Consider the following 57,671-nt stretch of genomic DNA (forward strand, 5'->3'; position numbering starts at 1 on the left):
ATGGGTCCGGCAGGACGTTTCCACGTCCTGCGGATCCCTTTCCCTTTCTTACAGGCGGCCTGCGGCCTTGAGGGCGAGGTAGGCGTCGGCGAGTGCGGGGGCCAGTTCGTCGGGGCCCGCGTCGACGACGGTGACGCCGTGTCGGCGGAGAAGGTCGGCCGTCTGCCGCCGTTCCGCCTGGGCCTGTGCGGCGGCGGCAGCTTCGTACACGCCAGCCACGGTGCCCCGCTGTTCCGACATGGCCTGCACTCGCGGGTCGGCGACCGAGGCGACCAGCACGGTGTGGCGCTGGGTGAGTGCGGGAAGCGCCGGCAGCAGACCCTCCTCGACCGGTGCGGCGTCGAGGCCGGTCAGTACGACGACCAGAGCGTGGCGGCGGGCGCGGCGGAGGACGGCGGAGACCATGCCGCGGGCGTCGAACTCCACCAGATCGGCTTCCAGCGGAGCCATGGCACCGACCAGCGCGGGCAGCGCGTCCTTGGCGGTGCGTGCCTGGAGCGACGCGCGTACCCGGCGGTCGTAGGCGAGGAAGTCGGCGCGGTCACCGGCGCGGGTGGCGAGCGTGGTGAGGAGGAGGGCGGCGTCGAGGGCCGCGTCCAGCCGGGGCACGTCACCGACCCGTCCTGCGGCGGCGCGGCCGGTGTCGAGGACGATCAGGACGCGGCGGTCGCGTTCCGGACGCCAGGTCCGTACGGCCACGGAGGACTGCCGGGCTGTCGCCCGCCAGTCGATCGAGCGGGTGTCGTCACCGGGTACGTACTCCCGGAGGCTGTCGAACTCGGTGCCCTCCCCGCGCGTGAGCACACTGGTGCGGCCGTCGAGTTCCCGCAGCCGCGCCAGCTTGGCGGGCACGTGCTTCCGGCTTTCGAAGGCGGGCAGGACCCGTACGCTCCACGGCACGCTGTGGCTGCCCTGCCGGGCCGCGAAGCCCAGCGGGCCGTACGAACGGACGGTGACGCGTGCCGCGTTCCGGTCCCCGCGTCGTACGGGGCTCAGTGTGGTCGTCAGGCGGCGTCGTTCGCCCGCGGGGATCGTCAGGGCGTGGCGGGACGCCGCCGCCTCCGTGCCCCGGCGCCAACTGCTCGGGGGCCAGGCGTCGCGCAACCGGGCACGCAGGAGGCGGTGGCTGGGGTTCGTGACGGTGAGGTGCACGGCCGCTTCGTTGCCCAGTCGAACGGATGTATCACCGGAACGGGTGAACTGGAGCGTTCGTACTGGCGCGGCCCGGAAAAGGTCGTACAGAATGGCGAACGCGAGGGGAAGCTGGACGGCCAGGAGGCCGGTCCAGCCGGGGAGCAGAAAACCGACGACGAGTGTGCCGAGGGCGGCGACGAGTGCGGAGCGTCCGGTGAGGGCCATGACCGACTCACCAGCTCATCGCGGGACGGGTACGTGGGCGAGGATGGAGTTGATCACGCTGTCGGGGGTGACGCCCTCCATCTCCGCCTCCGGGCGAAGCTGGACGCGGTGGCGGAGTGTGGGTAGTGCGAGTGCCTTCACGTCGTCGGGAGTGACGTAGTCGCGGCCGGTGAGCCAGGCCCAGGCACGTGCGGTGGAGAGCAGGGCGGTGGCTCCGCGTGGTGAGGCACCGAGAGCGAGTGAGGGGGATTCACGCGTGGCACGGCAGATATCGACGATGTAGCCGGTGACCTCGGCTGAGACGGCGGTCATGGCGACAGCCGCGCGAGCAGCCGCGAGCTCGTCGGGACCGGCGACCGTGCGGACGCCGGCGGCCTGGAGGTCCTGCGGGTTGAAGCCCTCGGCGTGGCGGGTCAGGACGCTGACCTCGTCCTCCCGTGAGGGCAGGGGCACGTTGAGCTTGAGCAGGAAGCGGTCGAGCTGGGCTTCGGGCAGCGGATACGTGCCCTCGTATTCGACGGGGTTCTGGGTGGCGGCCACCAGGAACGGCTCCGGCAGGGGGCGCGGCATGCCGTCCACGGTCACCTGCCGCTCCTCCATGGCCTCCAGGAGGGACGCCTGCGTCTTGGGCGGGGTGCGGTTGATCTCGTCGGCGAGCAGCAGGTGGGTGAAGACGGGACCGGGCTGGAAGGAGAACTCGGCGGTCCGGGCGTCGTAGACGAGCGAGCCCGTGACATCGCTCGGCATCAGGTCTGGCGTGAACTGGACGCGCTTGGTGCCCAGGTCGAGCGTGGCCGCCAGGGCACGGACCAGCAGCGTCTTGGCGACCCCGGGGACGCCTTCGAGGAGCACGTGGCCGCGGCACAGCAGGGCGACGACGAGCCCGGTGACGGCGGCGTCCTGGCCGACGACGGCCTTGGCGATCTCCCCGCGCACGGACTCCAGGGCGGCGCGTGCGTGGGCTGCGGAGGGGGCGCTCACGAGAGGTCCTTGTCTGTCGAAGAGGGGGTGATGCGGCGTTCCAGCAGGTCGAGTTCGTCGGCGAGGCGTACGAGCGCCGTGTCGTCGGCGGGCGCAGGGCCGAAGAGGACGGCTTCGGCCCCGTGGCGGTCGCCGGTGTGTGCGGCGAGGGCCGCGAGGAGGTGCTCCGGGCTGTGCGCCTGGACGCTGGGGACGCCCAGCAGCGGCGCGAGGCGGGCACGGGCGGCGGAGCGGAGGACGTCGGCGGCCCGGTCGCGGGCGCGGGCCTGGCGGTAGAGCCGGGCGCGTCCCTCGGTGGCCTCGGCAGCGGGCACGGTGACGGGCAGCCGCTCGGGCACGAGGGGGCCCAGGCGCCGGGCGCGCCAGAGGGCAGCGAGGGCGACGGCGACGGCGAGTTGCAGTGCGCCCCACCGCCAGCCGTCGGGGACGAGGCCGATCAGGCTCTCGTCGGCGGCGTCCTGGGCGGCGGGGTCGGCGGGCGAGGGGAGGTACCAGACGAGATGACCACGGGAGCCGAGGAGCTGGAGCGCGAGGGAGGCGTTGCCGTGCTGGTCGAGCCGGTCGTTGCGGAGGAAGTCGGCGGAGCCGGTGACGACGGTGTCGCCGCCCGCTTCCGCCGGGACGCGCAGCAGTGTGGGCAGGTCCTCGCTGGGATAGCACGCGTCGACGGGGTCCGCGGAGGTGGCGTAGCCGATGCCGCCGAGATCGGCGGTCCCGGCCCGGCGGGCGAAGGCGGCCGGGCAGGCGGGGCCGAGCGTGGCGGATTCCACGGCGGCCACGGCCCGTACCCCGGGCGCGAGGGTGGAGGCGGCACCGGGTCCTGGGGCGAGCAGGACGGTACGGCCCCCGCTGGGGGAGGTCGCCGTCCGCAGTGCCGCGAGCTGCCGGTCCCCGAGGAGGTCGGGGCGGGTGACGAGGAGTGTGGCGCCGGGTGCCGTGGCCCGTACCGCCTCCTCGGTGGTGGTCACGACCGTGACGTCCACGCCGCGTTCTTCGAGGAGTTCGGCGATCGCCCGGCTTCCGGCCCGGTCGGGGGAGCGGGGGTCGAGGGAGCCGTGCTGTTCACCCGAGCGGACGACGGCGATGACGATGCCGGCCACGAGGAGGACGGCGGCTGCCAGGAGCAGTCCCCGGGCGCGGGTCCACAGGTGCCGGGCGGTGGGGGAGACGGACGTCGTCGGCGTGGTCGCTGGGGTCACGCGGTGTCTCCGTCCGGGCGTACGAGACGGGGTCTGGCCTGCTCCAGGGCCGTGTCCAGGTCGCGCAGCCGGGCGTGGGCCGGTTCGGTGCCGGGGTGGCCGGCGTACGTGACCTCGTCGAAGGTGCGGGCGGCCGCGCGCAGGGCGGCGGCGTGGCCGGGCAGGGCCTCACCGGCCTCGCGGGCGGCCTCGTCGGCGGTGCGGCCGGGACGGGGGTCGAGCAGGGCCCGTTCCTCCAGGGCGCGGACGATGGCGCGCATGCGTTCCTGGACGGCTTCCGTCCACTCCCGGGCCGTGGCGTGCCGTTCGGCGGCGGCGCGGTGGTCGGCGGCACTGCGCGGCGCGTCGTGGAAGAGCGCGGCGCCCGGCCTCGGGGCGCGGCGCAGCGGGCCCAGCCGGAGCCGCAGCGCCACCAGGAGGGCGACGGCGACGAGGAGGATGGCGGCGAGGCCGGTCCAGCCGCCCGGGGTGACGTCCACTGCGGAGTCGAGGAGCACGGCGACGCGGTCCAGGAACCAGTTGACGGCGCGTTCGACGAGGCCGGGCTCGTCCGCGCGGTACACCGGCTCGGACAGTTCCCGTTCGGCGGCCTCCCGCGCGGTGTCCCGGTCGATGGTGACCGGGACACCGTCGTCGCTCGCGGGCCGCACCACCGCGTGCGGTGCCGTGGTCGCACGCGTCATCGTGTCAGCTCCCGGGCGGGCCGGGCCGAGGGTGCTGGGGCGAGGCTCCGGAGACGCCGGCGGCCCGCGCGAGTTCGAGGTCGAGCGCCTCGCGGCGGATGCGGGCGTCGATGTAGAGGAGCGCCGTCACCCCGGCGCTGAACGGCAGGGTGATGGTGGAGGTGATGACGGCGCCGATGCCCAGCACGATGAGGTAGGGCCAGGAGAACGTGGCCGGTACGCCCAGCAGCCCGCCGGGCTCCCCGCTGACCGCCGCCGCCAGCAGCTGGGCCGGCAGGGAGATGACGAAGCCGAGCACCATCACCAGCAGCACGGCCAGGAGCTGGATGCCGAAGAGCCGCCACCAGGAGCCGCGGACCAGCTTGGCGGAGCGGCGCAGGGAGCCGAGGACGCCGCCGCGCTCCAGCATGAGGGCGGGGGCGGCGAGGCAGTAGCGAATCCACAGCCACATCATGGCGGCGATCCCGGCCAGGGCGCCGAGGAGCACCAGCGCGGCGCCGGCTGCGCTGGCCCCGGCGGCGATGAGGAGCAGCCCGGGGAGGAGGCAGAGCAGCAGCACGCCCACGATGATGAGCGTGATGAGCAGGAGCAGGCCGAGCAAGCGCAGCAGCAGCGGCCGGGCGTCCTGCCACGCTTCGGCCACGGTCACCGACCGGCCCAGCACGGCGCGGCTGACGACCATGGTCAGCATGGCCGTGGCGATGACGGTGCCGATCATCGCGGCGAGCATGCCCACGCCCTCGTTGCTGAACGTGGTGCTCATCGCGTCGGTCAGTTCGTCGGTCGTCGGCGTGGGGTCGTTCTGCAGAGCGGCCATCGCCCGGTTGTCGCTGAACCACAGGCCGGTGACGAGGGTGGCGATCAGCTCCACGCACACCGCGACCCCGAGGGCGATGCCGAGCACCGGGCGCCAGTGGGCGCGCATCGTGGAGACGGCGCCGTCGAGGATGTCGCTCACGCCGAGTGGCCGGAGCGGGATGACGCCGGGCTTGGCGGCGGGTGCGAACCGCCAGTCGGGCCGTCCGCCGCCCCAGCCGTGCGGCTGTCCCGGGCCGCCGGACGGGGGCGTGCCGGGCGGGGGCGGCGGTGCCGGTCCCCAGCCGCCGGGTGCGGCGGGCGGCGGCTGCTCGGTGGACCAGCCCGTGGGCTGCGGCGGTCCGGCCGGGCCCTGCGCGGCGCTGTCGGACGGGTCCCGGCCGCGGTCCTCGGAGGATCCGGACCCGGAGGCACCGGGAGACGCCCAGCCCGGAGAGTCGTTCACTGCTCATCACCTCGGTCACGGGGGCACTGGCTGGCAGCCATCGTGTCATGGGGGCCCGTGCCGTGTACGGGGCCCTGCCCCTGCGGGCGGGAAGCGGGCAGACTGGGCGGATGGCTGATCACGAAGCGACAGCGGTACCCGTCCTGCGCTGGGCCGAGCCGCCGGAGGGCCCGGTCGTGGTGCTGCTCGACCAGACCCGGCTGCCGCAGGAGGAGAGCGAGTACGTCTGTACGGACGTGCCCGCGCTGGTGGGAGCGATACGGGCGCTCCGGGTGCGCGGGGCCCCGCTGCTGGGGGTGGTGGGCGCGTACGGCGTCGCGCTGGCCGCGGCACGGGGGTACGACGTGGAGGAGGCGGCGGAGCGGCTGGCGCAGGCGCGTCCCACAGCGGTCAACCTGGCCTACGGGGTGCGGCGTGCGGTGCGGGCCTTCCGGGAGGCCGGGGCCCGGGGCGCCGGCGCCGAGGGGGCGGCGGCCGCCGCCCTGGAGGAGGCGAGAGCCCTGCACCGGCAGGAGGTCCGGGCCAGCGCGGGGATGGCCGAGCACGGCTGGGCGCTGCTGCGCGAGCTGCTGCCCGGCGGCGGGCTCCGGCTGCTCACCCACTGCAACACGGGCACGCTCGTGTCGGGTGGTGAGGGCACCGCCCTGGCGGTGGTGCGGGCCGTGCACCGGGCCGGGGAGCTGCGGCGGCTGTGGGTGGACGAGACGCGCCCCCTGTTCCAGGGGTCCCGGCTGACCGCCTTCGAGGCGGCCCGGGAGGGCATGCCCTACACCGTCCTGCCCGACAGCGCGGCCGGTTCGCTGTTCGCGGCGGGTGAGGTGGACGCCGTCCTCGTCGGTGCGGACCGGATCGCCGCGGACGGGTCGGTCGCCAACAAGGTCGGCAGCTACCCGCTGGCGGTGCTCGCCCGCTACCACCACGTGCCCTTCCTTGTGGTGGCGCCGCTGACGACGGTGGACCTGAACACGGACGGCGGCTCCGCCATCGAGGTGGAGCAGCGTGGAAGCCAGGAGGTGACGGAGCTGGCCCCGGGGTTCGCCATCGCACCGCTGGGCGCGCAGGCTTACAATCCGGCCTTCGACGTGACGCCGCCCGAGCTGGTCACGGCCATCGTCACGGAAGCGGGAGTGGTCTCGCCGGTGACCCGTGAGAGCCTGGCCGAGCTGTGTACCCGATCACGCGCACAGGCACCACCGACAGGTAATGGGATGATGAACGCATGAAGGGACGCGTCCTCGTCGTTGACGACGACACCGCACTGGCCGAGATGCTCGGCATCGTGCTGCGGGGCGAGGGATTCGAGCCGTCGTTCGTCTCGGACGGCGACAAGGCGCTCGCCGCCTTCCGGGAGACCAAGCCCGATCTGGTCCTCCTGGACCTGATGCTGCCCGGGAGGGACGGCATCGAGGTGTGCCGGCTGATCCGGGCGGAGTCCGGGGTGCCGGTGGTGATGCTGACGGCGAAGAGCGACACGGTGGACGTCGTCGTCGGCCTGGAGTCCGGCGCCGACGACTACATCGTCAAGCCGTTCAAGCCGAAGGAGCTGGTGGCGCGCATCCGGGCGAGGCTGCGGCGTTCGGAGGAGCCGGCCCCCGAGCAGCTGGCCATCGGCGATCTGGTGATCGACGTGGCGGGGCACTCGGTGAAGCGGGACGGGCAGTCCATCGCGCTGACGCCGCTGGAGTTCGACCTGCTGGTGGCGCTGGCCCGCAAGCCCTGGCAGGTCTTCACCCGGGAGGTGCTGCTGGAACAGGTGTGGGGCTACCGGCACGCGGCCGACACCCGGCTCGTCAACGTCCATGTGCAGCGGCTGCGCTCCAAGGTGGAGAAGGACCCGGAGCGGCCGGAGATCGTGGTGACGGTGCGTGGTGTGGGGTACAAGGCGGGGCCGAGCTGAGATGGCCGGGCGCGGTTCCGTCCCGCCGGAGGCGGGGACGGGGCGGGAGGCCGGTCCCCGGTCCGCGCCAGGTGTCCTCGGGCCGGTGCGGCGCGCGGGGCAGCTCCTCCCCGAGGGGCTGCTCGCCGAAGGCGCCACCGGTGGCCGTGCCCATCCGCTGTTCCGCATGTTCGTGCGCTGGGTGCGGCGGCCGCTGCTGCCCGCGGTGCGGCTGTGGCGGCGCAACATCCAGCTCCGGGTGGTCGCGGCGACGCTGGTGATGTCGCTCGGCGTCGTGCTGGTGCTGGGTGTCGTGGTGATCGGGCAGGTCCGCAACGGGCTGCTCGACGCCAAGCAGCAGGCGGCGCAGAGCCAGGCGGCCGGGGGTTTCGCCGTGGCCCGGCAGCTGGCCGACAGCGCCGCCAGCGGGGCGGACCCGGCCGAGGGCGGGCCGAGTGTGGTCAACGCCGGTGCCTGGCTCACCCAGCTCGTGCAGCAGCTCGCCAGCGGTGGCCAGGGCGTGTACTCGGTGGTGACGCTCAGTTCCCAGGACGTCACCATGCCGTTCGCCACTGAGGACGCGGGCAACACCCGCGGTCCCCGGGCCTTCGGGGAGGTGCGTCCGGAGCAGTCGGTCTCGCAGGAGATGCGCAGGGAGCTGGACGCCAGCTCCGACACCCACCAGCAGTACGGCGAGATCGTGCGCTCCGACGGGGAGCGCCAGCCCGCGCTGATCATCGGCAAGCGGCTGAACGACGCCAACGGGGACCCGTACCAGCTGTACTACCTGTTCCCGTTCACCCAGGAGGAGAAGTCGCTGGCCCTGGTGAAGGGCACCCTGGCGACGGCCGGGGTGTTCGTCGTGGTGCTGCTGGGCGCGATCGCCTGGCTGGTGGTGCGCCAGGTCGTCACGCCGGTGCGGATGGCCGCCGGGATCTCCGAGCGGCTGGCCGCCGGGCGGCTCCAGGAGCGGATGAAGGTGACGGGCGAGGACGACATCGCCCGTCTGGGTGAGTCGTTCAACAAGATGGCTGCGAGTCTCCAGCTGAAGATCCAGCAGCTTGAGGAGCTGTCGCGCATGCAGCGGCGTTTCGTCTCGGACGTGTCGCACGAGCTGCGCACCCCGCTGACCACGGTGCGGATGGCCGCGGACGTGATCCACGAGGCGCGGGAGGACTTCGACCCGGTGACGGCGCGCTCGGCCGAGCTGCTCCTCGGCCAGCTCGACCGTTTCGAGTCGCTGCTCGCCGAGCTGCTGGAGATCAGCCGGTTCGACGCGGGGGCCGCCGCGCTGGAGGCGGCGCCGACGGACCTGGGCGAGGTCGTCCGCCGGGTGGTGGAGGGCGCGCAGCCGCTCGCGGACGCCAAGGGCAGCCGGGTGCGGATCGTGGGTGCGGACCAGCCGGTGATGGCGGAGGCCGACACGCGCCGCGTCGAGCGGGTGCTGCGCAACCTCGTCGTCAACGCCATCGAGCACGGTGAGGGGCGGGACGTGGTGATCCGGCTCGCCGAGGGTGAGGGCGCGGTGGCCGTGGCCGTGCGGGACTACGGGGTGGGGCTCAAGCCCGGAGAGGCGCAGCGCGTGTTCAACCGCTTCTGGCGGGCCGACCCGGCCCGGGCCCGTACGACGGGGGGCACGGGGCTGGGCCTGTCCATAGCCATCGAGGACGCCCGGCTGCACGGTGGCTGGCTCCAGGCGTGGGGCGAGCCCGGCGGCGGCTCGCAGTTCCGGCTGACGCTGCCGTGCACGGCGGGCGAACCCCTGCGCGCTTCGCCGGTCCCGCTGGAGCCGGTGGATTCGCGGCGGCGCCGGTCCGCCCGGGTGAAGGCCCTGGCCCCGTCCGGCGAGGGCGCCCCCGGCGTCGCAGGCGTCGCAGGAGCGCCCGGCGGCGCCTCCGGTGGCGCGCCTGGCGGCGGCTCCGGTCGTCCTGCCGAGCCCGCGTCAGGTCAGGCCGCGGGCGCGGGGCACGCCCCGTCCGGCCCGTCCGGCCGTCCCGCGCCGCCGGTCGGGGCCGACTCCGAACGGGTGAGGGGCGGCCACCATGAGAGCTGACCGCCTGCGCGGCGCGGCGGCGCTGTCCGTGGCCTGTGCCGTACTGCTCACCGGCTGCGCCTCCATGCCGTCCAGCGGCGACGTGCGGCCGGTCAAGGCCCCGCAGCGGTCCGACGCCGAGTCGCAGGTGCGGGTCTTCGGTGTGCCGCCGCAGCCCGGGGAGCAGCCGCCGCAGATCGTGCGCGGCTTCCTGGAGGCGACGACCAGCGACGAGGCGGACTACGCCACCGCCCGCGAGTACCTGACCGAGGAGCAGGCCGCGGCCTGGAACCCGTTCGCCGGCACCACCGTCGTCTCCGGCGGTCCGGACGTGCCGCCCGGCGGCGTGCTGCCGGACGCCGAGGGCAGCGGCTACACCGTCGAGGTCACCGGCACGCGCGTCGCGGAGGTGGACGGCAAGCACTCCTACGCTCCCGACGAGGGCCCGTACCTGGCCGGGTTCCACCTCAGCAAGGTGGACGGCCAGTGGCGCATCGACCAGCTCCCGGACGGGCTGGTGCTGGGGGAGGCCGACTTCCAGCGGATCTACCGCTCGGTGAACACCTACTACTTCGCCGGTCTCGGCCAGGAGGCGCGCGCCCTGCCGAGCGGCCGGAACGTGCTGGTGGCGGACCCGGTGTATCTGCGCCGCCGCATCGATCCGGTCGCCGACACGGTGCGGGCGCTGCTGAGCGGTCCCACGAACTGGCTGCACCCGGTGGTGACGTCCGCGTTCCCCACCGGCGTGCGGCTCGCCCCCCGGCAGCGGCTGGCGCTGGACGACTCCGGCGCGCTGGACGTGCGGCTGACCACCGGCGACGAGGGGCAGCCGCTGCGGGTGGACCGCACGCAGTGCGTGCGGATGGCCGCCCAGTTGCTGCACACCGTGGACGACCAGTCCTCGACCCGGGTGGGACGCGTCTCGCTGGCCGACGCGCGGGGCACCGAGCTGTGCGGCCTCGGCCGCGAGGAGGCGCGCGGTTACGCGCCGGGCATGCTGAACGGCCAGTCGCCGATGCAGTACTACCTGGACGGTGAGCGGCGGCTGCTGTCGCTCGGTGAGGAGCAGGAGAGCGGGCTGCCGGTGGACGGCCCGTTCGGCACCCGTTCGCTGCCGATGCAGCACGTCGCGGTCAGCCGCGACGAGTCCTGGGGGGCGGGCGTCTCGCTGGACGGCCTCCGGCTGTACGTGGAGCCGCTGCACGAGGGGGAGGGCTTCCGGGACCCGGTGGTGACCAGCGGCGGTGCCCGGGAGCAGGACCGGCTGACGGCGCCGAGCTGGGACGGCCTGGGGGACCTGTGGGTGGCCGACCGGGATCCGCGCGACCCGCGGCTGCTGCGCCTGCCGGGCGGCCGGGGGGACGCGCAGCCGGTCGAGGTGCGGGGCCTGGGCGAGGGGCGGGTCGAGGCGCTGCGTGTCGCGGCGGACGGTATCCGCATCGCGCTGCTGGTGCGGGAGGACGACCGGACGATGCTGTGGCTCGGCCGCGTGGAGCGGGAGAACGACGCGGCGGGCGAGCCGGGCGCGACGGTGACGGGGCTGCGTCCGGTCGCCCCGCAGCTGGAGAACGTGGTGGCGGTGTCCTGGGCGGGGGACAGCAGGCTGGTGGTCGTCGGCAAGGAGTCCGGCGGCGTCCAGCAGGTGCGGGTGATGTCCACCGACGGCTCGCCCGGCGTGCCCGCCAAGCTGCCCGGCGTCAACGAGATCGAGAGCATCGCCGCTTCGGAGGACGAGGAGAAGCCGCTGCTGGCGGACTCCGCCGAGGGCATCGTGCGGCTGCCGCGCGACGGGGACTGGCACGAGGTCACCGACAGCGGTTCCGCGCCGGTGTATCCGGGGTAGCTCCGCCTCGGGAGCACGGGGCTGCCCGGAGAACGAGAGGGGGCGGTCACCGTGCGCGGCTGGTGGCAGGAGCTGGCGGATCTGGTGCTCGCGGCGGAGTGCGCGGGGTGCGGGGCGCCGCGCGCCGCGCTGTGCGGACGCTGCCGGGGGCTGCTGACCGGTGACGCGCGGCGCGGGGCGTCCGCCGGGGCGGTGCCGGTCGCGCCGGCGGCGGCGGTGCCGGGCGGGCTGCCGGTGTACGCGGCGGGGGCGTACGCGGACGAGGTGCGTGCCGTGCTGCTGGCCCACAAGGAGCGCGGCGCGCTGCGGCTGACGGATCCGCTGGGCGCCGCGCTGGCCGGGGCTGTCCGCGCGGTGCTCGGCGGCGTCACGGGCTGGGGCGCGGGCCCGGACGGAGGCCGGGGCGCAGCGGGTCCGGGCGGGGTGCCGCTGCTGGTGCCGGTGCCCTCGGGCAGGTCCGCGGTAGCGGCCCGCGGTCACGACCCGGTACGCCGGATGGCGCTGGCCGCGGCGGCCTCACTGCGGCGGGACGGGGTGCCCGCGCGGGTGCTCGGCGTGCTGCGGCAGCAGCGGGAGGTGGCCGACCAGTCGGGGCTGGGCGCCGGGCAGCGGCGGCGCAACCTCGCGGGCGCCCTCGCGGTTCCCGCGGCCGGTGCCCGGCTGCTGGGCGACGGCCCGGTGGTCCTGGTGGACGACCTGATGACCACCGGCGCGTCGCTGGCGGAGGCCGCCCGTGCCGTCTCGGCGGCCGGGGGGCGGCTGCTGGGCGCCGCCGTGGTGGCCGCCGCACCGGTCCCGCCCGCCCCGGTGCGCGTCCGAACGGGTGAGGGTGCCACGCGTGGGCGGCGCCGGGGAACGGCGTGGTGACCGGGGTGTGGGCGGCTGGTGAGCATCACGGTGCATGAGGGGAGTCGCGCCGGGGCAGGAAGGGCCTACCGGACGCCGCCCGGCGGCCGGGGACAACCGCACACGGAGTTTGCGACGAGGAGTACGCGCCGGTAGGGGGTGCCGACTCTCCCCCAGTAGGGGTACGTTCGGTATAGAGGAGACGAAGCGTTCCGCATTCCGCCCATCGGCGGACGTCCCCGCGAACGGAGTCAGCGCGGCCCGCCGCGCACCGGTCCTCACCGGCCGCCCCCTCTCGGGAGTGGGTGGCGATCTTCCCGATGGGGGAGAAGGAGGTGGAGTCGCAACCCGACGTAGTGCCGGAGGGCGACCGGGGTTCACCGGGAGCTGCCGGCCTCAGCGCACCAAGGACGCGCTCCGTCCGGCTGGCGGAGCGGTCCGGGAACGGAGTTCTGCGTGGACATCGTCGTCAAGGGCCGTAAGACCCAGGTACCCGAGCGGTTCCGGAAGCACGTCGCCGAGAAGCTGAAGCTGGAGAAGGTCCAGAAGCTCGACGGCAAGGTGATCCGGTTGGACGTTGAGGTGTCCAAGGAGCCCAACCCCCGCCAGGCCGACCGGAGCGACCGGGTGGAGATCACGCTGCGGCACCGGGGCCCGGTGATCCGGGCGGAGGCGGCGGCGGCCGATCCGTACGTGGCGCTCGACCTCGCGGCCGAGAAGCTGGAGGCCCGGCTGCGCCGCCGGCACGACAAGCGCATCTCGCGCCGCGGCGCCGCCCGCATTCCGGCCAGTGACGTCGCCGCGGCCGTGCCGGGTGTCGCCACACTGAACGGCAACGGCGAGCTGGGCGCCGGAGAGGAGCAGGCGCAGGAGGCGCCGGCGGTGCGGAAGGCGGGCCCCCTGGAGGTGCAGGGCGACGGGCCGCTGGTGGTCCGCGAGAAGACCCACAAGGCCGCCCCGATGACCCTGGACCAGGCGCTCTACGAGATGGAGCTGGTCGGCCACGACTTCTACCTGTTCGTCGACTCCGACACCAAGCAGCCCAGCGTCGTCTACCGGCGTCACGCCTACGACTACGGCGTCATCCACCTCGATCCCGACCCCTTCGCGGACGAGGTGCCGCCGGGCGCCGGAGGCTCCCTGGGCGGCTGACCGGCCGCTGCCGCCGCCCCGGCCGGGCCTGGAGGGCCCGGCCGGGGCGGCCGGTGCCCGCACGGTGCCACGTTCGGCCTGTTCGGACGCTCCGCGGGGGCGCGCGCCCCCGATAGCATGAGCGCCACGACCAACCGGCGGCGTGCTCAACCCGGTTGGTGCCGACCGGGTATTGCCCTGCTGGGGGAGGAACGATGGCGGACAGCTTCGGGCCCACGATGCCCGCCGGATACCAGGGCGCCGCCCCGGCCCGGACGTACGACGCGTACGGCGAGAAGGGTGAGCCCATCCGGGTGCTGGTCGTCGACGACCACGAACTGTTCCGCCGCGGTCTGGAGATCGTCCTGCAGTCCGAGGAGGACATCCAGGTCGTCGGCGAGGCCGGGGACGGGGACGGGGCCGTGGCGAAGGCGGCCGACCTGCTGCCCGACATCGTGCTGATGGACGTGCGGATGCCCCGGCGCGGCGGCATCGAGGCGTGCACCGCGATCAAGGAGGTGGCGCCCAGCGCGAAGATCATCATGCTGACGATCAGCGACGAGGAGGCCGACCTCTACGACGCGATCAAGGCGGGCGCGACCGGTTACCTCCTCAAGGAGATCTCCACCGACGAGGTGTGCGCGGCCATCCGCGCCGTCGCGGACGGGCAGTCGCAGATCAGCCCGTCCATGGCGGCGAAACTGCTGACCGAGTTCAAGTCGATGATCCAGCGCACGGACGAGAGCAAGCTCGTCCCCGCGCCCCGGCTGACCGACCGGGAGCTGGAGGTGCTGAAGCTGGTGGCGACCGGGATGAACAACCGGGACATCGCCAAGGAGCTGTTCATCAGCGAGAACACGGTGAAGAACCACGTGCGCAACATCCTGGAGAAGCTGCAGCTCCACTCCAGGATGGAGGCCGTGGTCTACGCGATGCGCGAGAAGATCCTGGAAATCCGCTAGCCAGCCCGCCAGCCCGCACGCCACAAGCGCACCCGCTCGCCCGCACCCGCGCCCGCCGCCGGGGCCGACGCGGGTGCGGGTGCCGGGCCGCTCTCAGCCGCCGGACGGTCCGGTTCCGGCCAGTTCGCCGGTCAGCGCGGCGGCCAGGGCCGGATCGTCGCAGCGTTCCACGCGGACGTCGTCGCAGCCGACCCAGCCCGCCGCCTCCCACAGCGCGGCGGCCATCGGGGCGGCGGCGCGCGGCCCGTCCAGTGACACCTGGCGGGCCACCAGCGTGCGCCCCTCCCGCGCCGGGTCCACCCGGCCCAGCAGCCGTCCGCCCGCCAGCAGCGGCATGGCGAAGTAGCCGTGGACGCGCTTGGGCTTGGGCACGTACGCCTCCAGGCGGTGCGTGAAGCCGAAGACGCGCTCGGTGCGCGGCCGGTCCCAGATGAGCGAGTCGAACGGTGAGAGCAGCGTCGTGCGGTGGCGGCCGCGCGGCGGCGCGGCGAGCGCGGACGGGTCCGCCCAGGCGGGCTTGCCCCACCCTTCGACCTCGACCGGCACCAGTCCGGTGTCCGCTATGACGGAGGCGACCTGCTCACCGCGCAGCCGGTGGTAGTCGGCGAGGTCCGCCCGGGTGGCGACGCCGAGGGCGGCTCCGGCCTGGGCGACGAGCCGGCGCAGGCAGGCGGCGTCGTCCAGGCCGTCGTGGAACAGACGGCCGGGCACGGCCCGTTCCGCCAGGTCGTACACCCGTTTCCAGCCGCGCCGCTCGCCGCACACCACCTCACCGGTGTCCAGCAGCCACTCCACGGCGATCTTCGTCTCGGACCAGTCCCACCAGACGCCGCCGTTCTTCGCGCCGCCGAGTTCGGTCGCGGTCAGCGGGCCGTCCGCCGCGAGCCGCTCCCGGACCCGGGCGCAGGCCGCCTCGCGGTCGGCCAGCTGGTGCCAGCGCTGGCCGCGCTCCCGGTAGGCGCGGCGGCGGAACGCGAAGTACGGCCACTCCTCGACGGGCAGCACGCACGCGGCGTGCGACCAGTACTCGAAGGCGTGGCCCCCCGACCAGTACGCCGACTCCACCGCCGCCCGGCCCACCGCGCCGAGCCGGGCGTAGGGGACCAGCTCGTGCGAGCGGGCGAGCACGGAGATGGTGTCGAGCTGCACCGCGCCGAGTGACCGCAGCACCCCGCGCACCCCGGCCCCGCGGTCGGGCGCGCCCAGCAGTCCCTGGGCGCGCAGCGCGATGCGCCGGGCCTCGTCTGCGGACAGGGACAGCACGGGAGCCGGGGCAGCAGTCATGCCCGTCACCCTAGAGGCGGCCACCGACAGGCGGGGCCCGGGTCAGGCGGAGGGCAGGTAGGGGGTCAGGCTCCGGCGGCCCCAGTCCGAGGGCAGCAGCGCCGCCGTCCAGGCGTCCTGCCGGGTGCCCCGGTGGAGGATGCGGGCGCGCTGCACGCCCTCCATGACGAACCCGAGGCGCACCGCCACGGCCCGCGACGCCTCGTTGCCGACGTGCGCGCACCACTCCAGGCGTTCCACGCCCAGTGCCGTGAACGCCCAGTCCACCACCGCGCGGGCGGCCTCGACGGTGTAGCCGTGCCCGCGGTGCTCCCTGGCCGTCCAGTACCCCAGCTCCGCCTGCCGTTCGGCGGTGTGGAGCCGGTCGAGCTGGACCAGGCCCACGGACCCGGCCAGATCACCGGCGAGGGTGAAGACGCCGAAGTTGTACAGGGTGTTGTCGCGCCACCCGGCGGGGCTGACGTTGTGCACGAAGTCCTCGGCGTGCTCGCGCTCGTAGGGGTCGGGCACGCTCGTCCAGCGCGGGATCTCCGGATCCTGGCAGGCGGCGAGGACGGCGTCCGCGTCGCGCGGTTCCAGGGCGCGCAGCAGCAGCCGTCCGGTGGTGAGGGTCACGGGGTCCATGGCGCGATTGTCCCGCGCGTCCGCGGGCACGTATCGCGGCCCCGGCACGTTGGGGGTACTGGGGCGGTCGCCCCTCGCATACGATGGCCGGTGCGGCACAGCCCTCGGCAGACAGAGGGACAGCCCTCGGCAGGGAGAGGGAAAGCCAAAGCACCGCACGACCGTGCCAGGCCCGACCGGCAAGGAGACCAGCCCTAGTGTCCGTCTTCAACAAGCTCATGCGTGCAGGCGAAGGCAAAATCCTGCGCAAGCTGCACCGCATCGCGGACCAGGTGAATTCCATCGAAGAGGACTTCCTGGACCTCTCCGACGCCGAGTTGCGTGCCCTCACCGACGAGTACAAGGAGCGGTACGCCGGAGGCGAGAGCCTGGACGACCTCCTCCCCGAAGCGTTCGCCACCGTGCGCGAGGCCGCGAAGCGGGTGCTCGGGCAGCGCCACTACGACGTGCAGATCATGGGCGGTGCCGCGCTGCACACGGGCTACGTCGCGGAGATGAAGACCGGTGAGGGCAAGACCCTCGTCGGTACGCTGCCCGCCTACCTCAACGCCCTTTCCGGGGACGGCGTGCACTTCATCACCGTCAACGACTACCTGGCGCAGCGCGACTCGGAGATGATGGGCCGCGTCCACAAGTTCCTGGGCCTCCAGGTCGGCTGCATCGTCGCCAACATGAGCCCGGCGCAGCGCCGCGCGCAGTACGCCTGCGACATCACCTACGGCACGAACAACGAGTTCGGGTTCGACTACCTGCGCGACAACATGGCGTGGTCGAAGGACGAGCTGGTGCAGCGGGGCCACAACTTCGCGATCGTCGACGAGGTGGACTCGATCCTCGTGGACGAGGCCCGCACCCCGCTGATCATCTCCGGTCCGGCGGACTCGGCGACGAAGTGGTACGGGGACTTCGCCAAACTGGTCAAGCGGCTGGAGCGCGGCGAGCCCGCCGACGTGCGGCTCCAGAAGCCGGAGTCGGGCGACTACGACGTCGACGAAAAGAAGCGGACCGTCGGCATCCACGAGGCCGGCGTCGCCAAGGTCGAGGACTGGCTGGGCATCGACAACCTCTACGAGTCGGTCAACACCCCGCTGGTGGGCTACCTCAACAACGCCATCAAGGCCAAGGAGCTGTACAAGAAGGACAAGGACTACGTCGTCATCGACGGCGAGGTCATGATCGTCGACGAGCACACCGGGCGCATCCTCGCGGGCCGCCGCTACAACGAGGGCATGCACCAGGCGATCGAGGCGAAGGAGGGGGTGGACATCAAGGACGAGAACCAGACGCTCGCCACGATCACCCTCCAGAACTTCTTCCGCCTCTACGACAAGCTCTCCGGCATGACCGGTACGGCGATGACCGAGGCCGCGGAGTTCCACCAGATCTACAAGCTCGGCGTGGTGCCCATCCCCACGCACCGGCCGATGGTCCGCGCGGACCAGGCCGACCTGATCTACCGCACCGAGGTCGCCAAGTTCGACGCCGTCGTCGAGGACATCGTGCTGAAGCACGAGAAGGGCCAGCCGATCCTGGTCGGCACCACCTCGGTGGAGAAGTCCGAGTACCTCTCGCAGCAGCTCACCAAGCGCGGCGTGCGCCACGAGGTGCTCAACGCGAAGAACCACGAGCGTGAGGCCGCGATCGTCGCGCAGGCCGGCCGCAAGGGCGCGGTGACGGTCGCCACGAACATGGCGGGCCGCGGTACGGACATCCAGCTCGGCGGCAACCCGGAGGCCATCGCGGAGGCCGAGCTGCGTGCCAAGGGGTACGACCCGGACGAGCACATCGAGGAGTGGGCCGAGGCGCTCCCGGCCGCGCTGGAGCGGGCCGAGACGGCCGTCAAGGCCGAGCACGAGGAGGTCAAGGAGCTGGGCGGGCTCTACGTGCTGGGGACCGAGCGGCACGAGTCGCGGCGCATCGACAACCAGCTCCGCGGCCGCTCCGGCCGTCAGGGCGACCCGGGCGAGTCCCGCTTCTACCTCTCGCTGGGCGACGACCTGATGCGGCTGTTCAAGGCGCAGATGGTCGAGCGCGTCATGGCGATGGCCAACGTGCCCGACGACGTGCCGATCGAGAACAAGATGGTCACCCGGGCCATCGCCTCGGCGCAGTCGCAGGTCGAGCAGCAGAACTTCGAGATCCGCAAGAACGTCCTGAAGTACGACGAGGTGCTGAACCGGCAGCGCGAGGTCATCTACGCCGAGCGCCGCCGCGTCCTGGAGGGCGAGGACCTGCACGATCACGTGCGGCACTTCATGGACGACACCATCGAGGCGTACGTGCACGCCGAGACGGTCGAGGGCTTCGCCGAGGACTGGGACCTGGACCGGCTGTGGGGCGCCTTCAAGCAGCTCTACCCCGTCTCGGTGACCGTCGCGGAGCTGGAGGAGGAGGCGGGCGACCGCGAGGGGCTGACCGCCGACTTCCTCATCGAGGCCGTCAAGGACGACGTCCACGCGCAGTACGAGGCCCGCGAGCAGGAGCTGGGCTCGGAGATCATGCGCGAGCTGGAGCGCCGCGTGGTGCTGTCGGTGCTGGACCGCAAGTGGCGTGAGCACCTCTACGAGATGGACTACCTCCAGGAGGGCATCGGGCTGCGGGCCATGGCCCAGAAGGACCCGCTGGTCGAGTACCAGCGGGAGGGCTACGACATGTTCCAGGCCATGATGGACGGCATCAAGGAGGAGTCCGTCGGCTACCTGTTCAACCTGGAGGTCCAGGTCGAGCAGCAGGTCGAGCAGGTCCCCGTGCAGGAGGCGCGGCCCACGGGCGCGACGCCGGAGCCGGCCGGGGCCGGGGACGCCGTTCCCGCGGGCGCCCGTCCGGCGATCCGGGCCAAGGGCCTGGACGCCCCGCAGCGCCCCGACCGGCTGCACTTCTCGGCGCCGACGGTCGACGGCGAGGGCGGTGTCGTCGAGGGCGACTTCGAGGCGGAGGCCGACGGCCCGACGACGCGTTCCTCGGCCGACGGCATGACCCGCGCCGAGCGCCGCAAGGCGCAGAAGGGCGGCCGTCGCCGCAAGAAGTGACCGCCGCGTGCCGCGGGTGCGGCGACGCGGAGGTGTTGACGTGGGGCGGGGAGGCCGGACGGGTGCGTCCGGCCTCCCCGCCTCTCCGCGTTCCGGCACCGGCGTCCGGGTCAGCCCACCGGCCGGACGTCCAGTTCCACGGCGGCGCAGCGCCAGCGGGAGCCGGTCTGCTCCAGCCGGAAGGCGAACGCGCGGGTGCGGTCGCCGCTGCGGATGCGGGCGTACGCCTCCAGCGCGCCGGGACCGGGCGTGGCGCAGCCCACCTGGAGCAGCACGGGGGCGGCGGCGGGACGTCCCGCCGCGGCGGCCCGCAGTGGGGCGAGCGGGGCGATGCGCACGAGCTGGTCGTAGGCGGTGTCGTTGGTGTGCCCGAGCAGGGTGTGCACGGGGCGCAGACCGCTGAGGACGAGCAGCAGCCGGTGGGCGAACCAGTAGTGCGGCAGCCGTTCGCGGGCGCCGCGGCGGGCGGCGGCGAGCGCGGTGCGGGACGGGCGTCGGGCGTCGGTGCGGCCGGGTGGCCGGCGGGTGCCGTGGGTGGCGGTCATGTGGTCCCCGTGGTGGGAGTGGTGCGGGAATGGGGTGGTCCGGCGGTCCGGACGCCCGGCGGCGAGCGGTGCTACCGGGCAGTAGCTTCCGGCACCGGTTGTAGCGAGACCGTGACCCGTGCGCAAACACCCCGCACGGGGCCGCGGCACGCGTCCGGTGTTCACCTATCCGGTCTGCCGGGGCCTTCCGCGTTGACTCCGTGCGCCGCTGACCTGCGCCGGGAGGCCGGCACCGGCCGGACGCACCCGACCGGCCCAGCCGGTCCGCGGCCCGTATGCTGGCGGGCACCCGGCACCGGCCTCACACGAAAGCGGCAGTCATGCGCCTCTACGTTCCCCTGACCCTTCCCCGGCTGGCGGTGGCGCACCGGCAGGGCGAGCTGGGTCCCGCACCGCTGACGGCCTTCGCGGTCACCCCGGCGCTGCGCGAGTGGTACCTGTCGGACGACATCGAGGAGCTGGAGTACGCGGCGCTCGGCCGCGCCGCCCTCGCCTCGCTGCGGCTGCTGGCCGACGACCCGTCGGCGCCCCGGCGCCGGGTCGTGGCGGCCGTCGAGGTGCCGGACGCCTCGGTGCGCCCGGCCGACCACGCCCTGGACCCGGTGGCGCTGGGCCAGGTGCGGCTGGACGCCGCGGTGCCGCTGTCCCGGGCCGCCGCCGTGCACCTGGACGCCGAGGAGGCGCAGGAGGACGTGCGGGCCGCCGCGCGGGCACTGCCCGCCGCCGACGAGGGCGACGACGACGCCCGCTTCACGGTGGACGGCGCCGACGACCACGAACTGCTGTGGTTCGCCACCCAGGAGATCGAGCACCTGCTCTGAGCGGACCCGGTCCCGGCGCGCCTCCACCGGCCCGCCCCCTCAGCCCGCCCCCTCAGCCCGCTCCCACCGCCGCCCGCCCCACCGGCGCCCGGGTGCGGCCGTCCGGGGCGTCCGTCCCGTGGAACGGGATGCCGGACGGCCGGTGGCGGCCCGTATCGTCGGGACATGGCACCGGCGCGGCAGACGATCCACATCGTGTGGGACTGGAACGGCACACTCCTGCACGACATCGACGCGGTGATCGAGGCGACGAACCTCGCCTTCGCCGAGGTCGGCATCGAGCCCATCACGCTGGAGCGCTACCGCGAGCTGTACTGCGTGCCCGTGCCCCGCTTCTACGAGAAGCTCACCGGCACCCTGCCCACGGACGAGGAGTTCGCGGTGCTCAACGAGGTCTTCCACCGCCACTACTTCGACCGGGTGGACACCGTGACGCTCGCCCGCGGCGCGGCGGAGCTGCTGGCGGCCCGGCAGGCGGCCGGAGGCACCCAGTCGCTGTGCTCGCTGGCCCCGCACGACCACCTGGTGCCGCTGGTGCGGCGGCACGGCATCGAGGACCACTTCGTCCGGGTGGACGGGCTGACCACGGCGGTGTCCGGACACGGCAAGGCCGCGCACATGGCCCGCCACCTCGCCACGCTGGGCGACGTGGCGGCCTCCCGCACCGTCGTCATCGGGGACGCCGTGGACGACGCGCTGGCCGCCGCCCACGTCGGCGCGCACGCGGTGCTCTACACCGGCGGGTCGCACAGCAGGGCCAGCCTGGAACGGGCCGGGGTCCCGGTGGTGGACAGCCTGGCCGAGGCCGTCGAGACGGCCGAGCGCGTCGCCGCCTGAACGCCCGCGTGCGGCCGGGCCGTGCCCCGGCCGCACGCCGGAACCGAACGTCCGGGCGGCAGGGCGTCCGGACGGTGCCTTCGCTGTCCGGAGTGTCCAACGCACGGCTCCGCTTTTGTACACATGCGGCCCATGACGGCCCCCGGCCGCGGGGCGATAGCCTGGACCCGTGATCAGTGCGATAGCCGGGCCAGGGGACCGGGGCGACGCCGCCCTCCCCGCCCGCCGTCCGCGCCCCGCGCGGGGCGGTCCCGGCCGCTGGCCGATCCCCCCGGCACGACGACGGATCCGCACGGCGCCGCCGTGCGCCGGCGTCATGTCCGGCTCCGTGGGCACACGTCCCCGGACCGCCACCGCCATCTGACGTCACGCAACGGCGCGCGACAGGAGCCAGAGGACATGCAGACCAAGCTGGACGAAGCCAAGGCCGAGCTGCTCGCAGGAGCCGTCCGGGCCGCTGACGGAAGCCCCACCGGGAGCCTCCCGGCCCAGGGCCTGACCGCCGGGGCCCTGGACGCCTACCTCCAGCGGTACTACCTGCACACGGCGCCGGAGGACCTGGCCGACCGGGAGCCGGTCGACGTCCTCGGGGCCGCGCTGTCCCACCACCGGCTCGCCCAGCACCGGCCGCAGGGCACCGCCAACGTGCGGGTCTACACGCCGACGGTCGAGGAGAACGGCTGGACGTGCACCCACACCGTGGTGGAGGTCGTCACCGACGACATGCCGTTCCTCGTCGACTCGGTCACCAACGAGCTGACCCGGCAGGACCGGGCCATCCACCTCGTGATCCACCCGCAGGTCATCGTCCGGCGCGACGTCACGGGCAAGCTCCTGGAGGTGCTGGACGCCGGGCGCGACCCGCACTCGCCGCGGGCCCGCACGCACGCGAGCACGGAGCTGCCGCCGGACGCCGTCACCGAGTCGTGGATCCACGTCGAGATCGACCGCGAGACGAACCAGAGCCAGCTCCAGCAGATCACCCTCGACCTGCGGCGCATCCTGTCCGACGTGCGGGAGGCCGTCGAGGACTGGCAGAAGATGCGCGGCGCCGCGCTGGCCATCGCCGACGGGCTGCCGGACGAGGCCACCGACGACCTGCCGGAGCAGGAGGTCACCGAGGCCCGCGAGCTGCTGCGCTGGCTCGCCGACGACCGGTTCACCTTCCTCGGCTACCGCGAGTACGAACTGGGCCGCTCCTCCGGGGAGCCGAAGGCCGAGGACGTGCTCAAGCCCGTGCCCGGCACCGGTCTCGGCATCCTGCGCGCCGATCCGACGCACAGCACCGACGACGAGGGCCACCCCGTCTCGCCGTCCTTCAACCGGCTCACCCCCGACGCCCGCGCCAAGGCGCGCGAGCACCGGCTGCTGGTGCTCACCAAGGCCAACAGCCGCGCCACCGTCCACCGCTCCTCCTACCTCGACTACGTCGGGGTCAAGAAGTTCGACGCCGAGGGCAACGTCGTGGGGGAACGCCGCTTCCTCGGCCTGTTCGCCGCGTCCGCGTTCGTCGAGACCGTCCGGCAGATCCCGGTCATCCGCCGCAAGGTCCAGGCCGTGCTGTCGCACGCCGGTTTCACGCCCGACAGCCACGACGGCCGGGACCTCCTCCAGATCCTGGAGACCTACCCGCGCGACGAGCTGTTCCAGATCCCGGTGGACGAGCTGCGCTCCATCGCCACCTCCGTGCTCTACCTCCAGGAGCGGCGCAGGCTGCGGCTGTTCCTGCGCCAGGACGAGTACGGCCGCTACTACTCCGCGCTCGTCTACCTCCCGCGCGACCGCTACACCACCGCCGTGCGGCTGCGGCTCATCGACATCCTCACCGAGGAGCTGGGCGGCGCGAGCGTCGACTTCACGGCGTGGAACACCGAGTCGGTGCTCTCCCGGCTGCACTTCGTCGTCCGCGTCGAACCGGGCACGGCGCTGGGCACCCTCACCGACGCCGACGCCGACCGGATCGAGGCCCGCCTCGCGGAGGCCGCCAGGTCCTGGGCGGACGGCTTCGCCGACGCCCTGGTCGCCGAGTGCGGCGAGGAGCGCGCCGCCGAGCTGGCCCGGCGCTTCGGCAGCGACGTCTTCCCCGAGGGGTACAAGGCCGACTTCCCGCCGCGCGCCGCCGTCGCCGACCTCCAGCACCTGGTGGAGCTGGCCGACGCCCCGGACGGTGACGGCTTCGCGCTCAGCCTGTACGAGCCGGTCGGCGCGGCACCGGGCGAGCGGCGGTTCAAGATCTACCGCACCGGCCAGCCCGTCTCGCTGTCCGCGGTGCTGCCGATCCTCCAGTCCATGGGCGTCGAGGTCGTCGACGAGCGGCCCTACGAGCTGCGCACCGCCGACGGCAGCCGGGCCTGGATCTACGACTTCGGGCTGCGGCTGCCCGAGGCCCACGTGCGGGGCCTGGGCAAGGACGCCAGGCGGCGCTTCCAGGAGACGTTCGCCGCCGTCTGGCGCGGCCAGGCCGAGAACGACGGCGTCAACGCCCTCGTGCTGGCCGCCGGGCTGACCTGGCGGCAGGCCATGGTGCTGCGCGCGTACGCCCGCTACCTGTGGCAGGCCGGGGCCAAGTTCGGCCAGGCCACCATGGAGGAGACGCTCCGCCGCAACGTGCACACCACCCGGCTGCTGGTGAGCCTCTTCGAGGCGCGCCTGGCCCCCGAGCGGCAGCGCGCGGGCACCGAGCTGACCGACGGCCTGCTGGAGGAGCTGGACGGCGCGCTGGACTCGGTGGCCAACCTCGACGAGGACCGCACGCTGCGGTCGTTCCTCACCGTCATCAAGGCCACCCTGCGCACGAACTACTTCCAGCGGACGTCCGACGGCGTGCCGCACGACTACCTGGCCCTGAAGCTCGATCCCCAGGCCATCCCGGACCTGCCCGCGCCCCGGCCGAGCTACGAGATCTGGGTGTACTCGCCGCGCGTGGAGGGCGTGCACCTGCGGTTCGGGAAGGTCGCCCGCGGCGGGCTGCGCTGGTCCGACCGCCGGGAGGACTTCCGCACCGAGATCCTGGGCCTGGTGAAGGCGCAGGAGGTGAAGAACACCGTCATCGTGCCGGTCGGCGCGAAGGGCGGGTTCGTCGGCAAGCGGCTGCCCGATCCGGCCGCCGACCGCGACGCCTGGCTGGCCGAGGGCATCGCCTGCTACCGCACGTTCATCTCCGGCATGCTCGACATCACCGACAACCTCGCCGGGGGCGAGGTCGTGCCGCCGGATGACGTGGTGCGGCACGACGGCGACGACACCTACCTCGTCGTCGCCGCCGACAAGGGCACCGCGACGTTCTCCGACATCGCCAACGAGGTGGCCGCCTCCTACGGCTTCTGGCTCGGTGACGCCTTCGCCTCGGGCGGCTCGGCCGGATACGACCACAAGGGCATGGGGATCACCGCGCGCGGTGCCTGGGAGTCGGTCAAGCGGCACTTCCGGGAGCTGGGCCACGACACCCAGACGCAGGACTTCACCGTCGTCGGCATCGGCGACATGTCCGGTGACGTCTTCGGCAACGGCATGCTCCTGAGCGAGCACATCCGCCTGGTCGCCGCCTTCGACCACCGGCACATCTTCCTCGACCCGGACCCGGACGCCGCCGCCTCCTACGCCGAGCGGCGCCGCCTGTTCGAGCTGCCGCGCTCCTCGTGGGCCGACTACGACACGGACCGGATCTCGGCGGGCGGCGGGGTGTTCCCGCGCACCGCCAAGTCCGTCCCCGTCAGCCCGCAGGTCCGTGCCGCGCTCGGGCTGGACGGCGCGGCCACCAAGCTCACCCCCTCCGAGCTGATGCAGGCCATCCTGCGGGCGCCGGTGGACCTGCTCTGGAACGGCGGCATCGGCACCTACGTCAAGGCCACCAGCGAGTCGGACCAGGACGTCGGTGACAAGGCCAACGACGCGATCCGCGTCAACGGCGAGGAGCTGCGCGCCCAGGTCGTCGGCGAGGGCGGCAACCTCGGCCTGACGCAGCTCGGCCGGATCGAGTACGCGAAGTCCGGCGGCCGGGTCAACAACGACGCCATCGACAACAGCGCCGGGGTGGACACCTCCGACCACGAGGTGAACATCAAGATCCTGCTCAACGCCGTCGTCGGGAACGGCGACATGACCGTCAAGCAGCGCAACGCCCTGCTGGCGGAGATGACCGACGAGGTCGGCGAGATCGTGCTGCGGACGAACTACGCGCAGAACGTGGCGCTGGCCAACGCGCTGGAGACGGCTCCCGGGCTGCTCCAGGCCCACCACCGCTTCATGCGGGCCCTCTCCCGCTCCGGCCGCCTGGACCGGGGCCTGGAGCACCTGCCCACCGACCGGCAGATCCGCGAGCGGGCCGCGAACGGGCTGGGACTGACCCAGCCGGAGCTGGCGGTGCTGCTGGCCTACGCGAAGATCACCGTCACCGAGGAGCTGCTGCACACCGGGCTGCCCGACGACCCCTACCTGCGGGAACTGGCCCACTGCTACTTCCCGCTGCCGCTGCGCGAGCGCTTCCCCGACGAGATCGACGCGCACGCCCTGCGCCGCCAGATCGTCACGACGGTCCTGGTCAACGACACGGTGAACATGGGCGGTTCCACGTTCCTGCACCGGCTGCGGGAGGAGTCGGGCGCCTCCATCGAGGAGGTCGTCCGCGCCCACACCGCCGGCCGCGCGATCTTCGACGTGGCGCGCTTCTGGGACGAGGTGGAGACGCTCGACAACACGGTGGACGCCACGACGCAGACGCGCCTGCGGCTGCACTGCCGCCGCCTGGCGGAGCGGGCCGCGCGCTGGCTGCTGGGCAACCGGCCGCAGCCGCTGGTGCTGGCCGACACCGTGGAGGTGTTCCGCGAGCGGGTGGAGGCGGTGTGGTCCCGCCTGCCGGGGCTGCTCAAGGGCGAGGACCTGGCCGGGTACGAGCGGATGCACGAGGACCTGGTGTCCGCCGGGGTGCCGGCCGAGCTGGCCAGCCGCGTCGCCGGTTTCTCCTCCGTCTTCCCGGCCCTGGACATCGTCGCCGTCGCGGACCGTACCGGGGGCGACCTCATGGACGTCGCCGAGGTGTACTTCGACCTCGCCGACCGGCTGAAGATCACCCAGCTCCAGGACCGGGTGAGCGAGCTGCCGCGCGCGGACCGCTGGCAGTCCATGGCGCGTGCCGCGATCCGCGAGGACCTGTACGCGGCCCACCAGCTCCTGACGGCCGACGTGCTCGCCGCCGGGGACGCGGCGGCCACGCCCGAACAGCGCTGCAAGGCGTGGGAGGAGAAGAACGCCGCGATCCTGGGCCGGGCGCGGGCCACGCTGGAGGAGATCCGCAGCTCGGACACGTTCGACCTGGCGAACCTCTCGGTGGCCATGCGCACCATGCGCACGCTGCTGCGCAGCAACCGCTGAGGCGGTGGCCGCCGGGCCGGACCGCCCGGCGGCCAGCGCGTGCGCGGACGGCCCCGGTCCGGGCCCGCCCGGTGCGCCCGGACCGTCCGGTCCGGGCCCGCACCGGGCGGGGCAGGGCTCAGGTGCGGGCCGGTCCGGCGACCGGCGCCGTGCGGCTGTCCGCCGGGCGCACCAGGCGGCCGCGCGCCGGGTGCTCCGGCGGCGGGGCCGTGCGGCGCAGCTCGGGCGGGACGACGGGCGGCAGGCCCGTCCCGTCGAGGAAGACGGCCCGCACCACGCGTTCGGCGGCGTGCCCGTCGTCGTACGGGCAGAACCGGGCGCGGAACGCCGCGCGCAGGGCGGCGCTGTCGGGCGTCCGCCAGCCGCCGCCGTGCAGCAGCCGGACGAGCGCGGCCAGGTCGCGCACCACGGGGCCGGGCGGGGCCGCCGTGAGGTCGAAGTAGGTGCCCCGGGTGGCGCGGTAGGTCGCCCAGTCGTCGGCGTGGACGACGATGGGCCGGTCGAGGTTGGCGAAGTCGAACATCAGCGGCGCGTAGTCGGTGACCAGCACGTCGGCGGCCAGGCACCGGCGGGCCACCGGGTGCCGGGCGCCGCCGGGTCCGCCGTCCAGCACGAAGAAGCCGGGCCCGAGCGCGCGGGCCAGCCGGGCCCGGTCCAGTCCGTGCGGCCGTCCGCGCAGCCACTCCCGTTCGGCCGGGGCGTACAGCACGGCCACCGCGTCGCGCGGTACGCCCAGCTCCGCGCGGGCGCTGGCCACGTCCGCCGCCGTGGCGCGCAGGAGCACGTCGTTGCGCGGCGCGCCGTACTCCAGCGTGGTGTAGTCGCCCGGGTAGGCCCGTTCCCGGGCGAGGGTGGAGTAGCGGTTGGCGGAGAGGCTGTAGCCCCAGTCGTCGATGCGGGCCAGCAGCGCGGCGAAGTCCGTGCCGAGCCCGGCCACCGGGTGGCCGGTGTGCTGGACCAGGTCCAGGCCCTCGCGGCCCAGCGGGGTGCCGCGGTGGGTCTGCACCAGCGTCTGCCCCGGCCGTTTGCGCAGCCCCGGTTCGACGTCGCCGCTGGTGACGAGGTACGTGGCGCGGGCCAGGGCCCGCCAGTGCGCGGCCGAGCCCGGGTGCAGCCGCCGGACGCCGTCGGGCAGGCCGGCGGCCTCCTGCGGCGTGCCCGCCCAGGCCGTGCGCAGGCCCGGGATCAGCCGTCGCGCGGCGGCCTCCAGGGCGGCCGGGTCTCCGGTGTAGCCGCCCTCGCCCGGCGCGGCGAAGACCGCCAGCGCCGAGTCGAGAGGGCGGCGGCGGTGCAGCCGGTAGAGGAACCGCACCGCCGTGCCGTGCACCGCGCGGCCCGCCGCGCGCGCCCGGCGGCGCAGGCCGCCGGCCGTGCCCAGCAGCCGGAAGGTGCGGCGGGCGCCGAGCCGCAGGAGCAGGTGGCGCAGCTCGGTGCGCCCGGCGGCGGAGCGGTGCCGCAGGCACTGCCTGCTGCTGCGCCGGAAGAACTCCACGCGCAGGCTGCGCGGCAGCGCGCCGGGCGCCAGGATCAGTGCGGTGAGGTGGTCGTTCATGCGCCGGTACAGGACGGGGCGCCAGCGGGCGAGCCGCGGGTGGTCCTCCAGGAAGGCGAAGACGCGGTCGTACTGGCCGAAGAGGTCGAAGTGCCGCCGGGGGGCCTGCGCGAACTGTCCGCCGGAGCGGCGCCGCCGGTGCGCGACGCAGACCCGGTCCAGCACGGCGACGGCTTCGGCGGTCAGCAGCGCCCACCAGGTGAACGGGACGCCCTCGTGGGCGCCGGGCGGGAAGCGGAGCCCGGACCGGGCGACGAAGTCCCTGCGGTACGCCTTGTTCCAGGCGACCGGCGGCAGCCGCAGCAGCCCCGGATGGTCCCGGGCCAGGAACACCTCGGGCTCGTGGTGGGTGAGCAGCCCGGCGGGGCCGCCGCGGTCGGTGCGGCCGTACCAGTAGGTGCGCTCGTGGTCGAAGACGAGCACGTCGGGGTCGGCCGTCTCGGTGAGCCGGTCCGCGAGGGCCTGGAGCGCGCCGGGGGTGAGCGTGTCGTCGCTGTCCAGGAAGAGCAGGTAGTCGCCGCGGGCGTGGGCGAGCCCGGCGTTGCGGGCGGCCCCGGCTCCGGAGCGTTCGGCCAGCCGCAGCACGGTCATGCGCCGGTCACCGGCCGCCGCCTCGGCGAGCAGGCCGCCGCAGGCGTCGGCGGAGCCGTCGTCGACCGCGATCAGCTCCAGGTCGGGGAAGGACTGGGTGAGGACGGACTCCAGGCACTCCGGCAGGTACGCCTGGGCCTGGTGGGCGGGAACGATGATGCTGAAGCGGGGCACGGCACATCCCGGGGTGGGCGCGGTCTCGACGGCGGATCTGCGACGCCGGTCTGTTAAGCCGATAATGCTTGGCGCGCGAGCGGGGGACGGGCGTTCGGGGCAGGGCGGTGCGCCTATGACCCGTACGGGGGACAGCCGCCTGAGCCGGACGGGTGGCTCCGCACCGCAGCGGTCGGCGGGCACGCGTCCGCGGGCCCCGCCTCCGCGCCGGTGCGGCCCGCGCGTCCGCGCCGTCCGCCCGCTGCCCCGGCCCCGAGCGCGGGGCCGGGGCAGCGGGCGGACGGTCAGAGCAGCGGGGGCAGCGGGGTGGCGGGCGCCTCGCGGGCGGCGCGCTCGACGGCGCTGGCCAGCAGGGCCAGGTCCGTCGGGCCGTTGCCCAGCTCCCGCACCGGGCGGCGCGCCGGAGGATCACCGGCGCGGGCCCACTCCAGCGGCACCACGGTGGGCCGCTGCGTCGCCGTGCGCGGGATGCGGGCGGTGACCCGGCTGCCCTGGAACGGGACCGTCGAGCCGTCCGGCCGGTGCAGCACCCCGCGTCCGGGCGGCACCTCCCCGTCCGCCGGACCCCCGCCGAGCGCGACGCGCAGGGACGCGCCCTGGTCGGCGGCGGTCTGCGCGGTGCGGTCGGGACGGCCGGTCGCGCTGACGAGGTGCACGCCGAGCCGCAGGCCCTCCCGGGCGACCGCCTCCAGGGCCCGCACCACCGAGCCCGCCGCGGGCCTGCCGGGGTTGCCCAGCTCCGGGGCGACCAGCGCGTCGAAGTCGTCCACCAGCACCACCAGCCGGGGCAGCGGCGGCTCCGTTCCCCGGCTGCCGGCGCGGGGGCGCAGCCGCAGCGTGCCCCGTTCGGTGTCGGGTCCGGCGGGCCCGCCGGACCCGCCGCCCGCGGGCGCCCCGGCGGCACCGGACCGCTCCCCGCCGGCGCCCGAGCCCGTGAACGCCTCGTACGGCACCTCGCCCAGCACTTCGGCGCGCCGCTTCAGCTCGCCGCTGAGCGCCTGGGCGAACGCCCGCATCCGCACCGGGTCCCCCGCGCACAGGTACGTGGCGGCGTGCGGCAGCTCGGTGACGCCGCCCAGGCCCTCCCGGGCGCCGTCGACCAGCACCAGGCCGAGGCGGTCCGGGCGCTCGCCCGCCGCCAGCGAGGCGGCCAGGGAGGCCAGCAGCTCCGTCTTGCCGCTGCCGGCCGCGCCGCTCACCAGCAGGTGGCTGCGCCCGGCGGCCAGATCCACGTCGAGCGGGCCGAGCGGCCCGGCGCCCAGGACCAGACCGGCGCCAACCGGCGCCGCCGCGTCCGGCCAGCGGGCCAGCAGCGCGGCCGGAGTGGCGCGGGCCAGGCCCAGCTCGTCCAGCAGCCGCGAGCTGTCCGGCAGGGGCGCGGCCGGGCGCGCGACGGGGGCCTTCGCACCCTCCGGTGCCGGTTCGCGCAGCGGGGCCAGCGCGCGGGCCACCCGCTCCGCCCAGGCCGCCGACACCCCGTCCACGGTGGCGGCCTCGCCCGCCTGGTCCCCGCCGCGCCGCACCAGCCGGACGGCGGTGGCCACGGCGCCGCTCAGCAGCGCGACGGCGCCGCACTCGCGGAAGGCGGGCAGGGCGGCGTAGGCGGCGGCCAGGGTGTCGGCCTGGGGGGACGTGGGCGTGGCCGGTGGCGTGTCGGCCAGGCACAGCACGTGCACGCCCGCCGCCGCGCCGCCCGCCGCGAGTCCGGCCACCGTCTCGCGCAGGGCCGCCGTGCCCGGTTCGCCGTCCACGACCAGCACCGTGGCCGGGCCCTCGTACCGTTCGGCCGCCGCCCGCACCTCGGCCCGCTCCGCGCTTCCCCAGCCGGGGCCCAGCGGACTCTCCGCCACCCGCCGCACCAGCTCCGCCGTACGGGCGGTGGCCTGCTCGCGGTCGAAGGCGAACAGCAGGCGGCAGTTCTGCCCGTGAGCCGGGCGCAGGTGCGGCAGCCAGCCGAGCCACGACCAGTCCCGCACGCGCTGCCGTCCCGTACGGCCCGAGGCCAGCAGGACGATCTCCAGCGTGCCGGGCGGGTGCAGGGTGGCGAGCTGGGCGAGCACCGAACGGGCCAGCGGCAGCAGCCGGGGACGCGGCCCGGCCAGGCCCAGCGACCCGGCCTCGCGCAGCGGGACGGCCAGTGGCGTGCCCGGGTGCGCGGCGTGGTGGGCGGTGCCGATCCGCACCGTCAGGGCGTCCTCGTGCCCCGGGCCGCGCTCCCACAGCCGCGGCCCGGGGCCGAGCGCGGTGAGCAGGACGTCCGCCGGGTCGGGCCAGCGGCCCGGGTCGGAGACGGGGGCGGGCGGGCGGCCGGGCCTCGGGGCGGCGGGCGCCTCGGGCCGGGCGGGGGCGGGGCGCCCCGGCGGCCCGCCCGGGTGCCCGGCGCCCTGGCGCCGGACGGTGAGCCGCCGCGCCCAGCCGCCTATGCCCCGGTTCCGCCGCTCGTCCTGCGGCCCGTACGCCTCGGGGCCGTACGCCTCGGGGCCGGGCGCGGGCGGGACGGGTGCGGCGGACTGCTGCCGCGGCACGGAGTGGATGACCCCGGTGCCGTGGGTGGAGCCGCCGGGCACGGCCGGGACGGCGGACGCGGGGGGCGCGGCGGGCACGGGCACGGCGTGGGCCGCGGGCGCGTCCTGGGGGGTGCCGTGGGGCGCCGGGGCGGCGGGGCGGCCGGGCGCCTCCGGAAGACCCGTGCCCTGCTCGGGCACGTAGGGCAGGGCGGAGCCGCGCAGCGGGGTGGGCCTGCGGCTGTCGCCGTAGCCGGAGACCGTCACCGGCCCCTGGAGGGGTTCGGCCTCCGGCAGCGTGACCGGGTCCGTGCGCAGCCGCAGCACGGACTCGCCCAGCCGCAGCGACGCCCCGGGGCGCAGCGGCACCGGGCGCTCCCCGACGGGGACGCCGTCGGCGGCCGTGCCGTTCGTCGAGCCCAGGTCGGCCACGCCGACCGCGCCCGCCTCGGTGACCGTCACCACGCAGTGCAGCCGGGAGACGTCCGGATCGTCCAGGACGACGTCGGCGTCCGCCGAGCGGCCGATCCGCACCTGGCCGGGGTGCAGCAGGTGGACGCCGCCCGCGTCCGGTCCGGAGACGACGTGCAGCCGGGTGCCGCCCGGCACGGCCGCCGCCGGCGGTTCGGCCGGCCCGTACAGGGAGAGGACGGCGCCGTCCACCAGCGGTGGTTCGCCGAGGACCTGCCGCTGCGCGTCCAGGCGCCGGGCGCCCGCGTAGACGGCGGCGGACTCGCCCTCGCGCGTGGCCGCGGGCGTACCGCCGCCCGCGGCGGCCAGCGCCGTGGCCAGCCCGCCCGTCACGGCCGCGAGCACGGTACCGGGCGGCGCGGTGACCAGCACGTCGCACGCCTCCCCACCCTGCCCGGGGCCGCCGTGCGGCCCGCGGACGGTGAGCCGGATCTGGTTCGGCATCGGACCCTCCCGGTTCAGCCACAACCCGCCGCAGCGTCCAGACCCGTGCCGCGTTCCCCTGGGGTGCATGCGCGCGAGCCGGGACGTAGCTGCATCCTCCCACTCACGACTGACAGTTCATGCCGCGAGCACCTGCCAATGATCTTGATTGACCGGGGGAGACCGGAAGGGGCAGCGGATGTGGCCGGTTTCACACCCGCCGCTGACGCGCCGGTGACCGGCGGCGACCGCACGGGGGCGCCGCCTGCCCGCCGGCCCGGGACGGCCCCGGGCCGCGCCCCGGCCGGAGCACTAGAGTGGCGGTCGGACGGACGCCGCGACGCGGCGCCGTGCCGGACCATCCAGCCACCACGAGCAGGGAGCCGATGACGTGCGGCCCGTAGGCAGCAAGTACGTCCTGGAGGAGCCCCTCGGGCGCGGCGCCACGGGCACCGTGTGGCGCGGTCGGCAGCGCGAGACGGCGGGCGCGGAGGCAGCCGTGGCCGGCCACCCGGGGGAGCAGGTCGCCATCAAGGTCCTCAAGGAGGAGCTGGCGGGCGATCCCGACATCGTCATGCGCTTCCTGCGCGAGCGCTCGGTGCTGCTGCGGCTCACCCACGAGAACATCGTGCGCACCCGCGACCTGGTGGTCGAGGGCGAGATGCTGGCCCTGGTGATGGACCTGGTCGACGGCCCCGACCTGCACCGGTACCTGCGCGAGAACGGCCCCTTCTCGCCGGTCGGCGCGGCGCTCCTGACCGCCCAGATCGCGGACGCGCTGGCCGCCAGCCACGAGGACGGCGTCGTCCACCGCGACCTCAAGCCCGCCAACGTGCTCCTCGCGGAGGACGACCGGGGCATGCGCCCGCTGCTGACCGACTTCGGCATCGCCCGCCTCGCCGACTCCCCGGGCCTCACCCGCACCCACGAGTTCGTGGGCACCCCCGCCTACGTGGCCCCCGAGTCCGCCGAGGGCAGGCCGCAGACGTCCGCCGTGGACATCTACGGCGCGGGCATCCTGCTCTACGAGCTGCTGACCGGCCGTCCGCCCTTCGGCGGCGGCAGCGCGCTGGAGGTGCTGCACCGGCACCTCAACGAGGAGCCGCGCCGCCCGCAGGACGTGCCCGAGCCGCTGTGGACCGTCGTCGAACGCTGCCTGCGCAAGAACCCCGCCGAACGCCCCGGCGCCGCCGCCCTGGCGCGCGGCCTGCGCACGGTGGCCGCCGGGCTGGCCCCGGAGGCGAGCGCCGACCAGTACGCCGCCGCCCTCGGCGTGGCCGTCCTGCTCGCCCCCGACCCGCACCCCTCCCCGGTGCCGGGAACGGGGGACGCGGACCCGACGCAGGTGCTCCCCTCCGGCTCCGCGGGCCCGGGGCACGACCCGAACGCGGCGACGAGCGTCCTGCCGCACACCGGGGCCGGACCGGGCGGCCCGGACGCCGGGCCCACCGCCGTGATGCCGCAGCAGCCGCCCGCGTCCCCGGGGGACGCGCAGCCGCCGCAGCGCCCGGCGGACGGGGGCGCGCACCCCTGGCAGCAGCAGATGCGGGCCGCGCGGGACCGCAACGAGCAGACCCAGTTCCAGCCGATGGACCCCGGCGACGACCCGTTGCGCCGCCGCCCCGCCCGCCGCCCGGCCCCGCAGCAGCCCCACCAGCCCCAGCAGCCCCAGTACGGCGAGCCGCGACGGCCGCAGCCCCGGCAGCAGCAGGCCCCGCAGCAGCCGTCCCCTCCGCAGCGCTACGAGCCCCGGTCCCAGCCCCGGCCGCCGCAGGCCCCGGCCCCGCCCGAGCCGCGGCAGTACGCGCCGCCGCCCCCTCCGCAGCCGCAGCGCTACGAGCCCCAGCCCCAGCGGTACGAGCCGCGCCGCCCGGCCCCCGAGCCGCGTGAGCCGCGCCGCGCGCGGCAGCGCAGCGCGAACCCGATGCGCATCCCGGGCCTCGGCTGCCTCAAGGGCTGCCTGTTCATGATCCTGATCCTGGTCGCCATCGTGGCGCTGATCTGGAACTTCACCCCCGTCCCCGAGTGGGTCGCCGAGGGGCGCAGCTTCTGGCAGACGGTCACGGACTGGTTCACCGAGATGCGGGAGGCCGTCGGCGCCTGACGCGGTGCTGACGGCCCGTCCGCACCGGTTGGGAGATTTGTCGACTTCCACGGGGTTCTTTCCCCCGGAGAAGTGGTGGTTACCGCCGTTCGCAGCCCCCACAGGCGCCGGCGCGGCGTACTTTGGACGCCATGGCACGGAAGATCGGCAGTCGGTACACCGCTCACCAGATCCTCGGGCGGGGCAGCGCCGGCACGGTGTGGCTGGGCTCTGGTCCGGACGGGCCCGTCGCCATCAAGCTGCTGCGCGAGGATCTGGCCGCGGACCAGGAGCTGGTCGGCCGCTTCGTACAGGAGCGCGCCGCGCTGGTGAGCCTCGACCACCCGCACGTGGTGGGCGTGCGCGACCTCGTCGTGGACGGCAACGACCTGGCCCTCGTCATGGACCTCGTGCGCGGTACCGACCTGCGCACCCTGCTCGACCGCGACCGCCGCCTCACCCCGGCCGACGCCGTCGCCGTCGCCGCCGACATCGCCGAGGCCCTGGCCGCCGCGCACGCCGCCGGGTACGTCCACCGGGACGTCAAGCCGGAGAACATCCTGCTGGACGGCGCGGACGGCCGGGCCCTGCTCACCGACTTCGGCGTCGCCCGGCTGATCGACGCACCACGGCGCGCGGGCGGGGGCCGCGTCGTCGGCACCCCCGACTACGTCGCGCCGGAGATCGTCGAGGGCCTGCCGCCGCGCGCCGCCGTCGACATCTACGCGCTCGCCACCGTCCTGTACGAGCTGCTGGCCGGGTTCACGCCGTTCGGCGGCGGACACCCGGGCGCCGTCCTGCGGCGGCACGTGACGGAGGCCGTCGCGCCCCTCCCCGGCATCCCCGACGAGCTGTGGCGGCTGGTCCACCAGTGCCTCGCCAAGGCGCCCGCGTCCCGGTTCCGGGCGGCCGAACTCGCCGCCCGGCTGCGCGAGCTGCGCCCCGCGCTCGCCGGGTACCCGGCGCTCGACATCGACGAGCCGGAGCCGGAGCCCGCCCCGTACGAGCAGCCCGCCGCCTACGAGCCCCCGCCCGCCAGGGGCGCCGTCCCGCTGGTGCGCGGCACGGCCGCCCCGGACTCGGCCAACCGCGAGACGCACACCAGCATGCGGGTGCCCGGCGCCGAGGAACTGGCGGGCGGCGCGCACGGAACCGCGCGGGCCCCCCGCGCACCCGGACAGCCGCGCGCCGGGTCCGCGCGCCACCGCGCCGCCGTGCGCCGCCGCCGCGTCCGGCTGGCCGCCGCCGCGACGGCCGCCGCCGCCGCGCTGGGCGTGGGCGGCTGGCTGGCCTTCGGCGGCGGCCCGGACGGGCCGGACGGCGCGCCCCCCGCCGTCGAACCCGACCTCCTCCCCGGCGCGGGCGCCGACCCGGGAACGGACCCGGGGACGGACGCCGTCACGGGCGTGGACACCGGCGTCGGCGGGGGCAGCGCACCGGCCGCCGGCTGACCCGGCCGCACCCGCCGGGCCAGCCGGTACGCTGGGGGCGTGGCAGTCGTCGATGTATCCGAAGCGCTGAAGTCCCTCGCCTCCACCATGGAGTCGATCGAGGCCGTCCTCGACCTCGACAAGATGAGGGCCGACATCGCCGTGCTCGAAGAGCAGGCGGCGGCCCCCTCCCTGTGGGACGACCCCGACAACGCACAGAAGGTCACCAGCAAGCTCTCCTACCTCCAGGGCCAGCTCCGCAAGATCGAGGACCTGCACGGCCGCATCGAGGACGCAGGTGTGCTGTTCGAGCTGGCCGAGACGGAGGACGACGCCGACACCCGCGCCGAGGCCGAAGGCGAGCTGGCGTCGCTGCGCAAGGCCGTCGACGAACTGGAGATCCGCACGCTGCTCTCCGGCGAGTACGACGAGCGCGAGGCCATGGTCAGCATCCGGGCCGAGGCGGGCGGCGTGGACGCGGCCGACTTCGCGCAGCAGCTCCAGCGCATGTACCTGCGCTGGGCCGAGCGGCGCGGCTACAGCACGGAGGTCCTGGACACCTCCTACGCGGAGGAGGCGGGCATCAAGTCCACCACCTTCGCGGTCAAGGCGCCGTACGCCTACGGCACGCTCTCCGTCGAGCAGGGCACGCACCGCATGGTGCGCATCTCCCCCTACGACAACCAGGGCCGCCGCCAGACGTCCTTCGCGGGCGTCGAGGTGATGCCGGTCGTGGAGCAGACCGACCACATCGACATCCCGGAGAACGAGATCCGGGTCGACGTCTTCCGGTCGTCCGGGCCCGGCGGCCAGTCCGTCAACACGACGGACTCGGCGGTGCGCATGACGCACATCCCGACGGGCATCGTCGTCTCCTGCCAGAACGAGAAGTCCCAGATCCAGAACCGCGCCGCGGCCCTGCGCGTCCTGCAGTCCCGCCTGCTGGCCCACCGGCGGGCAGAGGAGCAGGCCAAGATGGACGCGCTCAAGAGCGAGGGCGGCAACTCCTGGGGCAACCAGATGCGCTCCTACGTCCTCCAGCCCTACCAGATGGTGAAGGACCTGCGCACCGAGCACGAGGTCGGCAACCCGCAGAGCGTCCTGGACGGCGACATCGAGGGGTTCCTGGAGGCGGGCATCCGCTGGCGCAAGCAGCAGGAGGCCCCGGCGAGCTGACGCCGCCCCGCGCGCCCCGGGGCGGCTCCCCTCCGGGGGTGTCGGGTGGGTCACATCCGCCTCCGCCCCGGCGCAACTGACCCGCTACGACGGGCAATTCGGGCACACCTCGCTTGACGGTGGTGTGAAAACTGGGAAAGCTGTCCGATCAGCAGGCGTGTGCCAGGGACGAGTGCGCATGTGGGGGGCGAACGGGGCAGCCCGGTCACCGAAGTGGCCGTGGGCTCCCGCGCCGGTGCCCCGGCACCATGAGAGCCCGGTACCGCTGCTCCATCGACAAGACAGCTACTGGGGGTAGTTGGCAGTGACCAATTCCAAGACGCGGATGCGCGTGGCCCGGATCATCGCGGGGACGGTGTTCGCGGCGGGCGCCTCGCTCACCGTCGCCGGGGTCGCCCAGGCCGCCGGCGACGAGGGCGGCAGCAGCCCCGTGACCACGCTGGACGACGACGTCACCGACGGCGGTGTCACCGACGGTGGCAGCACCGGCGGCGACGTCATCCCGGACCCGACGCCGACCGACGGCACCGGCGGCGGGGGTGAGCCGGACCCGACGCCGACGGACGGCACCGGGGGCGGGGAGCAGCCGGACCCGACGCCGACCGACGGCACCGGTGGTGGCGGTGAGCCGGACCCGACGCCGACGGACGGCACCGGGGGCGGGGGACAGCCGGACCCGACGCCGACCGACGGCGGCAACGGCGGCGGTGGCGGTGGCCCGGTTCCGACGCCGACGGACGGCAGCGGTACCCAGGGCGGGGGCACCCAGGGTGGCGGCGACCAGAGCGGTGGCGGCCAGGCCGGTGGCAGCCAGGGCGGCGGCGACGGCGGTCTCGGCCCGGACGGCAACAACGAGACGCCGCAGGGTGGTGGCGCCAAGGAGGACATCACCACTCCGCAGCAGAAGCCGCAGCCCGCGACCCCGCAGGGCGGCGGCGAGGAGCTGGCCGAGACGGGTGCGACCGAGACCGCGTTCCTGCTGGTCGGCGCCGCGACGATGATCGCCGGTGGCGTGGGCTTCCGCCTGCTGCCCCGCCTGATGAGGGGCAACGGCGCGGCCACGGCCTGATCACCGGCACGTGACGCACGAAGGGCCCGGACACCTGCCGTGTCCGGGCCCTTCGGTAGTCGTGCCGGTACGCTGCGGAACGCGCGGTGTGGAGCCTCAGAGCGCCATCTGCCGGGCGACCAGCACCACGGACAGCAGCGCCAGCAGCAGCGCGAGCAGCGCCCCGGGCGTCATCGTGCCCAGCGGTCCCTGGCGGTGCAGGCGGTCGCGCTGGGCGCGGCACACGGTGCAGCGCGCCTCGTTCACGGGCCCGGCGCAGTTGGCGCACACCAGTCGGTCGCACGTCATGCGAAGTCCTCCTTCACTGCGCCAACGCCCCCGCAAAGTGATTCGTTCCCCAAGGGTTCTGCCGCCCTCCACTCTGCCAGGCTTCGCGGGATGCCGCATACGTGCGCAAAATACGGAGGCCGACTGCGACGTGTCCGCCGCTTCGCGTAGGGTCACTCCACCGACAAGGAGCCGCGCCGCGGCCCCGAATGCCCCTACCCAGGCCGACGTGGTGTAAATCAGTGATCCGATTCGACAGTGTCTCCAAGACGTATCCGAGGCAGCACCGCCCCGCGCTCCGCGACGTCTCGCTGGAGATCAACCGCGGTGAGTTCGTCTTCCTCGTGGGGTCCTCCGGTTCCGGCAAGTCCACCTTCCTGCGGCTCGTCCTGCGCGAGGAGCGGACCAGCCACGGCCAGGTGCACGTCCTGGGCAAGGACCTCAACCGGCTGTCCAACTGGAAGGTGCCGCAGATGCGCCGCCAGCTGGGCACCGTCTTCCAGGACTTCCGGCTGCTGCCCAACAAGACCGTGGGGGAGAACGTCGCGTTCGCCCTGGAGGTCATCGGGAAGCCGAGCGGCCAGATCCGCAAGGCCGTGCCCGAGGTGCTGGGCCTGGTCGGCCTCGGTGGCAAGGAGGACCGCATGCCGGGCGAGCTGTCCGGCGGTGAGCAGCAGCGGGTGGCCATCGCGCGCGCCTTCGTCAACCGCCCGATGCTGCTGATCGCCGACGAGCCGACGGGCAACCTCGACCCGCAGACGTCCGTCGGCATCATGAAGCTGCTCGACCGCATCAACCGGACCGGTACGACGGTCATCATGGCCACGCACGACCAGCAGATCGTCGACCAGATGCGTAAGCGCGTGATCGAACTCGAACAGGGCCGTCTCGTCCGCGACCAGTCTCGCGGCGTCTACGGCTATCAGCACTGAAAGGACGCCATGCGCGCCCAGTTCGTCATGTCGGAGATCGGGACGGGTCTCCGCCGGAACCTGACGATGACCTTCGCGGTGGTCGTCTCCGTCGCCATCTCCCTCGCCCTCCTCGGCGGCGCCCTGCTGGCCAACCAGCAGGTGAACTCCATGAAGGGGTACTGGTTCGACAAGGTCCAGGTCTCGGTCTTCCTGTGCAACAAGAACGACGCCGAGATGGACCCGAAGCGCTGCGACCGGGGTGCGGTCACCGGCCAGCAGAAGCGGGAGATCGAGGCGGACCTGAAGCAGCTCGGCGTGGTGGACAAGGTCTACTACGAGTCCGCCGACGACGCCTTCAAGCACTACAACGAGCAGTTCAAGGACTCGCCGCTGGGGGCCTCGCTCACCGCGGACCAGATGCAGGAGTCCTTCCGGGTCAAGCTCAAGGACCCCACCAAGTACGACGTCATCGCCACGGCGTTCGCGGGCCGGGCGGGCGTGTACGAGGTGCAGGACCAGCGCGGCCTGCTGGAGAACCTGTTCAACCTGCTCAACGGCATGAACCGGGCGGCGCTGTTCATCATGGGGCTGATGCTCGTCGTCGCCCTGCTGCTGATCGTCAACACCGTGCGGGTGTCGGCGTTCAGCCGGCGCCGGGAGACGGGGATCATGCGGCTGGTGGGGGCGTCCAGCTTCTACATCCAGATCCCGTTCATCCTGGAGGCGGCGGTGGCGGGCCTGATCGGGGCCGCGCTCGCCTGCGTCCTCCTGCTCGGCGGGAAGTACTTCCTGGTCGACAACTTCCTCGCGCAGGAGATCCAGCTCATCAGCTTCATCGGGTACGACGCGGTCCTCAAGGTGCTGCCGCTCGTCGCCGCGGTGGGCGTGATCATGCCCGCCCTAGCGGCGTTCCTCGCGCTGCTCAAGTACCTGAAGGTGTGAGCCGGGTGTGAGATTCAACGCGAGCGCCGTACGGTCAACCTCCCGCCGGGCGCCGGGTGCTGGCCTAGACTCCGCAGCATGTCCGGCTCGTGGATGTTCGTCCAGCCTCGCCGCGTCGGCCGCGGGGCGGCCCTGACCCTCGTCTTCACGGGGGTGCTGCTGACCGGTGTCGCCACGGGGGCCTGGCACGGGGAGCCGGGGGAGGGCGACGGCCCTCCCGCACCGGGCCCGGTGGCCCTCGCGGGCGGGACGGTCGCCGAGCGGCACGGGTCCGGCGGGCACGACGCGCTCGAAGCCGTCAGCCGCAGCGGGGACCGCTGGTCGGCCGCCTACACCGCCCGCGAGTACGAAGGGCTCCAGCAGGCACTCGACGGTGCCTACGTGGGCGTGGGCATCGCCGTCCGCGCCCGGGGCGGCCCCGGCGTGGAGGTCGCCCGCGTCACCGGGGGCAGCCCGGCCGAGCGGGCCGGGGTGCGGGCCGGTGACCGGCTGCGCACGATCGACGGCGCGGACGTCACCGGGCTGCCGGTCACGGAGGTGGTGGCCCGGCTGCGGGGGGACGCCGGTCCGGACGCCGCGGGCACCTCCGTCACGGTGGGCCTGAGCCGGGAGGGACGGCAGTGGCGGGAGGTGCTGGAGCGGGCCCGGCTGCACACGGAACCGGTGACCGTGGGCCGGATGGAGCCGGACACCACCCACCTGAAGGTCACCGCCTTCACCGCGGGCTCCGGCGAGCGGCTGCGCGAGGCCGTCGCCGGGACGCCGCCGGGTGACGGCATCCTGCTGGACCTGCGCGGCAACTCCGGCGGCCTGCTCCAGGAGGCCACCGAGGCGGCGTCCGCGTTCCTGGACGGCGGCCTGGTGGCCACGTACGGCGAGGGGGACGCGCAGCACGCCCTGTACGCGGAGCCCGGCGGCAACACGGAGTCCCCGCTCGTCGTGCTGGTGGACGGCGGCTCCATGAGCGCGGCCGAACTGCTGGCCGGGGCGCTCCAGGACCGGGGCCGCGCGGTGGTCGTCGGCAGCCGCACCTTCGGGAAGGGCTCGGTGCAGGTGCCGCAGGAGCAGCCGGACGGCTCGGTCGCGGAGCTGACCGTCGGCCAGTACGCCACCCCGGCGGGCCGCACCCTGGAGGGCACCGGGCTCACGCCCGACGTGACCGTGGAGGGCGGCGAGACGGCCCGGGAGAAGGCGCGCACCGTATTGAGTGGCCTCGCCGCGCGGACCTGAGGAACAATGGCCCGGCTATGGCTAAAGAGACCGGTCGCAAACTCATCGCACAGCACAAGAAGGCCCGGCACGACTACCTGATCCTGGACACCTACGAGTGCGGTCTCATGCTGACCGGCACCGAGGTGAAGTCGTTGCGCCAGGGCCGTGCCTCGCTGGTCGACGGCTTCGGCCAGATCGACGGCGGCGAGGCGTGGCTGCACAACGTGCACATCCCCGAGTACAGCCAGGGCACGTGGACCAACCACAGCGCCCGGCGCAAGCGGAAGCTCCTCATGCACCGCGAGGAGATCGACAAGCTGGTGGGCAAGCTCCAGCAGACGGGTCTGACGCTGGTGCCCCTCCAGCTGTACTTCAAGGACGGCCGCGCGAAGGTGGAGCTGGCGCTCGCGCGCGGCAAGAAGGAGTACGACAAGCGGCAGACGCTGCGGGAGAAGCAGGACCGGCGGGAGGCGGAGCGCGCGGTCTCGGCCGCCCGGCGCCGCCGCCGCGCCTGAGCGGTACACCGGACGCGCCTCGCCGGGGCGAGGGTGTGACACAGATCACGCACTCGGGGGCCGGCGGGGAATGCGCTGGGCGCCGTCGGCGTTGTGACGTACGATGGTGGCAGCACAGTGCCGCGGGGCCCAGGCCGCGCGGGGTTGTCAACTGAACATGGGGATGATCGGTTTCGACAGCGGATGTCGAAGCAGGGGAAGCGAGCCGAGGAACGCGGCAATGATCTCGCAAACCACGTGCCGCAAAAAAATAATCGCCAACTCCAAGCGCGATTCCTTCGCCCTCGCTGCCTAAGTAGCGACTTGCGAAGTGTCAGCCCGGGTTCGTTCCCGGCCCGGTTCCTGGCATCAGCTAGGGAACTCACCGCGTAGGCCCGGTCACGGGGCCTGCCGGGACATCTCACAGTGACTGAGCCCGTCGGCAGCTTGTCTGCGTGACTGCCGGGGCTGAGAAAAGCACAGCAGACTGCGCTCGGAGAAGCCCTCCTTCCGCTCCGTTGGACGCGGGTTCGATTCCCGCCATCTCCACGAATACGACAGGCGACGTGTGCCCGCGAACGATGCGGGCCGCGTCGCCTTCGTCGTTGTTGCGCGGCTGCGCCGCGCGGGCGGGGGCTGCGCCACCCGCACCCCCGGGGGACGACAGGCGACGTGTGCCCGCGAACGATGCGGGCCGCGTCGCCTTCGTCGTTTTCCGGGAGCCTGCCGCGAGTCCCGGCCCGCGCGGCCCCGTGCGTCGGGGGAGGGGTGCGGGCAGCTTCTCCGGCACGGCTGGACGAGGGCGGGCGCCCGCCGGGCCGGGCACGCTGCCGGGTGTCCGGCGCGCGGACTCCGGTCGCGGTGGCGAACACGTGCCAGTGCTGGTCTGGACCTTGACTGGTTCAGACCATTCCTCTTGACTGTCCCCTGTCAATACAGGGGGGCGACAGGATAGGGGTGATCACGTGGTGAGGCAGCGCGTTGCGGCCTTCATCGCCATGACCGGGCTTCTCGGCGCACTGGCCGTACTCGTGCCCGGAGCCACCGCCAGCGCCGCACCGGCGTGCGCTTCGGCATGGCAGTCGAGCGCCGTCTACTGGGGCAACGACATCGCGTCGTACAACGGGCAGAACTGGCGCGCGAAGTGGTGGACGCAGGGCGAGACGCCCAGCACCGGCGGCTCCGGCGTCTGGGAGAACCAGGGACCCTGCGGCGGCACCGGCCCGGGTGACCCCGGCGACCCGGGCGACGGGGACTTCGTCGTCTCCCAGGCGCAGTTCAACCAGATGTTCCCGAACCGGAACCCGTTCTACACCTACCAGGGGCTCACCGCCGCGCTGAGCGCGTACCCCGGCTTCACCAACACCGGCAACGAGACCACCCGCAAGCGTGAGGCGGCCGCGTTCCTCGCCAACGTCAGCCACGAGACGGGCGGTCTGCGGTACGTCGTCGAGCAGAACGAGGCGAACTACTCGCACTACTGCGACACCGGCCAGTCCTACGGCTGCCCGGCGGGCCAGTCGGCCTACTACGGGCGCGGCCCGATCCAGCTGAGCTGGAACTTCAACTACAAGGCCGCGGGCGACGCGCTCGGCATCGACCTGCTGAACAACCCCTACCTCGTCCAGAACGACTCGGCCGTGGCGTGGAAGACGGCGCTGTGGTACTGGAACACCCAGTCGGGTCCGGGCACGATGAGCGGCCACACCGCCATGGTGAACGGGCACGGGTTCGGCGAGTCGATCCGCAGCATCAACGGCGCGCTGGAGTGCGACGGCCGCAACCCCGGACAGGTGCAGAGCCGGGTCGACAACTACCAGCGGTTCACGCAGCTCCTCGGGACGACCCCCGGGTCCAACCTGTACTGCTGAGCCAGGGGACGGCGGTGGCCGCGGCGAGCGTCGCGGCCACCGCCGGCACCGTGTAGCCCCAGGCGCCGCCCAGGTGTTCGGCCGCCCAGCCGCCGGACGCCGCGCCGCAGGCTATGCCGCCGAGCAGGGCGGTCACCGCGAGCGTCATCCCCTCGTTCAGCCGGTCCCCGGAGACGGTGGCCTGCACGATGCCCATGCCGGTGGCCATCGTCGGGGCCGTGGCCATCCCCGCCACCAGCAGCGCGGGGGCCAGCGCGGCCAGGCCCCCGGCCCCCGCCGCGAGCAGCGGCAGCGTCATCAGCCCGGCCATCGCCGTGACGCACACCGCGAACCGCCGCCGGAGCGCGGCGGCCGGGCGCAGCAGCCCGTACAGCAGGCCCGCCACGCAGGAGCCCGCCGCCTGGAGGCCCAGTACCGCCCCCGCGAGTCCGGGCCTGCCCCGCTCGTCGGCGAAGGCGACGGTGACGACCTCCAGCGCGCCGAACACCGCGCCCGTCGCCAGGAAGGTGACCAGCAGCGCGGGCATCCCGGGCCGCCGCAGCGGCGCCGGGCCGCGGGCGGCCCCGGGGCGGGCGAGGGGTGGTTCGGTGCGGCGCTGGGCGGCGAACAGGAGGGTGCCGCCGAGCAGCAGCGCGGCCGCCGTGAGCGTGCCCGCCTCCGGGAACAGCGCCACGCACAGGAACGTCGCCAGTACCGGTCCGGACATGAAGCACAGCTCGTCGGCGGCCTGTTCGAAGGAGTTGGCGGTGTGCCGCAGCGCGGCGTCCCCCGCGTGCAGGTGCGCCCAGCGGGCGCGGGCCATGCCGCCGAGGTTGGGTGCGGTGGCGGTGGCGGCGTAGCAGGCGAACAGCGTCCAGTCGGGGGCGCCGGTGCGGACGCACAGGGCCAGCAGGAGGTGCGCGGCGACGGCGAGCAGCACGGCGGGGACGGCGACGCGGGCCTGCCCGAGCCGGTCCACCAGGCGGGCGGTCAGCGGGGCGACGACGGCGGTGGCGGCCAGCCCCGTCGCGGTGACGGCCCCGGCCAGCGCGTAGGAGCCGCGCGTCGCGGCGATCATCAGTACCGTCGAGACGGTGAACATGCCCATCGGCAGCCGGGCGAGCAGCCCGCCCGCGGTGAAGGCGGCGGTGCCCGGCGCGGCGAACAGCCGCGCGTAGGGCCCGGTCCGGACGGACGGGCGGCGGCGCCGGGGCGGGGACGGCGGAGCGGAGGGCGGAGCGGGGGAGGGCGGCATGCGGTCCAGCCTCGCGGCGGCCGGTGCCGGGCGTCCAACACCGGTTGGCGGCGCATTCACGCACGCGGGTTGTCAGTATGGGCGGATGGCCTCCACACCGGACCCCCGGCTCCTGCGCGCCTTCGTCACCGTCGCCGACGAGCTGCACTTCACCCGCGCCGCCTCCCGCCTGTACGTCGCCCAGCAGGCTCTCAGCCGGGACGTGCGGAGGCTCGAACGCATGCTGGGCGCGGACCTGTTCGTCCGGACGACGCGGCAGGTGACGCTCACCGGCGAGGGTGAGCGGCTGCTGCCGTACGCGCACCGGGTGCTGGCCGCCTACGAGGAGCTGGACGCCGCCGCGGCGGGCGCGGACCGCCCCCTGGTCGTGGATGTCGCGGCCCCGGTCAGCACGGGCACCCTGGTGCTGGACGCGGCCCGTGCCGCCGCGCCGGAGCTGGAGTTCGTGGCCCGCTTCCACAGCGGCCTCGCCGGGGCCGCCGCCGAGATCGCGGCGGGCCGCGTGGACGTGTCGTTCGGCCGGGTGGCCGGGCTTCCCCCGGAGCTGCGGGAGCGGCTGGCGCACCGGCTCGTCCGGTTCGAGCGCGTGGCCGTCCTGCTGCCCGGGGACCACCGGCTCGCCGCCCGTACCGCCGTGCCGCTGGCCGAACTGGCGGGGGAGACGCTGTACGTGGGCGCGGGCAACCCCGAGACGGCCGAGTGGACGGACTACGCCCGGCTGCTCCTCGCCGGGCGCGGCGTGGGGCTGGCCGCGCCGTTCCCCAAGATCGAGGGCGACGCGGAGTTCGCCCGCGTCGTGCGGCGGCGCGGATGGTCGGTGCTGGCGAGCGAGACGTTCGCGGACTTCCCCGGCATGGCCCTGCGCCCGCTGACGGACCCGGTGCCCGTCTCGCCCGTCTCCGTCGTGTGGCGGCGCGGCCTGCGGCACCCCGGGCTCGCGGTGCTGCTCTCGGCGGCGGAGCGGCTGGCCGCCGACGGCGGGTGGCGGGACGTGCCCGGGGGCGCCTGGCTCCCGGAGCCGGACCGGGCCGAGCTGGCGGAGGGCCCGCCCGGGCGGAGCGCGGACGCCTCCCGTGCGCGCCGGGCCGCGGGGTGAGCGCCTCCCGGCCCCGGGAGGGGACGGGGCACGCGGCCCCGGGGTGGTGGTGGGTGTGGCTGGAACAGGACCACCTCCGGCGTGAATCGACACAGGTTCATCACATCGTCACCCGAACTGAGCGCCATTTGGCAGGAAAGGCCGGACTTGTGTCCGAAAACATGCGGTAGATTTCCGCCACGGATCCGGTGTGGAGGAGCGCGCGGGCCGGGAGGACACCCCCGGCGGACAGCAGCGGACGGCGCCGCAGGAACCTGCGCCGGATCGGCTGGCTGTTCGGCCTTGGCTCGGCCGCCTACGCCGCCGTCCTCGGAGTGAGCCTGCTCGGCGGCAACTCCAGCGCCCGTGGCTCCCGATCAGCGGCCCCGGCCCCGGCCGTCCCCGCGAGTCCGGCGCCCAGCACCTCCGCGCCCGCCGAGGAGCCGCCGGCCGAGCCGGAGGAGCCCGACGCGTCCGCCCCCGCCTCCCCGGCCAGACGGGCAGCGCCGTCACCGACTTCGCCACCTTCGGCGCCTGCTGGGTGCTCGGCTTCGCGCACCACGACGGGCTGCTGCACCGCATCCCCGCCTACGTGGCGCCCTCGCTGGCCCCGCTGTTCATGGCGGTCGGCCCGTGGTGGGCCGCGGGGCACCCGGGCGCGGACGGGCTGGACCTCAACGACATCCCGCTCGCCCAGGCCCTGTGGTCCTTCGGCTTCTGCGTGCTGCTGCTGCGCGTCAGCCCCTCCTGGCAGAAGCTGCCGGGCCGCCTCGCCCGCTTCGACAAGCCGGTGACGCTGGCCAGCAACCGGGCGGTGACGCTCTACCTGTGGCACGAGATCGCCCTCATCGGGTCCATCCCGCTGCTCGACCCGCTGTGGAGCATCCCCGGGGTGTGGCCCGCCCACGCGGACCTGCTGACCGCCCTCTACCCGCCGCTGATGTTCCTGCTGGTGTGGCCGCTGGTCGCCCTGTGCATCATGGCCGCGGGCTGGGCGGAGGACGTCTCCGCCCGCCGCAGACCGAGGCTGTGGCCGGTGGGCGGCCCACCGGCGCGGGCGGCCGCTCCCCGCACGCGGGAGAGCGCGCCGCCGGGCTGACCGCGCCCGGCCGCCACGCCGCCCGCGCCCGGGCCGTCCGCACCGCCGGCCGTCCGCGCCGGGTCAGTCCGCGCGCCGCAGCCACTCCGCCAGGTGCGGCGCTTCGGCCCCGACCGTCGTGCTGTCGCCGTGCCCGGTGTGGACGACCGTCTCCGGCGGCAGCGTCAGCAGCCGGTCCCGGATCGAGGCGACGATCGTGCCGTAGTCGGAGAACGACCGGCCCGTGGCCCCCGGGCCGCCCTGGAAGAGCGTGTCGCCGGTGAAGACGACGCCCAGCTCCGGGGCGTGGAAGCAGCAGGCCCCCGGCGCGTGGCCCGGGGTGTGCAGGACGGTGAGCGCGGTGCCGCCGGCGTCCACCACCTGACCGTGGGCCAGCGGCCCGTCCGGCGCGCGGTCCGGGTGCGTCAGCCGCCACACCGGCAGGTCGTCCGGGTGGAGCAGGACCGGTGCCCCGGTGGCGTCGGCCAGCTCCGGCGCCACCCGCACGTGGTCGTCGTGGGCGTGCGTGGCCAGGATCGCCGTGACCCGGCGCCCGGCGACGGCCGCGGTGATCGCCGCGACGTCGTGCGGGGCGTCGATCACCACGCAGGTGTCGTCGTCGCCGACCACCCACACGTTGTTGTCCACCTCGAACGTCTCGCCGTCGAGCGAGAACGTGCCGGAGGTGACGGCGTGGTCGATGCGCGCGCCCATCAGAACACCACCACCGAGCGCAGCACGTCACCGCGCTGCATACGGGCGAACGCCTCCTCGACGCCGTCGAGCGGGATCGTCTCGGACACGAAGGCGTCCAGGTCCAGGCGGCCCTGGAGGTAGAGGTCGGTGAGCTGCGGGAAGTCCCGGGAGGGCAGACAGTCGCCGTACCAGGACGACTTCAGCGCGCCGCCCCGGCCGAAGACGTCCAGCAGCGGCAGCTCCAGCCGCATCTCGGGCGTCGGCACCCCCACGAGGACGACCGTCCCGGCCAGGTCGCGGGCGTAGAACGCCTGCTCGTACGTCTCCGGGCGGCCCACCGCCTCGATGACGACGTCCGCGCCGTGCCCGCCGGTCAGCTCCCGGACGGCGGCCACCGGGTCGGTGGCGGTGGAGTCGACCGTGTGCGTCGCGCCCAGGCCGCGGGCCCACTCCAGCTTCCGGCCGTCGATGTCCACGGCGATGACGCGGGCCGCGCCGGCCAGCCGGGCGCCCGCGACGGCGGCGCAGCCCACGCCGCCGCAGCCGATGACGGCGACGGTGTCGCCGCGGCTGACGTTCCCGGTGTTGAGCGCGGCGCCGAGCCCCGCCATCACCCCGCAGCCCAGCAGCCCCACGGCCGCGGGTGACGCGGCCGGGTCCACCTTCGTGCACTGGCCCGCCGCCACGAGCGTCCGCTCCGCGAAGGCGCCGATGCCCAGCGCGGGGGACAGCTCGGTGCCGTCGGTCAGCGTCATGCGCTGCGTGGCGTTGTGCGTGGCGAAGCAGTACTGCGGACGGCCCCGGAGGCACGCCCGGCACTGCCCGCACACCGCCCGCCAGTTCAGGACGACGAAGTCGCCGGGCGCGACCGAGGTGACGTCCTCGCCGACCGCCTCCACGACCCCCGCGGCCTCGTGCCCGAGCAGGAACGGGAACGCGTCGTCGATGCCGCCCTCGCGGTAGTGCAGGTCGGTGTGGCAGACGCCGCACGCCTGCACCTTCACGACGGCCTCGCCGGGCCCCGGATCGGGGACGACGACCGTCTCCAGCGACACCGGCTCTCCCTTGCCCCGGGCCACGATCGCCCGGACTTCGTGCGCCACGCTCGGCTCCCCTCGTCCCGTGCCCGGCCGAACCCGGGCGCTGGAACCATCCTCGCAGGCGAACCGCCGCCCGGGCAGCCACAACCGCTCCGCCGCCCCGTGGCGTCGCCGCGCGGCGGCGCGGGCGGCGGCCTATCGTGACGGCGTGGCCCCCGCCGACGCCCTGCGCATCGTCACCCGCTCCTCCCCGATGGCCCTCGCCCAGGCCGGGCGGGTGCGCGCGGAGCTGGCCGCCCGGCACCCGGGGACGGCCGTGCGGGTGGTGCCCGTCACCCCGTACGGCGACCGCTGGACCGGCAGCCTGTGCCGCTTCGGCGGCAAGGCCGCGTTCACCCGGGAGGTGGACGCCGTCCTGCTGGCCGGCGGGGCGGACGTGGCCGTCCACTGCATGAAGGACGTCCCCGGTGACGAGCCGCCGCCGCCCGGCACCCTGTTCGCCGCGTACCTGCGCCGCGACGACGTCCGTGACGCGCTCGTCCACCCCGGCGGCCTCACCCTGGACGAGCTGCCCCCGGGCACCCGGGTGGGGACGTCCTCGGTGCGCCGCGTGGCCCAGCTCACCGCGTCCCACCCGCACCTGTGCTGCGTGCCGATGCGCGGCGCCGTGAACCGGCGCCTGGCGCGGCTGGACGGGGAGCGCGCCGACGCCCTCGTCCTGGCCCTGTGCGGCCTGCTCCGCATCGGCGCGGGGGACCGCGTCACCCAGGTGCTCCCGCTCGCCGCGATGTGCCCGCCGCTGGGCGCCGGCGTCCTCGGCCTGCGGTGCCGCACGGCGGACCGGGCGACGCTCGCGCTGGTCAGGGAGCTGGACGACGCGCCGACCGCCGCCGCGACGACGGCGGAACAGGCGCTGCTGCGCACGCTGCGGGGCCACTGCAACAGCCCCGTCGCCGGGCTGGCGCGCCCCGCGCCGGACGGCTCCTGGCACCTGGCCGCCCGGGTCTTCTCGCCGGACGGCGGGACGGTCGTGACGGCCGAGGGCACCGGCGGCGAACCGGCCGCCCTCGGGGCCGCCGTCGCGGAGGCCCTCCTGTCCCGGGGCGCCCGCGCCCTGATCGACGCGATCCCGCGCTGAGCGGCGGGCCCAGGCGGTTTTCCGCCACGCCTCCTACGAGATCCAGCCGTTCATCGCGGCGCGTACGCCCGCCTGGAAGCGGCTGGTGGCGCCGAGCCGGTCCATCAGGTGGGCCACGATGCGGCTCACCGAGCGCGGGGAGATGCCGAGCTGGTGGGCGATGACGTCGTTCTTCTTGCCGGCGGCCAGCAGGAGCAGGACGTCGCGTTCGAGCTGCGTCGGCTCGGGGCCGTTCTCCTGCTCCTCGGCGGTGAACTCCAGGCCCCGGTCCCAGTGGTGCTCGAAGAGGCGGCGCAGGAAGCTGAGCACGGCCGGGTCGCGGACGAGGACGACGCCCGCCGCGTGGTCCTCGGGGTCGACGGGCAGGACGGCGGACTCGTTGTCGGCGATGAGGATGCGCGAGGGCAGGACTCCGGTGCTGCGGATGCGCGCGCCGGCGGCGCTGATCTGCGCGGCGTAGCGGGCGGTCGGCGGGTGCTTGCGGGCGGAGTGCTGGAGCAGGGTGCGCATCCGCACGCCCCGGGCGAGCGTCTCGCGGTCCAGGCGGGTCGCCGAGCTGATGGCGGCCTCGTCGAGACCGCCGCCGGGGATGAGGGCGTCCACCGAGGAGGAGCAGTGCCGGGCCAGGTCGTCGATTACCGAGCGGATGCTGTCGATGCCCTCGATGATCTCGATGCTGCCCTTGTCCGAGCGCAGGCTGCGGGCCTCCAGGTACTCGCCGGTGAGGGCGTGCAGCCGGGCGCGGGTCGCGGCGATGGCGGACTGCCGTTCGAGCACTTCCCGCTGGGCCGCCGCGAGGAGCGTGTCGGCGGCCGTCTCGGGGCTGACGGCCGCCCAGCCGCCGCTGGGCGCGGGCTGGAGCAGGCCCAGCGCGGCGAGCCGGGACTCGGCGGCGGCGGCCTCCTGGGGCGTGACACCCGCCCGGGTGGCGATACGCTCCAGGGACTCCGTCGCGTGCATGACACGCAGCCGGTAGATGCGCGACGTCGCGGCGTCGATCTCCCCTGTCTCGTACACCCGTCCCATCTTTCTCTCGGGCCTCGCAGCTTACGCGGGCGACAACCTGCCAGGCGAGATGCCGCCAGCGCGAACACCTTGGCTTGCAGGGCGAACACGGGAAACATCAGGAGCGGAATGCGGCCCCCTGCTCGTTCCGCACTCCCTGGGAAGAAGGAGAATGTTGTGAAGCGGTTCACTCGGATTTTCGCCGGGACCCTGATCGCTGCCCTGGCATTCGGCGGCGCCCAGGTGGCTTCCGGCGTCCTCGGCGGGGCGCCCGCCTCCCCGCAGGCCGCCGCAACGGGCGAGGACACCTGGGCCTGGTGACGGCCCCCCGCACCCGCTGACCTTACGGAGACGTCATGACCACGCTCGTGCTCAATGGGGGAGCGAGCACCGACTACGCGGAGATGCTGCCGGAACTGGCCGCCGACATGGTGGTGTTCACCGAGCAGCCGCTCCCGTCGCCGGAGCGCTACGCCCATTACGAGCAGGTCCCCGACTGCGCCGCCGTGCCCTACGCGGAGCTGACGGCGCTGCGGATGGCGTCCGACCCGGTCGCCCCGGTGACGTTCGACCGGGTGCTGGCGGGCCACGAGTTCGACCTGGAGCGGGCGGGACGGCTGCGCGACCGGCTCGACATCCCCGGGCAGAGTGAGTCCAGCGCCCGCGTCTTCCGGGACAAGGCGCTGATGAAGGACTACGCCGGGCACGCGGTCCCCGTCCCCGCCCACGCCCGGCTGGCCACCTTCGGCGACCTGCTGGACTTCGTCGCGGAGCGGGACTACCCCGTCGTCGTCAAGCCGGTCGGGCAGGGCGGCTCGCGGGACGTGACGGTCCTGCGGGACGAGGCCCAGCTCACCGCCTTCAGCAGGCTGCCCTGGCGGGACGACCTCATGGCCGAGGAGTTCGTGCACGGCGACGTCTACCACGTGGACGCCGTCCTCGCCCCGGGTTTCCGCTTCGTCTCGGCGGGCCGCTACTACACCGGCTGCCTGGAGGTGCTCTCGGGCGCCAACAACGGCTCCGCCCTGCTGCACCCCCGCGAGCCGATGGCCCGGCGCCTCGCGGCCTTCCTGGACACCCTGCTCACGGTGCTCCCCGCCCCCGAGGTGGGCGCCTATCACCTGGAGGTCTTCCACACCCCCGACGACCGTCTGGTGCTGTGCGAGATCGCCTCCCGCGTCGGCGGGTCGCGCATCCCGCAGCTCATCCGCCGCACCTGGGGCGCCGACCCCCAGGAGACGTGGTTCCGGCTGGAGACCGGACTGCCGCTGCGGGCCGAGCCCGTGACCGTGCCGCGCGCCGTGCACGGCGACATCGCCCTGACACCCCGCGCGGGCCGCGTCCGCGCGGTCCCCACCGCACCGCCCTACCCCTGGGTGCGCGACCACCACACCCTGCTGCGCCCCGGAGAGCGCAGCGACGGACCGCTCGACAGCGCCGCCGGCCTGTGCTGGACGATCGTCGCGGGCGCCGACTCAGACCAACTGATGGAACGACTGCACCACTGTGAGAGCTGGCTCGCCGAGCACGTGGACCACGGCGCTCCGGAGCCAGCCCGATGAAACCGCCACCCCCCACGCCCATGGCCTTGCTCCTCAACCCCCGCCGCGAGGCCGTAAGGGCGGCACGCGCGGTCGGGGCCGGAACCCTCGTGGTCGGCCCCGACCTCGCGGCGCCAGGCATGAGACGGACCGTCGCCGAAGCCGACGACGCGATCGAGGCCGACTGGACCGATCGCCGCAGCCTGCTCACCGCACTCAGCCACTACACCGGCGTCCCCAGGGCGTCGGTGTTCGGCTTTGACGCGGCCGGTGCGCTGGCCGCCGCCTGGGCCAACGCCCTGCTGCGGCTGCCCGGCAATCCGCCGTCCGCCGTGCAGGGCCTCATCGACCCGGTGACGCAGCGCGAGCTGGTGAACCGTTTCACCGCCTTCCCCGTCCGGGCCGAGGTCTGCGTCCCGCACACCCTCTCCGACGCGGCCCGGCGCATCGGGTTCCCCTGCGTCGTCCGCACCCGCGCCCAGCGCCGTCACACCCTGCTCGGCCCCGACGACGCCGACGGCCTGGCCGCCCGGCTGCCCGCCCGGCAGCCCCTCGTGGTCGAGGAGCGGCTGACCGGCCCCGTCTTCGAGGTCGGCGCGCACTCCTACGGCGGCGCCCACACCGTGCACACCCTCACCCCCGACGGCGTCGGCGCGCGGACCGCCCACGCCGTCACCCGCGCCGCCACCACCGCGCTGGACGCGCTCGACCACCGCGTCGGGCTCGCGCACGCCACCGTCGTCCTCACCCCGCGCGGTCCCCGGCTGCGCGCCGCGGCCCCCGGGCCCGGCGCCGCCGCCGGCAGCGCCGCGCCCTACGCGCTGGCCGTCGCCGCCGTCCTGGACCTGGCCCGGCCCGCTCACCGCGCCGCCGTGGGCTAGGTGAGAGCAAGGTTTCGCCCGCGTCACCTCACGCCACAGCGCCGAAACGCCCCCTTCCTAGATTGGCCGGACACCCGACCGGCCAGTTCTCCACGGGAGGCGCCATGACAGCAGCCAGGACCCAGCCGGCCCCGCGCCGCGGCGGCCGGTGGATCGAGCACTGGGACCCGGAGGACGAGACGTTCTGGCGCGGGACGGGCAGGCGCACGGCCCGGCGCAACCTCTGGTTCTCCGTGCTCTGCGAGCACGTCGGGTTCTCCGTGTGGTCGCTGTGGTCGGTGCTGGTCCTGTTCATGGGCCCCGAGTACGGCATCGACGCGGCGGGCAAGTTCATCCTCGTCGCCATGGCCACGCTCGTCGGCGCGTTCGTGCGGGTGCCCTACACCTTCGCCGTCGCCCGCTTCGGCGGCCGGAACTGGACGGTGTTCTCCGCCCTGATGCTGCTGGTGCCCGCCGGCGCCGCGTACGCGGTCATGGAACCGGGCACCTCCTACACCACGTTCCTGCTCGTGGCGCTGCTCACCGGCGTCGGCGGCGGCAACTTCGCGTCCTCGATGACCAACATCAACTCCTTCTTCCCGCTGCGCGAGAAGGGCTGGGCGCTCGGGCTGAACGCGGGCGGCGGCAACATCGGGGTGCCGGTGATCCAGCTCGTCGCCCTGGCCGTCATCGCCACGGCGGGCGCGGGACGGCCCCGGCTGCTGCTGCTGATCTACCTGCCGCTGATCGTGGTGGCCGCCGCCTGCGCCTGGTACCGCATGGACAACCTCGCCGTGGTGCGGGGCGACAGCGGCGCGGCCCGCGACTCCGTCCGCGACGCCCACACCTGGATCATGTCGCTGCTCTACGTCGGCACGTTCGGCTCGTTCATCGGCTACAGCTTCGCCTTCGGGCTCGTCCTCCAGACCCAGTTCGACCGCACGCCGTTGCAGGCCGCGTCACTGACGTTCGTCGGACCGCTGCTGGGCTCCCTCGTCCGGCCCGTCGGCGGCCGGCTCGCCGACCGGTACGGCGGCGGGCGCATCACCCTGTGGAACTTCGCCGCCATGGCCGCGGCCACCTCCCTCGTCATCGCGGCCTCGGTCCGCGCCTCGCTGCCCGTCTTCCTCGCCGGCTTCGTCGCGCTGTTCGTCCTCAGCGGCCTCGGCAACGGCTCGACGTACAAGATGATCCCCGGCATCTACCACGCCAAGGCGGTCGCCCTCGGCCTCACCGGCGAGGAGGCCGCGCGGTACGGGCGGCGGCTGTCGGGCGCAGCGATCGGGCTGATCGGCGCGGTCGGCGCGGCCGGCGGCCTCGGCATCAACCTGGCGTTCCGGCAGTCCTTCCAGTCCACCGGCTCCGGGACGGGCGCCTTCGTCGCGTTCCTGGTGTGCTACGCCGTCTGCTTCGTGGTCACCTGGTCCGTATACCTGCGCCGCCCGGCGCGCCCGGCGGCGCCCGCCGGGAACGGCCCGGCCGTGGCCGCACCCGAGTCCCCGCCCGCGTACGCACGGGTGTAGACAGGTACGCGGGTGAAGATCACCCCGTAACACCGGCGAAATGCCGGTGAACCGAGCCTGTCACGCGCCCCCGGCAGGCTCGGTCCCACGGTCTTGACCACCAGGGGGGACGAGGACCAGCCCATGCACCGACCCACCCCGCACACACCGTCCGAGCCGGCGCCGCAGGGACGCACGCCGCCCGCCGGCCCCAAGCCGCTGGCCGGATTCACCGTCGGCGTCACCGCAGCCCGCCGCGCCGAGGAACTGATCGCGCTGATCGAACGGCGCGGCGGCACGGTGCTGCACGCCCCCGCGCTGCGCATCGTCCCGCTCGCCGACGACGGGGAGCTGCTCAGCGCCACCCGGCGGCTCCTCGACACCGCCCCCGACACGGTGGTGGCCACCACCGCCATCGGCTTCCGCGGCTGGGTGGAGGCCGCCCACGGCTGGGACCTGGGCGAGGACCTGCTCAGCCGCCTCGCCGGCGCCGAACTGCTCGCCCGCGGCCCGAAGGTGCGCGGCGCCATCCGGGCGGCCGGGCTCACCGAGGAGTGGTCGCCCGCCTCCGAGTCCATGGCCGAGGTACTGGACCGGCTGCTGGAGGAGGGCGTCGAAGGCCGCCGCATCGCGCTCCAGCTGCACGGCGAACCGCTGCCCGGGTTCATCGAGGCGCTGCGCGCGGGCGGTGCCGAGGTGGTGCCCGTGCCCGTCTACCGGTGGCAGCCCCCGCTGGACCCGGCCCCGCTGGACCGCCTGGTGGACGCGGTGTGCGCCCGTGCGCTGGACGCCGTCACGTTCACCAGCGCACCCGCCGCCGCCTCCCTGCTGGAGCGGGCGGCGCTGCGCGGCCTGCGGGACGACGTCCTGGCCGCCCTGCGCCACGACGTGCTGCCCGCGTGCGTCGGGCCCGTCACCGCGCTGCCGCTCCAGGCGCACGACGTCCCCACCTCCCAGCCCGAGCGGTTCCGGCTCGGGCCGCTCGTACAGCTCCTGTGCGGCGAACTCCCGGGCCGGGTGCGGTCGCTGCCCGTCGCCGGGCGGCGCCTGGAGATCCGGGGGCACGCCGTCGTCCTGGACGGGGAGCTGCGCACCGTCCCGCCCGCCGGGATGGCCCTGCTGCGGGCGCTGGCCCGCCGCCCCGGCTGGGTCGTGCCCCGCGCCGACCTGCTGCGCGCCCTGCCCGGCACCGGCCGGGACGAACACGCCGTGGAGACGGCGATGGCGCGGCTGCGCTCCGCGCTCGGGGCGCCGAAGCTGATCCAGACCGTCGTCAAGCGCGGTTACCGCCTGGCCCTGGACCCCGGCGCGGGGGAGAAGTACGACGCGTGACGCCCCGGCGGTCTCGCGCGTGCGCGTGCGCGGGGGGCACTGCTTGGCGTACGGTTGACGGCTGCCCTGAGTACAGCAGAAGGGGGCCCTTGCGTTGGAGGCGCAGGACACAGGCGTGCGGGAGCGGGAGATCCACGCCGAGCAGAGACACCTGGACGCGGTGTACCGCCGCCTGGAAGAGAAGATCCACGAAGCCGAGTTCCTCATGGACGACGCGAACCAGCGTGCCCAGGTCGGCACGCCCGGCGCGCTCGCCGAACGAGACGCGCAGGTGTTCCGGGCGGGGGTGCACCTGCACCGGCTGAACAGCGAGTTCGAGGACTTCCTCTTCGGCCGCGTCGACCTGCTCAAGGGCAAGGACGGCGTCCGCGGCCCGGACGGCGCCCACACCTCGGTGGAACCCGCCGACGACGCCGTCCGCCCCGACGCCACCGCCGACATCGCCGAGACCCTGCACATCGGGCGGCTCGGTGTGCTCGACGCCGACTACACGCCGCTGGTCATCGACTGGCGCGCGCCCGCGGCCGCGCCGTTCTACCGCGCCACACCCGTCTCACCGGGCCGCGTCGTGCGCCGCCGCGTCATCCGCTCCAAGGGGCGCGTCGTCCTCGGCGTCGAGGACGACCTGCTGCGGCCCGAGCTGACGGCCCGCCTGGACGGGGCCGAACTGCCCGCCGTCGGGGACGGCGCCCTCATGGCGGCGCTCGGCCGTGCCCGGAGCCACACCATGCGCGACATCGTGGCCTCCATCCAGGCCGAGCAGGACGAGGTCATCCGCGCCCCCGCCGCGTCCGTCACCGAGGTGGAGGGCGGCCCCGGCACCGGCAAGACCGCCGTCGCCCTGCACCGCGCGGCCTACCTGCTCTACCAGGACCGGCGCCGCTACGCGGGCGGCATCCTCGTCGTCAGCCCCACACCGCTGCTCGTCGCCTACACCGAGGGCGTGCTCCCCTCGCTCGGCGAGGAGGGGCAGGTGGCGATCCGGGCGCTGGGCTCGCTCGTGGACGGCGCCGAGGCCGACGCCCACGACCCGCAGCCGGTGGCCCGCGTCAAGGGCTCGGCCCGCATGACCAAGGTGCTGCGCCGCGCCGCCCGGGGCACGCTGGAACTGGCCGCCGACCCGGCCGCGGCTGCGGGGCTGCGGGTCCTGGCCTTCGGCGCCCGCGTGGAACTGGACGCGGAGGAGCTGCGGCGCATCCGCGCCACGGTGCTCAGCGGCACCGCCCCGCTGAACTACCTGCGTCCGCGCGCCCGCAAATTGCTGCTGGACGCCCTGTGGCAGCGGGCGGGCGGCCCCGCCCGCCACCCGGCGAC

Annotated in this window: 44 protein-coding genes and 1 other RNA gene (1 of these 45 running past the window's edge); 30 read left to right on the plus strand and 15 right to left on the minus strand. The window is 74.7% G+C overall.

Annotation, left to right across the window (positions count from 1 at the left end; translation table 11 throughout):
* Window positions 1-48: 48 nt before the first annotated feature.
* From V1J52_RS07565 to V1J52_RS07585, 5 genes are read right to left on the minus strand one after another with little or no spacing between them, the layout of a single operon-like run.
* Window positions 49-1,359, minus strand: coding sequence for a DUF58 domain-containing protein (locus V1J52_RS07565; protein ID WP_330138872.1), 1,311 nt, complete (start codon window positions 1,357-1,359; stop codon window positions 49-51).
* 15 nt (window positions 1,360-1,374) lie between these two features.
* The gene (locus V1J52_RS07570) at window positions 1,375-2,340 is read right to left on the minus strand and encodes an AAA family ATPase (protein WP_330138873.1); all 966 of its coding nucleotides are present in this window, start codon (window positions 2,338-2,340) and stop codon (window positions 1,375-1,377) included.
* Complete coding sequence (locus V1J52_RS07575) at window positions 2,337-3,539, minus strand: DUF4350 domain-containing protein (RefSeq protein WP_330138874.1); 1,203 nt, start codon at window positions 3,537-3,539, stop codon at window positions 2,337-2,339. The genes V1J52_RS07570 and V1J52_RS07575 overlap by 4 nt, the downstream gene beginning before the upstream one ends.
* The gene (locus V1J52_RS07580; protein ID WP_330138875.1) at window positions 3,536-4,222 is read right to left on the minus strand and encodes a DUF4129 domain-containing protein; all 687 of its coding nucleotides are present in this window, start codon (window positions 4,220-4,222) and stop codon (window positions 3,536-3,538) included. Before V1J52_RS07580 ends, V1J52_RS07575 begins: the two co-directional genes overlap by 4 nt.
* A gap of 4 nt (window positions 4,223-4,226) precedes the next feature.
* A complete protein-coding gene (locus V1J52_RS07585) occupies window positions 4,227-5,483 on the minus strand; it encodes a DUF7847 domain-containing protein (protein WP_330138876.1) in 1,257 nt (418 codons plus the stop codon).
* Window positions 5,484-5,593: 110 nt separating this feature from the next.
* Between V1J52_RS07585 and mtnA the strand changes: the two genes are divergently transcribed.
* The 7 genes from mtnA (at window position 5,594) to V1J52_RS07620 (ending at window position 14,173) form a co-directional block, all read left to right on the plus strand.
* A complete protein-coding gene (mtnA, locus tag V1J52_RS07590; RefSeq protein WP_330138877.1) occupies window positions 5,594-6,706 on the plus strand; it encodes an S-methyl-5-thioribose-1-phosphate isomerase in 1,113 nt (370 codons plus the stop codon).
* Complete coding sequence (mtrA, locus tag V1J52_RS07595; RefSeq protein WP_165302778.1) at window positions 6,703-7,380, plus strand: two-component system response regulator MtrA; 678 nt, start codon at window positions 6,703-6,705, stop codon at window positions 7,378-7,380. The genes mtnA and mtrA overlap by 4 nt, the downstream gene beginning before the upstream one ends.
* A gap of 1 nt (window position 7,381) precedes the next feature.
* Complete coding sequence (gene mtrB, locus V1J52_RS07600) at window positions 7,382-9,412, plus strand: MtrAB system histidine kinase MtrB (protein WP_443075746.1); 2,031 nt, start codon at window positions 7,382-7,384, stop codon at window positions 9,410-9,412.
* The gene (locus V1J52_RS07605) at window positions 9,402-11,234 is read left to right on the plus strand and encodes an LpqB family beta-propeller domain-containing protein (RefSeq protein ID WP_330138879.1); all 1,833 of its coding nucleotides are present in this window, start codon (window positions 9,402-9,404) and stop codon (window positions 11,232-11,234) included. The genes mtrB and V1J52_RS07605 overlap by 11 nt, the downstream gene beginning before the upstream one ends.
* A gap of 51 nt (window positions 11,235-11,285) precedes the next feature.
* On the plus strand, window positions 11,286-12,101 hold the full coding sequence (locus V1J52_RS07610) for a ComF family protein (protein ID WP_330138880.1): 816 nt from the start codon (window positions 11,286-11,288) through the stop codon (window positions 12,099-12,101).
* A gap of 435 nt (window positions 12,102-12,536) precedes the next feature.
* The gene (gene hpf / locus V1J52_RS07615) at window positions 12,537-13,232 is read left to right on the plus strand and encodes a ribosome hibernation-promoting factor, HPF/YfiA family (protein WP_330138881.1); all 696 of its coding nucleotides are present in this window, start codon (window positions 12,537-12,539) and stop codon (window positions 13,230-13,232) included.
* 194 nt (window positions 13,233-13,426) lie between these two features.
* A complete protein-coding gene (locus tag V1J52_RS07620) occupies window positions 13,427-14,173 on the plus strand; it encodes a response regulator (protein ID WP_443075747.1) in 747 nt (248 codons plus the stop codon).
* 93 nt (window positions 14,174-14,266) lie between these two features.
* On the opposite strand, the gene V1J52_RS07625 is transcribed toward V1J52_RS07620, so the two are convergent.
* Window positions 14,267-15,457 carry a winged helix-turn-helix domain-containing protein gene (locus V1J52_RS07625; protein WP_330138882.1) on the minus strand — a complete coding sequence of 397 codons (1,191 nt, stop codon included), beginning with the start codon at window positions 15,455-15,457 and terminating at the stop codon, window positions 14,267-14,269.
* A 42-nt stretch (window positions 15,458-15,499) separates the two neighbouring features.
* A complete protein-coding gene (locus V1J52_RS07630; protein WP_330138883.1) occupies window positions 15,500-16,081 on the minus strand; it encodes a GNAT family N-acetyltransferase in 582 nt (193 codons plus the stop codon).
* A gap of 197 nt (window positions 16,082-16,278) precedes the next feature.
* On the opposite strand from V1J52_RS07630, the gene secA reads away from it, so the two are divergent.
* Window positions 16,279-19,110 carry a preprotein translocase subunit SecA gene (gene secA, locus V1J52_RS07635; RefSeq protein ID WP_330138884.1) on the plus strand — a complete coding sequence of 944 codons (2,832 nt, stop codon included), beginning with the start codon at window positions 16,279-16,281 and terminating at the stop codon, window positions 19,108-19,110.
* Between the two features lie 110 nt (window positions 19,111-19,220).
* On the opposite strand, the gene V1J52_RS07640 is transcribed toward secA, so the two are convergent.
* Window positions 19,221-19,655 carry an Rv3235 family protein gene (locus tag V1J52_RS07640; RefSeq protein ID WP_330138885.1) on the minus strand — a complete coding sequence of 145 codons (435 nt, stop codon included), beginning with the start codon at window positions 19,653-19,655 and terminating at the stop codon, window positions 19,221-19,223.
* Window positions 19,656-19,975: 320 nt separating this feature from the next.
* Between V1J52_RS07640 and V1J52_RS07645 the strand changes: the two genes are divergently transcribed.
* The 3 genes from V1J52_RS07645 to V1J52_RS07655 all read left to right on the plus strand — a co-directional run bounded on the left by V1J52_RS07645 (window position 19,976) and on the right by V1J52_RS07655 (window position 26,683).
* Window positions 19,976-20,476: a DUF6912 family protein gene (locus V1J52_RS07645; RefSeq protein ID WP_330138886.1), complete on the plus strand. Its 501-nt coding sequence runs from the start codon at window positions 19,976-19,978 to the stop codon at window positions 20,474-20,476.
* A gap of 165 nt (window positions 20,477-20,641) precedes the next feature.
* Window positions 20,642-21,313, plus strand: coding sequence for an HAD family hydrolase (locus tag V1J52_RS07650; RefSeq protein WP_330138887.1), 672 nt, complete (start codon window positions 20,642-20,644; stop codon window positions 21,311-21,313).
* A gap of 399 nt (window positions 21,314-21,712) precedes the next feature.
* Complete coding sequence (locus V1J52_RS07655; protein ID WP_330138888.1) at window positions 21,713-26,683, plus strand: NAD-glutamate dehydrogenase; 4,971 nt, start codon at window positions 21,713-21,715, stop codon at window positions 26,681-26,683.
* A gap of 118 nt (window positions 26,684-26,801) precedes the next feature.
* On the opposite strand, the gene V1J52_RS07660 is transcribed toward V1J52_RS07655, so the two are convergent.
* Together V1J52_RS07660 and V1J52_RS07665 are read right to left on the minus strand one after the other, a co-directional pair.
* A complete protein-coding gene (locus V1J52_RS07660; protein WP_330138889.1) occupies window positions 26,802-29,000 on the minus strand; it encodes a bifunctional glycosyltransferase/CDP-glycerol:glycerophosphate glycerophosphotransferase in 2,199 nt (732 codons plus the stop codon).
* A 284-nt stretch (window positions 29,001-29,284) separates the two neighbouring features.
* Window positions 29,285-32,419 carry an FHA domain-containing protein gene (locus V1J52_RS07665; protein ID WP_330138890.1) on the minus strand — a complete coding sequence of 1,045 codons (3,135 nt, stop codon included), beginning with the start codon at window positions 32,417-32,419 and terminating at the stop codon, window positions 29,285-29,287.
* A 370-nt stretch (window positions 32,420-32,789) separates the two neighbouring features.
* On the opposite strand from V1J52_RS07665, the gene V1J52_RS07670 reads away from it, so the two are divergent.
* The 4 genes from V1J52_RS07670 (at window position 32,790) to V1J52_RS07685 (ending at window position 38,156) form a co-directional block, all read left to right on the plus strand.
* Entirely contained in the window at window positions 32,790-34,502 is a 1,713-nt protein-coding gene (locus tag V1J52_RS07670) for a serine/threonine-protein kinase (protein ID WP_330138891.1), read from the plus strand.
* 131 nt (window positions 34,503-34,633) lie between these two features.
* Entirely contained in the window at window positions 34,634-35,932 is a 1,299-nt protein-coding gene (locus V1J52_RS07675; RefSeq protein WP_330138892.1) for a serine/threonine-protein kinase, read from the plus strand.
* 39 nt (window positions 35,933-35,971) lie between these two features.
* A complete protein-coding gene (gene prfB, locus V1J52_RS07680) occupies window positions 35,972-37,087 on the plus strand; it encodes a peptide chain release factor 2 (protein WP_330138893.1) in 1,116 nt (371 codons plus the stop codon).
* 304 nt (window positions 37,088-37,391) lie between these two features.
* Window positions 37,392-38,156, plus strand: a complete 765-nt coding sequence (locus V1J52_RS07685) for a hypothetical protein (RefSeq protein WP_330138894.1) — start codon at window positions 37,392-37,394, stop codon at window positions 38,154-38,156.
* Window positions 38,157-38,252: 96 nt separating this feature from the next.
* Here V1J52_RS07685 and V1J52_RS07690 read toward each other — a convergent pair whose 3' ends face one another.
* Window positions 38,253-38,444 carry a hypothetical protein gene (locus V1J52_RS07690; RefSeq protein WP_330138895.1) on the minus strand — a complete coding sequence of 64 codons (192 nt, stop codon included), beginning with the start codon at window positions 38,442-38,444 and terminating at the stop codon, window positions 38,253-38,255.
* A 221-nt stretch (window positions 38,445-38,665) separates the two neighbouring features.
* On the opposite strand from V1J52_RS07690, the gene ftsE reads away from it, so the two are divergent.
* The 6 genes from ftsE to V1J52_RS07720 all read left to right on the plus strand — a co-directional run bounded on the left by ftsE (window position 38,666) and on the right by V1J52_RS07720 (window position 43,856).
* Window positions 38,666-39,355 (plus strand): cell division ATP-binding protein FtsE, encoded by a 690-nt coding sequence (gene ftsE / locus V1J52_RS07695; protein WP_330138896.1) that lies wholly within the window; start codon window positions 38,666-38,668, stop codon window positions 39,353-39,355.
* Window positions 39,356-39,364: 9 nt separating this feature from the next.
* Window positions 39,365-40,279 (plus strand): permease-like cell division protein FtsX, encoded by a 915-nt coding sequence (gene ftsX, locus V1J52_RS07700; protein WP_330138897.1) that lies wholly within the window; start codon window positions 39,365-39,367, stop codon window positions 40,277-40,279.
* 78 nt (window positions 40,280-40,357) lie between these two features.
* The gene (locus tag V1J52_RS07705; RefSeq protein ID WP_330138898.1) at window positions 40,358-41,509 is read left to right on the plus strand and encodes a S41 family peptidase; all 1,152 of its coding nucleotides are present in this window, start codon (window positions 40,358-40,360) and stop codon (window positions 41,507-41,509) included.
* 17 nt (window positions 41,510-41,526) lie between these two features.
* Window positions 41,527-42,006, plus strand: coding sequence for an SsrA-binding protein SmpB (gene smpB / locus V1J52_RS07710; RefSeq protein WP_330138899.1), 480 nt, complete (start codon window positions 41,527-41,529; stop codon window positions 42,004-42,006).
* Window positions 42,007-42,165: 159 nt separating this feature from the next.
* Window positions 42,166-42,537: a transfer-messenger RNA gene (gene ssrA, locus V1J52_RS07715) on the plus strand.
* 446 nt (window positions 42,538-42,983) lie between these two features.
* A complete protein-coding gene (locus V1J52_RS07720) occupies window positions 42,984-43,856 on the plus strand; it encodes a glycoside hydrolase family 19 protein (protein WP_330139529.1) in 873 nt (290 codons plus the stop codon).
* On the opposite strand, the gene V1J52_RS07725 is transcribed toward V1J52_RS07720, so the two are convergent.
* Window positions 43,810-45,090, minus strand: coding sequence for an MFS transporter (locus V1J52_RS07725; RefSeq protein ID WP_330138900.1), 1,281 nt, complete (start codon window positions 45,088-45,090; stop codon window positions 43,810-43,812). The two genes, V1J52_RS07720 and V1J52_RS07725, sit on opposite strands and share 47 nt — an antisense overlap.
* Window positions 45,091-45,175: 85 nt before the next feature.
* Between V1J52_RS07725 and V1J52_RS07730 the strand changes: the two genes are divergently transcribed.
* Both V1J52_RS07730 and V1J52_RS07735 read left to right on the plus strand, forming a co-directional pair.
* Window positions 45,176-46,186, plus strand: coding sequence for a LysR family transcriptional regulator (locus V1J52_RS07730; RefSeq protein WP_330138901.1), 1,011 nt, complete (start codon window positions 45,176-45,178; stop codon window positions 46,184-46,186).
* Between the two features lie 520 nt (window positions 46,187-46,706).
* A complete protein-coding gene (locus tag V1J52_RS07735) occupies window positions 46,707-47,264 on the plus strand; it encodes a hypothetical protein (RefSeq protein ID WP_330138902.1) in 558 nt (185 codons plus the stop codon).
* A 63-nt stretch (window positions 47,265-47,327) separates the two neighbouring features.
* Here the strand turns inward: V1J52_RS07735 and V1J52_RS07740 are convergent, their stop codons facing one another.
* Both V1J52_RS07740 and V1J52_RS07745 read right to left on the minus strand, forming a co-directional pair.
* Window positions 47,328-47,957, minus strand: a complete 630-nt coding sequence (locus V1J52_RS07740; RefSeq protein ID WP_330138903.1) for an MBL fold metallo-hydrolase — start codon at window positions 47,955-47,957, stop codon at window positions 47,328-47,330.
* The gene (locus V1J52_RS07745; protein WP_330138904.1) at window positions 47,957-49,042 is read right to left on the minus strand and encodes an S-(hydroxymethyl)mycothiol dehydrogenase; all 1,086 of its coding nucleotides are present in this window, start codon (window positions 49,040-49,042) and stop codon (window positions 47,957-47,959) included. Before V1J52_RS07745 ends, V1J52_RS07740 begins: the two co-directional genes overlap by 1 nt.
* Window positions 49,043-49,187: 145 nt before the next feature.
* Between V1J52_RS07745 and hemC the strand changes: the two genes are divergently transcribed.
* A complete protein-coding gene (gene hemC, locus V1J52_RS07750; RefSeq protein WP_330138905.1) occupies window positions 49,188-50,117 on the plus strand; it encodes a hydroxymethylbilane synthase in 930 nt (309 codons plus the stop codon).
* Between the two features lie 33 nt (window positions 50,118-50,150).
* Here hemC and V1J52_RS07755 read toward each other — a convergent pair whose 3' ends face one another.
* Window positions 50,151-51,134 (minus strand): helix-turn-helix transcriptional regulator, encoded by a 984-nt coding sequence (locus tag V1J52_RS07755; RefSeq protein WP_330138906.1) that lies wholly within the window; start codon window positions 51,132-51,134, stop codon window positions 50,151-50,153.
* 165 nt (window positions 51,135-51,299) lie between these two features.
* On the opposite strand from V1J52_RS07755, the gene V1J52_RS07760 reads away from it, so the two are divergent.
* The 6 genes from V1J52_RS07760 to V1J52_RS07785 form a co-directional block, all read left to right on the plus strand.
* On the plus strand, window positions 51,300-51,443 hold the full coding sequence (locus V1J52_RS07760; protein WP_330138907.1) for a hypothetical protein: 144 nt from the start codon (window positions 51,300-51,302) through the stop codon (window positions 51,441-51,443).
* Window positions 51,444-51,478: 35 nt separating this feature from the next.
* A complete protein-coding gene (locus V1J52_RS07765; protein ID WP_330138908.1) occupies window positions 51,479-52,684 on the plus strand; it encodes an ATP-grasp domain-containing protein in 1,206 nt (401 codons plus the stop codon).
* Between the two features lie 119 nt (window positions 52,685-52,803).
* Window positions 52,804-53,544 (plus strand): ATP-grasp domain-containing protein, encoded by a 741-nt coding sequence (locus tag V1J52_RS07770; RefSeq protein WP_330138909.1) that lies wholly within the window; start codon window positions 52,804-52,806, stop codon window positions 53,542-53,544.
* Window positions 53,545-53,648: 104 nt separating this feature from the next.
* Entirely contained in the window at window positions 53,649-55,046 is a 1,398-nt protein-coding gene (locus V1J52_RS07775; protein ID WP_330138910.1) for an MFS transporter, read from the plus strand.
* Between the two features lie 123 nt (window positions 55,047-55,169).
* A complete protein-coding gene (locus V1J52_RS07780) occupies window positions 55,170-56,357 on the plus strand; it encodes a uroporphyrinogen-III synthase (RefSeq protein ID WP_330138911.1) in 1,188 nt (395 codons plus the stop codon).
* A 94-nt stretch (window positions 56,358-56,451) separates the two neighbouring features.
* On the plus strand, window positions 56,452-57,671 hold the 5' portion of the coding sequence (locus tag V1J52_RS07785) for a HelD family protein (protein WP_330138912.1). 1,111 nt of this gene lie beyond the right edge of the window; 1,220 of the gene's 2,331 nt are visible here — the first part of the coding sequence; it begins with the start codon at window positions 56,452-56,454; the stop codon falls past the right edge of the window.

It is taken from the genome of Streptomyces solitudinis (assembly GCF_036323765.1).
Taxonomy (GTDB): domain Bacteria; phylum Actinomycetota; class Actinomycetes; order Streptomycetales; family Streptomycetaceae; genus Streptomyces.

Excerpts from the sequence above, each read along its gene's own strand:
- V1J52_RS07565 (WP_330138872.1), bottom strand. The coding sequence starts at position 1,359 with ATGGCCCTCACCGGACGCTCCGCACTCGTCGCCGCCCTCGGCACACTC.
- V1J52_RS07580 (WP_330138875.1), bottom strand. The coding sequence starts at position 4,222 with ATGACGCGTGCGACCACGGCACCGCACGCGGTGGTGCGGCCCGCGAGC.
- mtnA (WP_330138877.1), top strand. The coding sequence starts at position 5,594 with ATGGCTGATCACGAAGCGACAGCGGTACCCGTCCTGCGCTGGGCCGAG.
- mtrA (WP_165302778.1), top strand. The coding sequence starts at position 6,703 with ATGAAGGGACGCGTCCTCGTCGTTGACGACGACACCGCACTGGCCGAG.
- mtrB (WP_443075746.1), top strand. The coding sequence starts at position 7,382 with ATGGCCGGGCGCGGTTCCGTCCCGCCGGAGGCGGGGACGGGGCGGGAG.
- V1J52_RS07605 (WP_330138879.1), top strand. The coding sequence starts at position 9,402 with ATGAGAGCTGACCGCCTGCGCGGCGCGGCGGCGCTGTCCGTGGCCTGT.
- V1J52_RS07620 (WP_443075747.1), top strand. The coding sequence starts at position 13,427 with ATGGCGGACAGCTTCGGGCCCACGATGCCCGCCGGATACCAGGGCGCC.
- V1J52_RS07625 (WP_330138882.1), bottom strand. The coding sequence starts at position 15,457 with ATGACTGCTGCCCCGGCTCCCGTGCTGTCCCTGTCCGCAGACGAGGCC.
- V1J52_RS07630 (WP_330138883.1), bottom strand. The coding sequence starts at position 16,081 with ATGGACCCCGTGACCCTCACCACCGGACGGCTGCTGCTGCGCGCCCTG.
- V1J52_RS07640 (WP_330138885.1), bottom strand. The coding sequence starts at position 19,655 with ATGACCGCCACCCACGGCACCCGCCGGCCACCCGGCCGCACCGACGCC.
- V1J52_RS07645 (WP_330138886.1), top strand. The coding sequence starts at position 19,976 with ATGCGCCTCTACGTTCCCCTGACCCTTCCCCGGCTGGCGGTGGCGCAC.
- V1J52_RS07650 (WP_330138887.1), top strand. The coding sequence starts at position 20,642 with ATGGCACCGGCGCGGCAGACGATCCACATCGTGTGGGACTGGAACGGC.
- V1J52_RS07655 (WP_330138888.1), top strand. The coding sequence starts at position 21,713 with ATGCAGACCAAGCTGGACGAAGCCAAGGCCGAGCTGCTCGCAGGAGCC.
- V1J52_RS07665 (WP_330138890.1), bottom strand. The coding sequence starts at position 32,419 with ATGCCGAACCAGATCCGGCTCACCGTCCGCGGGCCGCACGGCGGCCCC.
- V1J52_RS07675 (WP_330138892.1), top strand. The coding sequence starts at position 34,634 with ATGGCACGGAAGATCGGCAGTCGGTACACCGCTCACCAGATCCTCGGG.
- V1J52_RS07690 (WP_330138895.1), bottom strand. The coding sequence starts at position 38,444 with ATGACGTGCGACCGACTGGTGTGCGCCAACTGCGCCGGGCCCGTGAAC.
- ftsX (WP_330138897.1), top strand. The coding sequence starts at position 39,365 with ATGCGCGCCCAGTTCGTCATGTCGGAGATCGGGACGGGTCTCCGCCGG.
- V1J52_RS07705 (WP_330138898.1), top strand. The coding sequence starts at position 40,358 with ATGTCCGGCTCGTGGATGTTCGTCCAGCCTCGCCGCGTCGGCCGCGGG.
- smpB (WP_330138899.1), top strand. The coding sequence starts at position 41,527 with ATGGCTAAAGAGACCGGTCGCAAACTCATCGCACAGCACAAGAAGGCC.
- V1J52_RS07720 (WP_330139529.1), top strand. The coding sequence starts at position 42,984 with ATGACCGGGCTTCTCGGCGCACTGGCCGTACTCGTGCCCGGAGCCACC.
- V1J52_RS07725 (WP_330138900.1), bottom strand. The coding sequence starts at position 45,090 with ATGCCGCCCTCCCCCGCTCCGCCCTCCGCTCCGCCGTCCCCGCCCCGG.
- V1J52_RS07730 (WP_330138901.1), top strand. The coding sequence starts at position 45,176 with ATGGCCTCCACACCGGACCCCCGGCTCCTGCGCGCCTTCGTCACCGTC.
- V1J52_RS07740 (WP_330138903.1), bottom strand. The coding sequence starts at position 47,957 with ATGGGCGCGCGCATCGACCACGCCGTCACCTCCGGCACGTTCTCGCTC.
- V1J52_RS07765 (WP_330138908.1), top strand. The coding sequence starts at position 51,479 with ATGACCACGCTCGTGCTCAATGGGGGAGCGAGCACCGACTACGCGGAG.
- V1J52_RS07770 (WP_330138909.1), top strand. The coding sequence starts at position 52,804 with ATGAGACGGACCGTCGCCGAAGCCGACGACGCGATCGAGGCCGACTGG.
- V1J52_RS07775 (WP_330138910.1), top strand. The coding sequence starts at position 53,649 with ATGACAGCAGCCAGGACCCAGCCGGCCCCGCGCCGCGGCGGCCGGTGG.
- V1J52_RS07780 (WP_330138911.1), top strand. The coding sequence starts at position 55,170 with ATGCACCGACCCACCCCGCACACACCGTCCGAGCCGGCGCCGCAGGGA.